This window comes from Xanthomonas sp. LMG 8993 (assembly GCF_009835065.2).
Classification (GTDB): domain Bacteria; phylum Pseudomonadota; class Gammaproteobacteria; order Xanthomonadales; family Xanthomonadaceae; genus Xanthomonas; species Xanthomonas arboricola.
In genome coordinates this window covers 55263-112933 of record NZ_QVIF02000009.1, presented here as the reverse complement: position 1 = coordinate 112933, position 57671 = coordinate 55263, and the positions used below count along the sequence as shown (strand labels likewise).

Annotated in this window: 42 protein-coding genes and 1 pseudogene (2 of these 43 cut by a window edge); 19 read left to right on the top strand and 24 right to left on the bottom strand. The window is 66.0% G+C overall.

Features of this window, described 5'->3' with window-relative positions; genetic code table 11:
- The 4 genes from exbB to DYQ94_RS16225 form a co-directional block, all read left to right on the top strand.
- Positions 1-596: the 3' portion of a TonB-system energizer ExbB gene (gene exbB, locus DYQ94_RS16240; protein ID WP_005912445.1), read on the top strand. The gene continues 166 nt to the left of window position 1, outside the view; only the last 596 of its 762 coding nucleotides appear in the window; the start codon falls outside the window, past its left edge; it ends in the stop codon at positions 594-596.
- A 45-nt stretch (positions 597-641) separates the two neighbouring features.
- Positions 642-1064: an ExbD/TolR family protein gene (locus DYQ94_RS16235; RefSeq protein ID WP_011035268.1), complete on the top strand. Its 423-nt coding sequence runs from the start codon at positions 642-644 to the stop codon at positions 1062-1064.
- Positions 1065-1067: 3 nt separating this feature from the next.
- Complete coding sequence (locus DYQ94_RS16230) at positions 1068-1478, top strand: ExbD/TolR family protein (protein WP_011035269.1); 411 nt, start codon at positions 1068-1070, stop codon at positions 1476-1478.
- A 353-nt stretch (positions 1479-1831) separates the two neighbouring features.
- Complete coding sequence (locus DYQ94_RS16225) at positions 1832-2239, top strand: ExbD/TolR family protein (RefSeq protein WP_126966812.1); 408 nt, start codon at positions 1832-1834, stop codon at positions 2237-2239.
- A gap of 127 nt (positions 2240-2366) precedes the next feature.
- On the opposite strand, the gene DYQ94_RS16220 is transcribed toward DYQ94_RS16225, so the two are convergent.
- From DYQ94_RS16220 to cls, 3 genes are all read right to left on the bottom strand, one after another.
- Positions 2367-3134, bottom strand: coding sequence for a pyridoxine 5'-phosphate synthase (locus DYQ94_RS16220; protein ID WP_126966813.1), 768 nt, complete (start codon positions 3132-3134; stop codon positions 2367-2369).
- 10 nt (positions 3135-3144) lie between these two features.
- Positions 3145-3414: a hypothetical protein gene (locus DYQ94_RS16215; RefSeq protein ID WP_024939143.1), complete on the bottom strand. Its 270-nt coding sequence runs from the start codon at positions 3412-3414 to the stop codon at positions 3145-3147.
- A gap of 74 nt (positions 3415-3488) precedes the next feature.
- Positions 3489-4949 (bottom strand): cardiolipin synthase, encoded by a 1461-nt coding sequence (gene cls, locus DYQ94_RS16210; protein WP_046345200.1) that lies wholly within the window; start codon positions 4947-4949, stop codon positions 3489-3491.
- Positions 4950-5084: 135 nt separating this feature from the next.
- Between cls and DYQ94_RS16205 the strand changes: the two genes are divergently transcribed.
- Positions 5085-6179, top strand: a complete 1095-nt coding sequence (locus tag DYQ94_RS16205) for a PA0069 family radical SAM protein (protein ID WP_126966814.1) — start codon at positions 5085-5087, stop codon at positions 6177-6179.
- 85 nt (positions 6180-6264) lie between these two features.
- On the opposite strand, the gene DYQ94_RS16200 is transcribed toward DYQ94_RS16205, so the two are convergent.
- Complete coding sequence (locus tag DYQ94_RS16200) at positions 6265-6969, bottom strand: 2OG-Fe(II) oxygenase (protein ID WP_104591067.1); 705 nt, start codon at positions 6967-6969, stop codon at positions 6265-6267.
- Between the two features lie 120 nt (positions 6970-7089).
- A complete protein-coding gene (locus DYQ94_RS16195; RefSeq protein ID WP_024939140.1) occupies positions 7090-8430 on the bottom strand; it encodes an outer membrane protein transport protein in 1341 nt (446 codons plus the stop codon).
- A 217-nt stretch (positions 8431-8647) separates the two neighbouring features.
- Here DYQ94_RS16195 and DYQ94_RS16190 point away from each other — a divergent pair, with 217 nt between their 5' ends.
- From DYQ94_RS16190 to DYQ94_RS16180, 3 genes are all read left to right on the top strand, one after another.
- Positions 8648-9340, top strand: coding sequence for a rhomboid family intramembrane serine protease (locus DYQ94_RS16190; RefSeq protein WP_024939139.1), 693 nt, complete (start codon positions 8648-8650; stop codon positions 9338-9340).
- Between the two features lie 99 nt (positions 9341-9439).
- Positions 9440-9760 (top strand): DUF1820 family protein, encoded by a 321-nt coding sequence (locus tag DYQ94_RS16185; protein WP_016901574.1) that lies wholly within the window; start codon positions 9440-9442, stop codon positions 9758-9760.
- Positions 9760-10746, top strand: coding sequence for a D-2-hydroxyacid dehydrogenase family protein (locus DYQ94_RS16180; RefSeq protein WP_046345202.1), 987 nt, complete (start codon positions 9760-9762; stop codon positions 10744-10746). Before DYQ94_RS16185 ends, DYQ94_RS16180 begins: the two co-directional genes overlap by 1 nt.
- A 201-nt stretch (positions 10747-10947) precedes the next feature.
- On the opposite strand, the gene DYQ94_RS16175 is transcribed toward DYQ94_RS16180, so the two are convergent.
- Together DYQ94_RS16175 and DYQ94_RS16170 are read right to left on the bottom strand one after the other, a co-directional pair.
- On the bottom strand, positions 10948-12462 hold the full coding sequence (locus DYQ94_RS16175) for a S41 family peptidase (RefSeq protein WP_126966815.1): 1515 nt from the start codon (positions 12460-12462) through the stop codon (positions 10948-10950).
- Positions 12463-12603: 141 nt separating this feature from the next.
- Positions 12604-13902: a murein hydrolase activator EnvC family protein gene (locus DYQ94_RS16170; RefSeq protein ID WP_184428928.1), complete on the bottom strand. Its 1299-nt coding sequence runs from the start codon at positions 13900-13902 to the stop codon at positions 12604-12606.
- 97 nt (positions 13903-13999) lie between these two features.
- On the opposite strand from DYQ94_RS16170, the gene DYQ94_RS16165 reads away from it, so the two are divergent.
- Together DYQ94_RS16165 and DYQ94_RS16160 are read left to right on the top strand one after the other, a co-directional pair.
- The gene (locus tag DYQ94_RS16165; protein ID WP_104544113.1) at positions 14000-14656 is read left to right on the top strand and encodes a DUF4097 family beta strand repeat-containing protein; all 657 of its coding nucleotides are present in this window, start codon (positions 14000-14002) and stop codon (positions 14654-14656) included.
- Between the two features lie 60 nt (positions 14657-14716).
- The gene (locus tag DYQ94_RS16160) at positions 14717-16513 is read left to right on the top strand and encodes a M28 family metallopeptidase (protein ID WP_160955048.1); all 1797 of its coding nucleotides are present in this window, start codon (positions 14717-14719) and stop codon (positions 16511-16513) included.
- Positions 16514-16874: 361 nt separating this feature from the next.
- Here DYQ94_RS16160 and DYQ94_RS16155 read toward each other — a convergent pair whose 3' ends face one another.
- The 4 genes from DYQ94_RS16155 to DYQ94_RS16140 form a co-directional block, all read right to left on the bottom strand.
- The gene (locus tag DYQ94_RS16155) at positions 16875-17324 is read right to left on the bottom strand and encodes a PepSY domain-containing protein (RefSeq protein ID WP_160955047.1); all 450 of its coding nucleotides are present in this window, start codon (positions 17322-17324) and stop codon (positions 16875-16877) included.
- Positions 17325-17661: 337 nt separating this feature from the next.
- Positions 17662-18723, bottom strand: coding sequence for a glycoside hydrolase family 5 protein (locus DYQ94_RS16150; protein ID WP_160955046.1), 1062 nt, complete (start codon positions 18721-18723; stop codon positions 17662-17664).
- A gap of 513 nt (positions 18724-19236) precedes the next feature.
- Entirely contained in the window at positions 19237-20226 is a 990-nt protein-coding gene (locus DYQ94_RS16145; protein ID WP_184428999.1) for a glycoside hydrolase family 5 protein, read from the bottom strand.
- A 799-nt stretch (positions 20227-21025) separates the two neighbouring features.
- Positions 21026-22099: a glycoside hydrolase family 5 protein gene (locus DYQ94_RS16140; protein ID WP_126966817.1), complete on the bottom strand. Its 1074-nt coding sequence runs from the start codon at positions 22097-22099 to the stop codon at positions 21026-21028.
- 308 nt (positions 22100-22407) lie between these two features.
- Here DYQ94_RS16140 and DYQ94_RS16135 point away from each other — a divergent pair, with 308 nt between their 5' ends.
- Positions 22408-23466 (top strand): NAD(P)-dependent alcohol dehydrogenase, encoded by a 1059-nt coding sequence (locus DYQ94_RS16135; protein WP_016901586.1) that lies wholly within the window; start codon positions 22408-22410, stop codon positions 23464-23466.
- 188 nt (positions 23467-23654) lie between these two features.
- On the opposite strand, the gene DYQ94_RS16130 is transcribed toward DYQ94_RS16135, so the two are convergent.
- The 4 genes from DYQ94_RS16130 to DYQ94_RS16115 all read right to left on the bottom strand — a co-directional run bounded on the left by DYQ94_RS16130 (position 23655) and on the right by DYQ94_RS16115 (position 32132).
- Positions 23655-24740 (bottom strand): acyltransferase family protein, encoded by a 1086-nt coding sequence (locus DYQ94_RS16130; RefSeq protein ID WP_126966818.1) that lies wholly within the window; start codon positions 24738-24740, stop codon positions 23655-23657.
- 678 nt (positions 24741-25418) lie between these two features.
- Positions 25419-26900 (bottom strand): glutamate synthase small subunit GltD family protein, encoded by a 1482-nt coding sequence (locus DYQ94_RS16125; protein WP_160955044.1) that lies wholly within the window; start codon positions 26898-26900, stop codon positions 25419-25421.
- Positions 26901-27076: 176 nt separating this feature from the next.
- Entirely contained in the window at positions 27077-31549 is a 4473-nt protein-coding gene (gene gltB, locus DYQ94_RS16120) for a glutamate synthase large subunit (protein WP_126966819.1), read from the bottom strand.
- 202 nt (positions 31550-31751) lie between these two features.
- A complete protein-coding gene (locus tag DYQ94_RS16115; protein ID WP_016901590.1) occupies positions 31752-32132 on the bottom strand; it encodes an I78 family peptidase inhibitor in 381 nt (126 codons plus the stop codon).
- 58 nt (positions 32133-32190) lie between these two features.
- Here DYQ94_RS16115 and DYQ94_RS16110 point away from each other — a divergent pair, with 58 nt between their 5' ends.
- Positions 32191-33468 (top strand): DNA topoisomerase IB, encoded by a 1278-nt coding sequence (locus DYQ94_RS16110; RefSeq protein WP_181097841.1) that lies wholly within the window; start codon positions 32191-32193, stop codon positions 33466-33468.
- Positions 33469-33669: 201 nt separating this feature from the next.
- Here DYQ94_RS16110 and DYQ94_RS16105 read toward each other — a convergent pair whose 3' ends face one another.
- From DYQ94_RS16105 to DYQ94_RS16095, 3 genes are all read right to left on the bottom strand, one after another.
- On the bottom strand, positions 33670-34014 hold the full coding sequence (locus tag DYQ94_RS16105; protein WP_024940425.1) for a hypothetical protein: 345 nt from the start codon (positions 34012-34014) through the stop codon (positions 33670-33672).
- A gap of 227 nt (positions 34015-34241) precedes the next feature.
- A complete protein-coding gene (locus DYQ94_RS16100; RefSeq protein ID WP_046345213.1) occupies positions 34242-34463 on the bottom strand; it encodes a hypothetical protein in 222 nt (73 codons plus the stop codon).
- The gene (locus DYQ94_RS16095; protein ID WP_160955043.1) at positions 34460-43120 is read right to left on the bottom strand and encodes a glycoside hydrolase family 94 protein; all 8661 of its coding nucleotides are present in this window, start codon (positions 43118-43120) and stop codon (positions 34460-34462) included. Before DYQ94_RS16095 ends, DYQ94_RS16100 begins: the two co-directional genes overlap by 4 nt.
- Positions 43121-43627: 507 nt before the next feature.
- Here DYQ94_RS16095 and DYQ94_RS16090 point away from each other — a divergent pair.
- Positions 43628-44461 (top strand): annotated as a pseudogene (locus DYQ94_RS16090) (penicillin acylase family protein); the annotation flags it as partial.
- Between the two features lie 238 nt (positions 44462-44699).
- Here the strand turns inward: DYQ94_RS16090 and DYQ94_RS16085 are convergent.
- Both DYQ94_RS16085 and DYQ94_RS16080 read right to left on the bottom strand, forming a co-directional pair.
- Positions 44700-45740 carry a S1 family peptidase gene (locus DYQ94_RS16085; protein WP_160955042.1) on the bottom strand — a complete coding sequence of 347 codons (1041 nt, stop codon included), beginning with the start codon at positions 45738-45740 and terminating at the stop codon, positions 44700-44702.
- 86 nt (positions 45741-45826) lie between these two features.
- Positions 45827-47260 carry a hypothetical protein gene (locus DYQ94_RS16080; protein WP_160955041.1) on the bottom strand — a complete coding sequence of 478 codons (1434 nt, stop codon included), beginning with the start codon at positions 47258-47260 and terminating at the stop codon, positions 45827-45829.
- A gap of 455 nt (positions 47261-47715) precedes the next feature.
- On the opposite strand from DYQ94_RS16080, the gene DYQ94_RS16075 reads away from it, so the two are divergent.
- From DYQ94_RS16075 to DYQ94_RS16065, 3 genes are all read left to right on the top strand, one after another.
- Positions 47716-48102, top strand: coding sequence for a BlaI/MecI/CopY family transcriptional regulator (locus DYQ94_RS16075; protein WP_046346133.1), 387 nt, complete (start codon positions 47716-47718; stop codon positions 48100-48102).
- Positions 48103-48104: 2 nt separating this feature from the next.
- A complete protein-coding gene (locus tag DYQ94_RS16070) occupies positions 48105-49949 on the top strand; it encodes a M56 family metallopeptidase (protein WP_160955040.1) in 1845 nt (614 codons plus the stop codon).
- Positions 49950-50160: 211 nt separating this feature from the next.
- The gene (locus DYQ94_RS16065) at positions 50161-51291 is read left to right on the top strand and encodes a saccharopine dehydrogenase NADP-binding domain-containing protein (protein WP_160955039.1); all 1131 of its coding nucleotides are present in this window, start codon (positions 50161-50163) and stop codon (positions 51289-51291) included.
- A gap of 34 nt (positions 51292-51325) precedes the next feature.
- Here the strand turns inward: DYQ94_RS16065 and DYQ94_RS16060 are convergent, their stop codons facing one another.
- Complete coding sequence (locus tag DYQ94_RS16060) at positions 51326-52831, bottom strand: ribonuclease H-like domain-containing protein (protein ID WP_160955038.1); 1506 nt, start codon at positions 52829-52831, stop codon at positions 51326-51328.
- Entirely contained in the window at positions 52828-55323 is a 2496-nt protein-coding gene (locus tag DYQ94_RS16055) for a DEAD/DEAH box helicase (RefSeq protein ID WP_160955037.1), read from the bottom strand. Before DYQ94_RS16055 ends, DYQ94_RS16060 begins: the two co-directional genes overlap by 4 nt.
- Before the next feature lie 173 nt (positions 55324-55496).
- Between DYQ94_RS16055 and trhA the strand changes: the two genes are divergently transcribed.
- The 3 genes from trhA to DYQ94_RS16040 are packed head-to-tail and all read left to right on the top strand — an operon-like array spanning position 55497 to position 56759.
- On the top strand, positions 55497-56159 hold the full coding sequence (gene trhA / locus DYQ94_RS16050; protein ID WP_024940062.1) for a PAQR family membrane homeostasis protein TrhA: 663 nt from the start codon (positions 55497-55499) through the stop codon (positions 56157-56159).
- 55 nt (positions 56160-56214) lie between these two features.
- The gene (locus DYQ94_RS16045; RefSeq protein WP_016902922.1) at positions 56215-56472 is read left to right on the top strand and encodes a type II toxin-antitoxin system Phd/YefM family antitoxin; all 258 of its coding nucleotides are present in this window, start codon (positions 56215-56217) and stop codon (positions 56470-56472) included.
- Positions 56460-56759 (top strand): type II toxin-antitoxin system RelE/ParE family toxin, encoded by a 300-nt coding sequence (locus tag DYQ94_RS16040; RefSeq protein WP_016902923.1) that lies wholly within the window; start codon positions 56460-56462, stop codon positions 56757-56759. Before DYQ94_RS16045 ends, DYQ94_RS16040 begins: the two co-directional genes overlap by 13 nt.
- A gap of 118 nt (positions 56760-56877) precedes the next feature.
- Here DYQ94_RS16040 and DYQ94_RS16035 read toward each other — a convergent pair whose 3' ends face one another.
- Positions 56878-57399, bottom strand: coding sequence for a hypothetical protein (locus DYQ94_RS16035; RefSeq protein WP_024940060.1), 522 nt, complete (start codon positions 57397-57399; stop codon positions 56878-56880).
- 169 nt (positions 57400-57568) lie between these two features.
- Positions 57569-57671: the 3' portion of a winged helix-turn-helix transcriptional regulator gene (locus DYQ94_RS16030; protein WP_104569376.1), read on the bottom strand. It continues 335 nt past the right edge of the window; only the last 103 of its 438 coding nucleotides appear in the window; its start codon lies beyond the right edge, outside the window; its stop codon occupies positions 57569-57571.

Genomic DNA, 57671 nt, shown 5'->3' with positions numbered 1-57671 from the left:
CCTGGTACTGGACTGTCATCAACATCTTCCGTGCCACCCGTCTGAAGAGCGCGGCTGACCGCGTCACCACTGCGTTCTGGGATGCCCCGAATGCACAGGATGCCATCCGCGCCATGGAAGAGCAGCCGGCTTCCGAGCCGTTCTCCAAGATCGCACTGGACGCAGCGCAGGCTGCTGCTCACCACCAGCGCGCCGAAGGCAGCACCGGTGGCCTGGGCGAGAGCCTGAGCCGTTCGGAATTCGTCGATCGCGCCCTGCGTCAGGCCGTGACCCGCGAAAGCACCAAGCTGCAGTCGGGCATGACCCTGCTGGCCACCGTCGGTGCGACCGCGCCGTTCGTCGGTCTGCTCGGTACGGTGTGGGGCATCTACGGCGCGCTGATCAAGATCGGTGCAACCGGTTCGGCCTCCATCGACGCCGTTGCCGGCCCGGTGGGTGAAGCGCTGATCATGACCGCGATCGGTCTGTTCGTCGCCATCCCGGCCGTGTTCGCGTTCAACTTCTTCTCCAAGGTCAACAGCTCGGTGATCGCCAAGTTCGACACCTTTGCCCACGACCTGCACGACTTCTTCGCCACTGGTTCGCGCGTTCGCTAATCCGTAGTAAAGAACGACTTCGCAACGATTTAGACGGAGCCCGTTATGGCCTTCAGTAGTGGAAACAGCGGTGGCCCGATGGCCGACATCAACGTGACGCCCCTCGTGGACGTGATGTTGGTGCTGCTGATCATCTTCATCATTACGGCACCGCTGATGTCCCATAAGGTCAAGGTGGAGCTGCCAGAGGCCAACCTGATCCAGAAGGAAGATGCGGAGAAACGCGCCGCGCCGATCACCCTGGCCGTCAAGGAAGACGGGTCGCTGTACTGGAACGACGAGCCGATTTCCAAGGAGGCCTTGGAATCGCGCCTGTCCACCGCCGCACAGCAGACACCGCAGCCGCCGCTCAATTTGCGTGGCGACCGCACGACTAAGATGCGTACGATCAACGAGATCACCAAGATCGCGCAGGGTCAGGGCATGTTGGACGTCGGCTTCGTCGCAACCAAAGAGAAGGGGCAGTAAGCCATGGCATTCAGTACCGGTGGAAACCGCGGCCCAATGGCCGACATCAATGTCACGCCCCTGGTGGACGTGATGTTGGTGCTGCTGATCATCTTCATCGTGACCGCGCCGATCATGACCTACCCGATCGCCGTGGATCTGCCGCAGCGGGTGCTCAACCCGCCACCGCAGACGACCGAACCGCCGCCGCCGATCGAGTTGCGGATCGACGCCAGCAACCAGGTGTTCTGGAACAACAGCCCGACCCCGGTCGCGCAGTTGCAGCAGAAGATGGAAGAAGTGGTGCAGGCCGATCCGACCAATCAGCCGGAACTGCGCATCGACGCCAATGAAGATGCGGAGTACGAAGTGATGGCCAAGGTCCTCGCTGCGGCGAAGAACTCGCAGATGAAGAAAATCGGCTTCATGCAGTAAGACATCGCAAGACCGCAACACAACAGTCATGACGCGACTGCAACGCCACCGGAAACGGTGGCGTTTTTTTATGCTCGATCAATGGGGTGGTTGCTGCTGCGATGTTCGACGCGCATGCATGCGGCCGGCTGTTTGCCAGGACGTGATATCCGTTTCCCGGGCACCGGGCGAGTGATGCATGCAGTGACCCTCAGGTCGTCCGCGCAAGCAAACCGCCGGAGGTGCAGCGACAAGTCGCAACGGCACGCTTCGGGGCTCGGCCTGCCAGAGGCGTCTGCCCTGCCCTTCCCTCACTGCCGACCAGGTGTATGCTCGATCGTGCAGCACCCACGCTCATAGCACAGGAGGCAGTCATGGCTTTCAGTACGGCAGGCAATCGGGGACCGCTGGCGGAGATCAATGTCACGCCGCTGGTGGATGTCATGTTGGTGTTGTTGATCATCTTCATCGTCACCGCTCCGATGCTGGCGCGGCCAATCACGGTGGACCTGCCACAGCGCAGCGAGCAGACCCAGTCACGCATGGACCCGCCTGCACCGATCGGGTTGCGTGTGGACGCCAGCGGGCAAGTGTTCTGGAATGCCAGCCCGATAACGCTGCAGCAATTGCAGCCCAGGTTGATCGAACAGATGCGCCAGGCAGCCGGCAATCAGCCAGAGCTGCGCATCGCCGCCAGTGCGGATGCCGAATACGCGGTGATGGCCAAGGTGCTGGCTGCAGCCGAGAATGCGCAGGTGGATCGCATCAGTTTTGTGCAATAAATGGGTGATTAACCAGCCTGGTAAATCAGCCGCAAGTCATCGATAACGATTGCATCGGGGCAGACGCCCTGCCCCGATGCAATACCTAGAAACTAGACAACGCATCCATATAATCGACTTGATTATCTCAAGCGCTGATCGATGCGCCGCGCAGTATGTCCAGATAGGCGCGCACGGTCGCATCCAGGCCTTGATACAAGGCTTCGCTGATCAATGCATGACCGATCGAGACTTCGAGTACGCCGGGGACAGCGCTCAGAAAGTCGCCGAGATTGGCCTGCGACAAATCGTGGCCGGCATTGATGCCCAGACCTGCGGCGGCGGCGCGCTGCGCTGCGTCGGAAAACAGCTTGAATGCAGCATCCGGCTGGCCGCTCAGATGCGCGTGCGCATATGGGCCGGTGTACAACTCGATCCGGTCTGCACCGAGTGCTGCCGCCTGTGCGATAGCGGGATTTTCGGCATCGACAAACAGACTGACGCGAGCACCGATGGCCTTGAACGAGGCAATCAGCGTGGCCAGTTGGGAGGTGTCCTGGGCAAAATCGAAACCGTGGTCGGACGTCAGTTGTCCATCGCCATCCGGTACCAGGGTGACCTGTTCGGGGCGGGTGGCACGACATAAGTCCAGCAGGCCCGGATAACCGTCGCGCGGCGGCGCGAACGGGTTGCCTTCGATATTGAATTCGACACCGTGCTCGCGTGTCAGCGCGCTCAGCGCCAGCACATCGTCGGCGCGGATATGCCGCTGGTCCGGGCGCGGGTGCACGGTGATGCCGTGCGCACCGGCGGCAATGCAGGTGCGTGCGGCCTGCACCACATCCGGATCGTGGCCGCCGCGCGAATTGCGCAACACCGCGATCTTGTTGACGTTGACGCTGAGCTTGGTGGTCACTGCGTCGGTCTCAGGCCTGTGGCTCGCCGTCGCGCGTGGCATTGAGGGCAGCCGCCTTGCGGGCTTCGGCGATCTCGCGCAGGCGGCGCAGCTCGGCCGGGTCGATCAGGCTGCTGGTATCGCGCTGGGTATCGCCCATGCGCGAGGCGAACCAGCCGCGCGTCCACAGCAACAGCAACAGCAGTGCCACCAGCAGCGAGGCCACCAGCAACCACACGTGCGGCGTGCTGAACGCCAGCACCAGCGCACCCAATGCCATAAGCAGAAACAGCCAGTGCATGACGAGCTCCCCGATCAGTGGCGGCAGTGTAGCGCCGCGCCCGGCATGGTTCCACGTGGGCGCGGCGATGCGGCTCAGAGCAGCGGTGACAGCAGCCGTGCACAGGCTTCGGGCAGCCGCGATCGCCACAATGGCCGGTGGCGGGCGAAGCGCACCTCCTGCGCCTGCTGCAGGTCGGCGTCGATCAAACCGGCCAGCTCGGCGGCCACCGCCTGATCGCGGAACAGCATCGACAGCTCGAAATTCAGGCGAAAGCTGCGGCTGTCGAAATTGGCGCTGCCGACGATGCAGACCTCGTCGTCGGCCAGCAACGCCTTGGTGTGCAGCATGCGCGGGCCGTATTCGTAGATGCGCACGCCGGCCTCGAGTAGCTCGTCGAAATACGAACGCGCCGCGTAGGTGACCAGACGCGAGTCGCTGACACGCGGCACCAGCAGGCGCACGTCCAGTCCGCCCAGTGCGGCCGAGGTCAGCGCCATGCGCGCGGCCTCGCCGGGCACGAAATACGGCGTGACCAGCCAGACCCGATGCCGGGCTTCGTGAATCGCAGCGACCATCAGCCGGTGGATGGACTCCCACGACGAATCCGGGCCGGAGACCAGCACCTGCGCGTCGACATCGCCCTGCGCACGGCTCGGCACGTCCTCGGGCCATAGCTGCTGGCCGTGGAAGGCAGCGCGGCCCTGCCCGGTGGCGTACAGCCAGTCTTCCAGGAACACCAGCTGCAGGCTGCGCACCACGTGGCCCTGCAGGCGCATGTGCAGGTCGCGGTAGGCATCGCTGCGGACCTGCTCGTTCTCTTCGTCGGTGACGTTGATGCCGCCGGTGAAGCCGATCCTGCCGTCGACCACGACCACTTTGCGGTGGGTGCGCAGGTTCAACCACGGCCGCTTGAACGGCTTGAGCAGCTGGGATGGATGGAACCAGGCGGTCTCCACCCCGGCCGCGCGCAGCGTGCGCAAGCTGCGCCGGGTCATCGCCGACGACCCCACCGCATCCATCAGCAGGCGCACCTTGACCCCGGCGCGTGCGCGCTCCATCAGCGCATCGCAGATCGCGGTGCCGCTGTGGTCGGGCTGGAAGATGTAGTACTGCAGATGGATATGATCGCGTGCACCGCGGATGGCCTCGATGATGGCCGCATAGGTGGCCGCACCATCCACCAGCCAGTGCACCTCGGTGGCGCTGCTGGGGGCCAGCCCGGTAGTGGACTGGGCGATCTTGGCCAGCTCGGTGCAGTCCGCATCCGGCGGGCAGACGCTGCTGTAGCTCTCCATGCCCGAGCGCGAACGGCCGCGCCGCAGTCGCTGGCGTTTGACCTTCTGCGGGCCGAGCCAGTAGTAGATCAGCAAGCCCAGGTACGGCAGCGCCGCCAGCGACAGCACCCAGCTGAGCGTGGCCACCGGCTCGCGCTTCTGCAGCACGATCCAGCTGGCGATCCACAGCAGGTACAGCACGTAGGCGGCGAGGAGAAGCGCTTCGAGGTGGGGAATGGTGGCCAGCCACTCCCACGCGCCCTGTACGGATGCGAGCATGCGCGGATTCTACGGGGCGCACGTACCACTGCGGTGAGCGTGGGGACGATGCGATCGCCGCGCCGGGTCTGAAAGCTTCATCGTGGCGCGCCCCTGGTCGCATCGATTGAGACCCGCCGGCCGTACGATGACGCGATGGCAACAGCGATCAAGGGCCGTGGGGCGACCGGCCATCTGCCCGGACGCTTCGAAACCACCACCCAACAACCGGTGGACGATGGCTGGTACGCCGACGACGGCGAGGAGTTCGCCGCGCCGGCATTGCGCACCCAGGTCACCGAGGAAACCGCGCGCAGCATCATCAGCCGCAATCAATCGCCGGACATCGGCTTTTCGCAATCGGTCAATCCGTATCGTGGGTGCGAGCATGGTTGCAGCTACTGCTTTGCGCGGCCTTCGCATGCCTACCTCAATCTGTCGCCCGGGCTGGATTTCGAGACCAAGCTGTTCGCCAAGACCAACGCGCCGGAGCTGTTGCGCCGAGAATTGTCGCGCCCGGGCTATGTGCCCAGCCCGATCGCACTGGGCATCAACACCGATGCCTACCAGCCGATCGAGCGCAAACGCGCACTGACGCGGCGCCTGATCGAGGTGCTGTGGGAAACCCGGCACCCGTTCACGCTGATCACCAAGAATGCGCTGGTTACGCGCGATCTGGACGTGCTTGCACCGTTGGCACGCGAGGGCCTGGTCAACGTGCATTTTTCGGTGACCACGCTGGACCCGCATCTGTCGGCCAGGCTGGAACCGCGCGCATCCGCACCGCATGCCCGCCTGCGCGCGATGCGGGCACTGCACGAGGCCGGCGTGCCGGTCGGGGTGATGGCCGCGCCGGTGATCCCGTGGATCAACGACCATGAGCTGGAAGCGATCCTGCAGGCCGCGTCCGCTGCCGGCGCGCACAGTGCCGGCTATGTGTTGTTGCGGCTGCCGCACGAAGTGGCGCCGCTGTTCCGCGACTGGTTGCAGACCCATCACCCGCAACGCGCCGGGCACGTGATGAGCACGATCCAGCAACTGCGCGGCGGCAAGGATTACGACAGCGCCTTCGGCACACGCCTGCGCGGCCAGGGCGTCTACGCGGAGTTGCTGGCACGCCGCTTCGCCCTGGCCCACCGCCGCAGCGGTTTCGACGCACGCGACATGCCGGCATTGGACACGACCAAGTTCCGCCGCCCCGCTCCGCCGGCCAAGCCGGTGCCGCAATCGCCGCAAGGCAGTCTGTTCTAGCGGCGGGGCTTGGGGATTTGGGATTGGGGATTCGTAACAGCCGACGCACTGCAGTGACCCGCCCTTACCAATCCCCAATCCCCAATCACGAATCTCCGCCGTACAAGGCACTCGCCGACTGGAACAGGATCCAGCTGGTGGCGATGAACTTGTCGCCGCCGACCGGGCGGTTGCCGCGGTGGGTGTGGGTGAAGGCGGTGGGGGCGATCAGCAGGCTGCCGGTGCGCGGGCGGGCCTTGCGCTGCTGGAACAGGAATTCGGTCTCGCCCTGTTCGAACTCGTCGTTGAGGTACAGCGTCCACAGCAGATGCCGGTGCAATGTGTCGGCGCTGGCATCGCGTGGATACAGCTCGCAATGCCAGTAGGGATAGCCGCCCTGGTCGGCGGTGTACCACTGCAGGTTGATCGCGCCCGGACGCAGGCAGGTACGGGCCAGGTCGCCCAGCGCCTGGTCGCTCATCTGCGCGATGTCCTCGGCCACCAGCCGGTGCGGGCTGCCGTCGGCAGTGGTGACCTGCAGCATCAGCGGTGAGATCAGGGCTTGTGGATAATGCCGCAGATAGGTCAGCACGCCTTCGAACACCGCTTGCTGCAGGCGGTTTTCCACCGCCGCCCACTCGGCTACGCCGCTGATGCGCAGGTCGCGGCTGTGTTTGAGTTCGGGAAACACGCCGCCACCGATACGGCCGGGATGCAGCTGCTGGCTGTCGCGCATGCGTTGCACGATGGCGGCGCAATCCTCGCGCGAGACGGCGTTGTCGGTGATCTGGATGAAGTCGGGTTGGCTCATGCGCACGACCATAGCAATCTGCGCTAGCGCCTGCACAGCGCGCCCGGCGGCGCACGCAAGGCAGCAAAGAAAAACCCCGCCGAAGCGGGGTTTTTCGTTACACGCGTGGTGCTACGACGATCAGAACTTGTAGTTGACCGAAGCGGCCAGCACGTCGCCCTTCACCTTGTAGCTGCCCGCCAGGCGGTCGCCGGTGGCACTGCGGGTGTCGCTGGTCGGGTCGCTGGTGAACAGGTGGGTGTAACCGAAGTTGTATTCGGCCTGCTGCGACGGACGCCAGCTCAGACCCAGCGAGACCCACTTGCGGCTCGCATCCGGCACGCGCACGTCGCGGTGCTCGGCGGTGGTCGGGGTCTGGTCGTACGCCAGGCCGCCACGCAGGGTCAGCGTCTCGCTCATGCGGTAGTCGGCACCGATCGAGGCGAAGGTGGTGTCGCGGTAGGAGAAGTCCAGCACGCTGTCGGGCTGGTTGGAGGCGAAGTCCACGGTCACCTGGTCGAACTTGCTCCAGGCGGTGCGGGTGACGTCGGCCATGATCGACCACTGCTCGTTCACGTTGTGGGTGAAGCTGGCGGTGGCGCTGGCCGGCAGCTTGACGGTAGCGCGACCCTTGGTGTCGACGAAGGTGCCCGGCGCGGCAACGCCCAGGACTGCCGCAGCCGGACCCGGCACGGTGAAGTCGGCATCGCCGTCGGTGATCTTGTGCTCCACTTCCGAGCGGTAGCTGAAGCCGATGTGGGTGTTCTCGTCGATGCTGAACAAGCCGCCGAGGGTGAAGCCCACTTCGGTGCTGTCGCCCTTGATGCGCGAGTAGCCATCGGCATTGCCCGGCGCGAAGCCCGGCACGCGGCGCGCGGCCAGCACGCTGCCGAAGTCGACCGCATTGGCCAGGTCGATATCCAGACGCTCGGCGAACACCGAGGCACCGAAGGACACGTACGGGTTCACGTCATAGGAGAACGCGACATTGAAGTCGATCGCCTGCAGCTCGGTCTTGGTGCCGTGGTAGCGGCCGACCCAGTCGCGGTCGTATTCGGTCTTGAAGCCGAACGGCACGGTCAGCGAGGTACCCAGGTGCATGTTGTCGTTCTCGCCGAACGGCACGTGGAAGTACATCGCCGGGACCGGCGCGATCATGCCGGCGTCGCCGCCATTGCCGCCGGAGACCGGGGCGCCGTTGGCGTAGGTGGCGGTGTCGGGCTGGAACTTGGCCGAGAAGCTGATGGCGCTGACGTCGGCCTGGAACAGGCGACCGTCCAGCTGGCGCATGCCGGCCGGGTTGTTGGCGATGATCGAGGCATCGTCCGGGGCGCTGCCCGAACCGGCGAAGGCACGGCCAAGACCCTTGGCGCTGTTTTCCTTCAGCTGGAAGGCGGCGCCGTGGGCCTGGCCAACGGCGAGTACGCCGGCAATACCGACGGCCAACAGGGTGGCGCGGCTGAGAGTGGAAGCGGTAGACATAAGGTGGTGCTCTCCGGATAAAGACTGCAGTGGTCGGTACAGCGCCCGCGCCCAGCGCCAAGTGGCTGCTGGAGCGCGCCGGAGACCCCCCCCCGACATACGACGCCGTACGCAGTATACCCACCACAATTAACCGAACAATAACGAAGCACGTTTTGATCGTCTGGACAGGTTAGGGATGGGTTCAGGAGCGTGAACCCGCTAGAGTGCCACTCCGATGTTCGTCTCTCTCCCTTCCCGCAAGAAACCCACCCCGCGCTGGGCAGTGCCGTTGCTGTTCGCAGCCGTCTGGCTGGCCTACCTGTGGTCGATCAGCCGGCCCGGCGAGGCACGCAATACGCTGTGGCTGGACTGGGGCGCGCTGTCCAGCGGCGTGTCCAACCTGGGCGACTGGTGGGCGACGCTGCGCGACGGCAGCGTGCTGCGGCTGTTCACCGCGTTGTTCCTGCATGCGGACTGGTCGCACCTGCTCGGCAACCTGGTGTTCCTGCTGATCTTCGGGCTGCCGGCCGAGCGCATCCTCGGGCCGTGGCGCCTGCTGTTGCTGTTCCTGGTCGGCGGCGCGGCCTCCAATCTGGCGGCAATCTTCGCGATCGGCACCCCGGACCGGGTGATCATCGGCGCCTCGGGCGCGGTGTCGGCGTTGATCGGCACCTATCTGGCACTGTTTCCCGGCGCCAAGCTGGGCGTGGTGCTGCCGCTGGGGCTGTTTCTGGAATTCATCCGGGTACCGGCGCCGTTGCTGATCGGCGCCTGGGCGCTGCTGCAGGTGGTGTTCGCCTATATCGGCCCGGCCTTCGGCATGGTGGCGTGGTCGGCGCATATCGCCGGGTTCGTGTTCGGCATCGTGTACGGGCTGTATGTGCGCGCGGCGATCGCGCGGCGGCTGCGCAAGCGCCACGGGTTCTAGCGCGGCGGCAATCGTGCAAGGCGCACCGGGGCGCCGTGTTGCGCCGGCTGCGCGCTGCGTCGCTGCGTCGCTGCGCGGTGGCGCGCCTATAATCGCCGCATGTCCAAGCCTCTGTACAAAGTCACCTTCCTCAATCACGGCAAGGTCTACGAGCTCTACGCCCGCCAGGTCACCGGCAGCCATCTGTGGGGCTTCAACCAGATCGGCGAGCTGGTGTTCGACGTGCACGACGGGCTGGTGGTCGACCCCACCGAAGAGCGCCTGCGCGAAGAGTTCGGCAACACCAAGACGCTGCATCTGCCGATGCAGAGCATCGTGCGCATCGAGGAAGTCGAGAAGAAGGGCCAGTCGGTGATCCGCGATGCCACCACCGGCGACAAGGTGGTCACGCCGTTCCCGTTGCCGACCAAGCCGCGCTGATGCGCATCCTGGTGCCCGACGATTACCAGGGCGCCGTGCGTCACCTGCCCTGCCTGCAGCGCCTGCACGGCCACGATGTGCAGGTGCTGGGCGCGCTGGCCACCGACCCCAACGAATGGGCCGAGCGGCTGGTCGAAGCCGATGCATTGGTACTCATCCGCGAACGCACCCGCGTGGACGCCACGCTGTTGCGGCGCCTGCCGCGACTCAAGTTGATCAGCCAGACCGGGCGGATCGGCGCGCATGTGGATGTGGCCGCGTGCACCGAGTTCGGAGTGGCGGTGGCCGAAGGCGTCGGCTCGCCGGTGGCACCGGCCGAACTGACCTGGGCCTTGATCCTGTCGGCCAGCCGGCGCCTGGGCGAGTACCAGCGCGCGCTGCACCAGGGCCGCTGGCAGGCGCTGGGCGATCCTGGTCTGGGGCGCGCGTTGCATGGGCGCACGTTGGGCATCTGGAGTTACGGGCGCATCGGCCAGCGCGTGGCCGGCTTCGGGCGTGCATTCGGCATGCAGGTGCTGGTGTGGGGCGGCGAGGCCTCGTGCGCACAGGCCGCGCGCGATGGCTTCGACATCGCCGCCAGCCGGCAGGACCTGTTCGAACGCAGCGATGTGCTGTCGCTGCATCGGCGCCTGACCGCGCAGACCCGCCACCAGATCAACGCGCAGGATCTGGCCTGGATGCGTCCGGATGCGTTGCTGGTCAACACCAGCCGCGCCGAGCTGATCGCGCCCGGCGCCTTGCTGGCCGCGCTGGATGCGGGCCGGCCGGCACAGGCGGCGGTGGATGTATTCGAACGCGAGCCGGTGCTGGATCCGCGCGACCCGCTGCTGCAGCATCCGCGCGTGCTGGCGACGCCGCATCTGGGCTACGTGGAAAGCGACAGCTATGCGCTGTACTTCGAAGCGGCGTTCGACAATGTGTTGGCATTTGCCGCCGGTGCGCCGCGCAACCTGGTCAATCCCGAGGCATTGGCGATTACGCGATAGCGCGTGGTTGACGCGGTGATCGTGCGCTTGGAGAGGCTTGTCGCGACCGGGGTCGCTCCTACAAGCGCTTTGGGGTCCAAACCCGCCGGCGCTGTGGCGGCCGGGTGATCCAGGGATGCGTGCAGGTGGCGTGGCAGTGCCGATGCGTAGCGATCGGGCCTGGCGCGCAGCGGGTGATTCACCCGCTGCGCTGTGGCCGGATTACTTGACTGGTTCGGCCGGCGCAGGCGCAGACGCGGCAGGTTCCACCGGCGGCGCGGGCTTGGCCTTGTCGGCCGGTTCGCTCGGCTTGTCGGCAGGCTTGGCCTTGTCGGCTGCTGCCGGGCGCGCGGCGGCCGGCCTGGGCTCGGCCGCGGTCTTGGCGGCCTTGGCCTTCTGCGCTGCCTGTGCCTTGGCCTTGAGCGCGGCTTGCGCCTTGGCCGCCGAGCCGGGCTGCTTGAGCTCGGCCAGCGCGGAGGCGATCGGGCCATCGCCCGGCAGCACGTCGCCGGCGCTGTAGCCCTCCTCGCCTTCGGCATCGCCACGCAGATGGCCCGGCAGCGTGGCTTCGCTGAAGTCGGCCAGGCTGGCCGGCACGTCGGCATCGCCCGGTTGCGGTTCCGGGGTGAGCAGCACTTCCGGCACGATGCCGCTGGCCTGGATCGACTTGCCACTGGGGGTGTAATAGCGCGCGGTGGTCAGCTTGACCGAGTCGCCGTTGTCCAGCGGCAGCACGGTCTGCACCGAGCCCTTGCCGAAGGTGCGGCTGCCGATGATGCGCGCGCGCTGGTTGTCGCGCAGCGCGCCGGCCAGCACTTCCGAGGCACTGGCCGAGCCGGCGTCCACCAGCACCACCACCGGCGCGCCGCCGAGCAGATCGCCCGGGGTGGCGTCGAACTTGGCATCGCTGATGGAGATGCGCCCGCGCGTGCTGACGATGTTGCCCTTGTCGAGCAGGTCGTCGGCCACCTGCACCGCCGAGGTCAGCAGACCGCCCGGGTTGCTGCGCAGGTCCAGCACCAGGCCGCGCAACTTGCCGCCGGCCTGCAGCTGCTTGAGGTTCTTCTGGAAGTCGGCACCGGTGTCGGCCTGGAAGGTGCTGATGCGGATATAGCCATAGCCCGGCTCCAGCAGCTTGCTGCGCACGCTGGCCACGCGGATGGTCTGCCGCTGCAGGGTCACGTCGAACGGCTTGGGCGCCTTGTCGCGCACGATGGTCAGCACGACCTTGCTGCCGGATTCGCCGCGCAGCGGCTCCATCGCCTTGCTGGCGTCGATCGGCTTGCCGTCGATGGCCACGATGACGTCGCCGGCGCGGATGCCGGCACGTGCGGCCGGGGTGTCGTCGATCGGCGCGATCACCTTGAGCGTGTTGTCCTGCTGCTGCAGCAATTCCACGCCGATGCCGTCGTAGGCGCCAGTGGCCTGCTCGTCGAAGGCTTCGGCATCTTCCTTGTCGAAATAGGTGCTGTGCGGGTCCAGATCCGAGAGCAGGCCGCGCACCGCGGCGTGCATCAGCTTCTTGTCCTCGACCGGGTCGACGTAGGCCTGCTTGACCGCGTTGTACACCGCCACGAAGCGGCGGATCTCGTCCAGCGGCACCTTGGAGACGGCGGCTTCGTTGGCTTCCGGATCGTCCGCAGTGGCCTGGGCGGCGGCGGGACTGGCTTTCTGCGCCCAACCGGGTGAGGCGAACAACGCCAGCGACAGGGCAACGGACAGGACGGCTACGCGCATGAAGCACTCCGACAAAGAGATAAGACGCCCCGCAACGGAGCAGCCTGGATTATGCGCGAAGCCGCGGTAAATCCGCGTTGACTTGGCGGGGCCAGGTATGGCGGCGGTCATGCACCGGCACGCGCGCGGCGTGCGCGCCACTCAGCGGCGCTGCAACCAGCTCGACGGATCCACCGGCTGCCCGTTGCGACGCAGTTCGAAGTACAGCGCCGGCACGCCCTGCCCGCCCGAGCTGCCGACCTTGGCCACCGCTTCGCCGCGCTTGATCGACGCGCCGGCATCGCGCAACAGCGTGTCGTTGTGCGCGTACAGGCTCATGTAGCCGTTGCCGTGGTCCACGATCAGGATCATGCCGTAGCCGGTCATCCAGTCGGAGAACACCACCGTGCCATCGGCCACCGCGGTGACGGTGCTGCCCTTGGGCGCGCCGATCAGCACGCCCTTGCTGGTGTGGCCATCGGGCAAGGTGGCGTTGAAGCGCGCCAGCAGGTTGCCCGCCACCGGCCAGCTCAGGCCGCCGACCTTGGGTGCCGGCGCACTCGCGATGACCTTGGGCGGGGTCTTGCCGGGACGCTCGGGGCGCTCGGTCTTGCTGCGTTTGGCCTGCGCGGCGGCTTCAGCGGCAGCGCGTCTGGCGGCGGCACGCCGTTCGGCCTCGGCCTTGGCGGCGGCCGCGCGCAGGTTGGCGAGCAGCTGCTCCAGCGATTTGGCGTCCTGGCCCAGGGCTTTTTCGCGTTCGGCGCGCTGTTTGTAGCGGTCGTCCAGCTGCGCGACCGTCGCCGCCTGCTGCGAGCGATCCTTCTGCAGCAATGCGGCCTGCGCCTTTTGCTGCGCACGCGCCGCATCCAGTGCCTGGCGACGGTTGGCGATGTCCTGCTCCACCTTGGTCAGCGCATCCAGCTGCGTGGTCAGTGCCTGGATGCGCTGTGCACGCGCGTTCTGCACGTAGCGATGATCGGCCAGCATGCGCGTGGCATCGCCCACGGTGTCCTGCGACAACAACACCTTCAACGGCGCGTTGCGGCCGACCTGGTCGGCGGCGCGCAATAGCGCAGCCAGCTGCACGCGCTGGTTCTGCAGGCCGCGCTGCAGCTGCGCACGCTCCTGCTGCAGCTTGCCCAGATGCTGTTCCTGCTCGCGCATCGCCGTTTCGGTCTCGCTCAACGCGCGCGAGGTCCTGGCCACCTTCTCATCGGCCTGGCGCAGTTGCTGGGCGGCAGTGCCGCGCTTGCCTTCCAGCTCGCGGCGGTCGGCGCTGATGGTCTTGAGTTCGTCGCGCAGCTGCTGCAGTTTGCGCTCGGTTTCGCGCTGGCTTTGCGCACCGGCCGCGGTGCTGCCCAGCAGCGTGCAGGCCAGCACGGTCGCCGCCAGCCACGCGCGGCAGCGGCCGGTGGCGGGGGCGGACGGCAGGCGCGAGCGCGGGGCGGGCGACAGGGGCAACGAAAGGTCCAGTGACTTCAGGCAGGTGCGCGATTGTAGCCAAGCATGGTGTGATCACCGCCACGCCCAAGACAGCCGCCGCCGCGCAAGGTTCAGCATGAAGCCCCAGCATCTTCTTCTGGCATTGTCCCTGGTCTGCGCAAGCGCCTGGGCCGACGAGGACATCAGCAAGGTCAACGGCCGCATCAGCGCCGAGCCCGGCAAGGTCTATGGCGGGCTGGACACCGTCAATGGCTCCATCGAGGTCGGCGCCGGCGCGCAGACCCGGAGCGTGGAAACGGTCAACGGCAGTATCCAGATCGGCGACAACGCCCGCACTGGCGATGTTTCCACGGTCAATGGCGCGATCACGCTGGGGCAGAAGGTGGTGGTGTCCGGCGGGCTGGAGACGGTCAACGGCAGCGTGCTGGTGGAGCGCGGCAGCCGCATCAGCGGCGGTGTGGAAACCGTCAACGGCAGTATCGGCCTGGTGGAAACCGAGCTCGGCAAGGGCATCGAGACCGTCAACGGCGACATTACCGTCGGGGTGCGCTCGCATGTGCATGGCGGGATCGAGGTCACCAAGCCGAACTTCAGCTTCTCGTTCAAGCCTGCGCGCAAGCCGCGCGTGGTGATCGGCCCGGATGCGGTGGTCGATGGCCCGCTGGAGTTCGAGCGCGAGGTCAGCCTGTACGTGCACCGCACTGCGAAGATCGGTGCCGTCACCGGCGCCACCGCGCGCAGCTTCGACAGCGACGTGGCACCCAAGGACTGACGCGCTCACCACGGGACCAGCGCCTAGAATCGGGGGACCTTCGCCGCACGAGGAGTCCCGATGCCCCGCAAGATCCTGTTGTGCCTGGCCGCGACGCTGGCCCTGGCCGGCTGCAAGCGCGAATCCGCCGACGCACCAAGCGCGCCCGCCGCACAGGCGCCGGTGGACACGGCGGCCAGCGCACCGGTCAGCCGCCACACCTTTTCGCCGGAGCTGACCGGCGACGACTTTGCCGAGCTGGTCAAGACGCTGGCCTCGGACGAATTCGAAGGACGCGGCCCCGGCACGCCGGGCGAAGAGAAGACCGTCACCTATATCCGCGATCAGATGCAGCGCATCGGCCTGCAGCCGGGCAACGGCGACAGCTGGTTCCAGGACGTGCCGATGGTGGAAACCACCGCCGATGCGGCCACTGCACCCAGCCTGCGCAGCGGCGAGCAGACCCGCACCCTGGCCTTCGGCACCGACATCGTGGTCGGCACCCGCACCGGCCAGGCCGAGGTCAAGCTGGACAACAGCGAGCTGGTATTCGTCGGCTACGGCGTGGATGCGCCCGAACAGCAGTGGAACGATTACGCCGGCCAGGACTGGAAGGGCAAGACGGTGGTGATGTTCGTCAACGATCCCGGCTTCCATACCGGCGATGCCAAGCTGTTCGACGGCAAGCGCATGACTTACTACGGCCGCTGGACCTACAAGTTCGAGGAAGCCGCCCGCAAGGGCGCGGCCGCCGCGCTGATCGTGCACGACACCCCGGGCGCCAGCTATGGCTGGGATGTGGTCAAGAATTCCTGGGCCGGCCCGCAATACGACCTGCCGGCCAAGGACGATCCCGATCCGCGCCTGCCGGTACAGGGCTGGATCAGCGCCGAGACCGCCAAGCAGCTGTTCGCCAATGCCGGGCTGGATCTGGCGCAGGCCTACAAGGACGCCAGCAAGCGTGGCTTCAAGCCGGTGCCGTTGAAGGCGAGCTGGTCGGTGGACCTGAAGAGCACGATCGCGGAGAAATCCTCGCGCAACGTGGTCGGCGTGCTGCCCGGGACCACGCATGCCGACGAAGCGGTGCTGTACATGGCGCACTGGGATCACCTGGGCAAACACCCGGGCGAGAGCGGCGACAACATCTATAACGGCGCGGTGGACAACGCCACCGGCGTGGCCGGCATTCTCGAGATTGCCGACGCGTTCGCGCATCAGGATCCCAAACCGGCGCGGTCGGTGGTGTTCGTTGCGGTGACGCTGGAAGAATCCGGCCTGCTCGGTTCCAAGTACTACGTGGCCAACCCGAGCTTTCCGCTAGACAAGATCGCGGCGGTGATCAACCTGGATGCGATGTCGGTGGCCGGGCGCGCACGCGATGTCACCGTGGTGGGCATGGGCAGTTCGGAGCTGGAAGACATCCTCAAGCCGATCGCCGCGATGCAGGGCCGCACCCTGCATGCCGAAGCCACGCCGCAAAGCGGCTCGTATTTCCGCTCGGATCATTTCAACTTCGCCAAGGCCGGTGTGCCGGCGCTGTATGCCGATGGCGGCGAAGACCTGCGCGAGGGCGGTACCGCGGCCGGGCGCGCGGCCGCCGAAGACTATGGGCGCAATCGCTATCACGCCCCGGGCGACGAATACGATGCGGCCAGCTGGAAGCTCGATGGCACCATCGAAGACCTGCAGGCGGTGTATGGCGTGGGCAAGGAGGTGGCCGCCGGCCAGCGCTGGCCCAACTGGTATGCCGGCAACCCGTTCAAGGCTGCGCGCGATCGCATGATGGCCGGCAAGCCCGCTGCGGGCGCCGCGGTAGCCGCGCCTGACGCCGAAAAAGACGCAGCTGCCGAGGGCAAGAAGGCGGCGCCGGCGCGTTGAACGACGCCAGCACCGCATGCGATGTCATGCAGCTACTGCATGGCGTCGTGATGCGGCCTGCAAGGTGCGCGGCAGCGGCGAGCCCGCGTATCGCGATCAACGTAAAGGGCCTCCGGTTGGAAGCCCTTTGTGTTGGTTCGTCCTGATCGTTGCGGTTGCGGACGAGGTCACGATCCGTGTCGATGCAGTGCATCGATGCGTCAGATCACGTGCCGCCTCCCACTGAAGTATGTCTGTTCGTCGGTGCCCTTCTGAGAGAGGATGCCACCGGCCTGGGAGATGCCTTCAATCGTGCTGACGGCAATGCCTTGCCATCAGCACGGCCGTCCTGTCGGCACGCCGGCGCCCCGAGATGCGATGGTCAATCGTTATCCACGCTAACCACGTGACCATCATCCGGGTCGACGTGCAGATCGACCTTCTGCCCACCGCGTTGCTCGGCATCGGCCTTCCACAAGCCGTCTTCGAACTTGAGATCGTGCACATTGGAATAGCCGCCGGTCGACAGCGCGGCGCGGATATCGGCCTCGCTCAGTTTGGAGGTGGTCTGGTCGCCGTACACGCGGCCGGTCACCGGATCGATACGGACATCCACATCCTTGCCGTCGCCGCTGCGTGCGTCGGCGGTCCACACGCCATGTTCGAACTTGACGTCGTGTACCTTGGTATAGCCCTTGTCGGTCAGCATGCTGGTGACCTCGCGGGCGGTCAGCGCCTTGGCCGGCTTGTCGGCGGCGGCCTGCGCAAACGCGCCCTGCGCTGCCAATGCGAGTGCGCCGATCAGCGCGGTCTTCATCAGTCGATGTGCCATGTGATGCTCCTGCAGTGAAGTGCGCCCATGCTGGACGCGGCTTTATCGCTGCCAGGTGAATGGCCGTTAGAAGCCGCAGCAAGAGTTCAGTGAGCTCAAGCTTCGGTGATGATGCGCCCGGGGTGCGTCCGATGGCGCACGCACGTTCGCACGTTCATCAGCCAGTGGTTTGCGGCATTGCGGCGCAATGGGCGCGTAGTGTGCTGGGAGCGACGTAAACGGTGTCACATCGAAACCGTCCTGCCCGGCCTGTCATCCAATAGACAGCCAGTACGAAGATGCAAAAGAAGCGAGCCGCCTTGCGGCGGCTCGCGTGACTCAACCCATCTGCCTCAGATTACGGAATGGCACGTGTGGCGCGCACGGCCTGCGGCGAGAGGATGGACATCTGCGGCTTGTCGGTGCCGTCCTTGTTGGGATGCACGCTGTACTGATAGCTGACGTTCCACCACGAACCGGCAGCCCACCAGGTCCAGCCCGACCAGACATCTGCATTGGCATCGATATAGCGGAGCATGCCGCGCAGTGCCTCATTGCAGACGGGGTTATTGGCGGTGCCGAATTCGCCCAGAAACCCGCGCCTGTGGTTGGTGCGCAGCCACTCGGTGAAACTACGCAGACGCTCGACACCGATGGTGGCACTGACGCAGACATTGGTGGTGCCGCTGGAATCGGCATCCAGGTATTGATGCACTTCGAACGCGTAGCGATCGAGCGGATCGTAGATCGAAACCAATGCGGTTGCGTTGGAATAGCCGTCGTTGGTGGGCGAATACCAGCTGTGCGCACCGGTCCATAATGCGCCCGGCACCAGAATCAGGTTGTTCGCACCGGTGGCACGAATCGCATTGATGCCTGCCTGTGCAGTGGCAGCCCAGGCGCTGGCCGAGACGCCATTGGGCTCATTCATCAGCCCGAAGATCACCGCGTTGTCACTGGGAAATGCCAGCGCAAGGCGGCGCCACAAATCGGCGAATGTGGCGATCGGCACTTCGTCGCCACCGATCTTGTAACCGTAGTATTTGCCGTAATTGTGGATGTCCAGCACCAGATACATGCCCGATGCCTTGGCGCGTGCCACGGCTTGCTGCACCAGGGCCAGTTGGGTCGGATCCAGTTCACCGCGTGCACTGGGCTGCAGACGTTCCCACAGCACCGGCAGGCGGATCGTGTTCATGCCGACGCCGGCGAAATAGGTGTAATCGCTGGCCGAGGCATACATATAATCCTTATTGAGGACGCCGGGTTTTTTGGACGATGCGAATTCGGCGCCGGATAAATTGACGCCGGCATACGTCAGTGCGCGTGTTTGTGCGTAGACGGGTGCGAATGTGCCGAACAGAATGCAGAGCAGGGTGCAGCGGAAAACGGTGCGCAGCGTTTGAGAGACAGCAGACATGAAACAACTCCTTCGACGACGGGGATGGTGTGTCGCAGCGGTTTGCGTGCGATCTGCGCGAGGTGCGCCACACCTGTCGTAACCAATGCATCTGCCGTGCCTAAACGCTCACCACATCGAATGTGAATTAAATGTGTAGGCTGGGTCGCAGTCACTTACCGCAAGGGTCACGTTCTGGAACAGCACGCTGTGACGCGCCGCGCTGAAAAGCGGTCGCGCACGCTTGTCGACACCGCCATCGCATGCATGGCGCTGTCGAAAAATCGGCGGATGGATACGCTCGCCGTCAACGGCGCGGCGCCGGATCACCGACGCTGCACTGCTGTAGCGCACGCACACGCAGCGAGCGCTAGAGCGCTTGCTGAGTGCTGGCGTTTTGCTGCGTGACGACTGTGCTCACCGCGACTGGGCACGGCTGTTGCCGGGCATCGGCATATACCGGGTGTACATGCGTGAGCTGGGTGCTTGCTGCGCAGCGTGCGACGGTTGCCCATCGCACGCTGCTTGCTCCGACTACTGGGTGATGCGTTTTGCGCGCGCGCTCAGGATCGACATCTGCGGCTTGTCGCGGCCCTGCGCATCGGGCTGCACGTTGAAGGGGTAGCTGCGGTTCCACCACGCGCCGGCGGCCCACCAGGTCCAGCCCACCCATACGTCGCGGTTGGTTTCCAGATAGCCCAGCATGCCGTTGAGTGCGCTATTGCAGGTGGCGTTGTTGCCGGTACCGAACTCGCCGAGAAAGCCCTGCTTGTGATTCAGACGCAGCCATTCGGTGAAACTGCGCAGGCGTTCGGCACCGGCGGTGCTGCTGACGCAGCCGGCACTGGTGCCGCTGGAGTCCGTATCCAGGTACTGATGCACTTCGATGGCGTAGCGATTGAGCGGGTCGCGAATGGAGGCCAGCGCCACCGCGTTGGACTGGCCGGCAACGGTGGAGTACCAGCTGTGCGCGCCACTCCATAGCGCGCCGGGCACCAGGATCAGATTGTTGGCACCGGTCTTGCGGATGGTGTCGATCGATGCCTGCGCGGCGTTGGCCCAGGACTGCGGGTTGATGTCGTAAGGCTCGTTCATCAGCCCGAAGATCACGCTGTTGTCGTTCTTGAAGGCGATCGCCAGGCGTCGCCACAGATCGTTGAAGGTGCTGATCGGCACGCGCGCGCTGCCGATCTTGTTGCCGTAATACCGGGCGTAGTTGTGGATATCCAGGATCAGGTACACCTTGGCCGCCTTCGCGTTGGCCACGGCCTGGCGGATCAGTGCCAGCTGCGCCGCATCCAGCTCGCCGCCGGCCTTGGGTTGCAGGCGCTCCCACAGGATGGGCAGCCGGACGATGTTCATGTGTTTGCCGGCGAAGTAGCGGTAATCGCTGGCGGCCGGATACAGATAGTCGACGTTGAGCACCCCGGGCTTTTGCGAGGATTTGATTTCGGCACCGGAAAGATTGACGCCTGCGTACTTCAGGCGGTTCTGTGCCTGTGCGAATGGCACACCTGCAAGCAGCGCCATGACAAGCAGCAGCAATGACAACGCACGGCTGGACAGCCGGCGCGTCGGCGTGGGGGAGGGCAGCATGGGTGACTCCTGAAGCATTCGCGGGGGAGATGCATTGCCCTGGCGTGGACCTGCCACGTGCATGACGACACTGCATCGCGTTTCACCCTAAGCGCATCGAGACATTCAAACTACGAATGCGAGCTATCACTTAATTGGAGCTGTGAGCGACTTCGCGTTTATTGCCAAACATGCGCACGCTTTGTTGTGGTAAGGCGACACCGCACGGTCACGCGCATTGCATGCCGATTGCAATCTGCGCCGAATCGCTGCGGAAATACGCCGCCTCCCGCATCGCTGGACGGCCATGGTGCGATCACAACGCGGCAGGTCGATGGCGCCGTGCGCCTGGCAGTGGTGCGCATCGCAATTGCGACGTACGCCGCATTGCGCGGGCATCATCGAAACGCAACGCGCGGCGCGGCGCAGCACCTGCAATCGCCACCGCGCTGCTGCGCGATCAATGCGCACGCACATGCAAAAGTCACCTGGTGCGGTCGCGCAACCTCGGCACTTGCCATGTGCACCGCGCACTAGGTGTGGGCGGCGTCATGCTTTCGGCAGCGGGCAGCCAGTGCACCTGCTGCAATAAGAAGATCGGATTGCGGCTGAGATGGATGCAGCGCGCGGTCTGCAATCGCTGGTGGATGTCATCGGTGACGCGTGGCAGGACAGGGCGGATGGCGCGCAAAAAAAACGGTGGCCGCAGCAACCGCTGCGACCACCGTGATCGAGCGGACCGCGCGGCTTACTTGGTCGCGCGGCGGGCATACTTGCTCAGAATCGACATCTGCGGCTTGTCGCTGCCGTCCTTGCCCGGCTGCACGGTGAAGAAATACTCCGGCTTCCACCAGGCACCAGCGGCCCACCAGGTCCAGCCCAGCCACACGTCGCTGTTCTTTTCCATGTAGGTCAGCATGCCTTCCAGCGCCTGGTCGCAGACCGGATTGTTGGCGGTGCCGAATTCGCCCAGAAAGCCCTTCTGCTTGTTCTCGCGCAGCCATGCGGTGAAGCCGCGCAGCTTTTCCTCGCCGACCGTGGCGCTGGTGCACACCGGCTTGGTGCCGCTGTAGTCGTTGTCCAGATATTGGTGCGCTTCGAAGGCCAGGTTATTGCCCGGGTCCTTGAGGATTTCCAGCGCCTTGGCATTGGAGACGCCATAGTTGGAGCTGCGCCAGCTGTGCGCGCCGCTGTAGGCGGTACCCGGCACCAGGATCAGGTTCCTGGCGCCGGTCTTGCGGATCGCGTTGATCGCGCCTTGCGCCGCACTCGCCCAATCGGTGGCGGAAATGCCGTTGGGCTCATTCATCAGCCCGAAGATCACCGACTTGTCGTCCTTGAATTCGAGCGCCAGCCGGCGCCACAGATCCGCCACCGCGCCGGTGGGCACCTCGCTGCTGCCGATGCGCTTGCCGTTGTACTTGGCGTAGTTGTGCACATCCAGGATCAGGTACTGCTTGTTGGCCTTGGCCGCATCCACCGATTTCTTCAGCAGCGCCAGTTGCGCCGGATCCAGATCGCCATTGAGCTGTGGCTGCAGGCGTTCCCACAGGAACGGCAGGCGAATCGTGTTCATGCCCTTACCGGCGAAATAACTGAAATCCGACGCGGCCGGGTAGGTGTAGTCCTTGAACAGCGTGCCGGGCTTCTTGCGTGAGTTGAACTCGGCGCCGGACAGATTGACGCCGACATACTTCAGGCCGCTGGATTCCTTTCCGGGGCGCGCAGGCTCCTTGGCGTGCGCCAGCGGCAGTGCGGCCAACAAGGTCAGTGCGAGTGCGGCACTGCGCAAGGATGGGAGGTTGGGGGGAGAGCGGAACATGGAAGCCTCCTTCGGCATCGACGTAGGCGGCCGCAGGGGGAGGGCACGGCCAGCAGGGATGGTGCAGCGCAGGATGGTGGTTGGTCAGCGTAGAAGCTCCGGCGTTAGCGCGCCATTCACGCCGGCGAACGCCGATTTGATCGCGCGCAAACACCTGCAGGGCGCACCATGCCGCTGCGGTCGCGTCCGCAACCCGCCAGGCAAGACGCACTGTCGCAGGAGTGCGACAGGCGCCTGTCTTAAGCTAGCGCCACCCTTTTTTAGTCTCCCGCACTGTCGCGGGGGACGTCACATCTGGAGTCTCCCCCATGAGCCAAGCCCACGCGTACGCCGCCCAAACTGCCGATCAGCCGCTTGCACCGTTCGTGTTCGAACGGCGTGCGCCCGGCCCCAACGATGTGCAGATCGATATCGCCTATTGCGGCGTGTGTCACTCGGACCTGCACACCGCACGCAACGAATGGCACAACACGCGCTACCCGTCGGTGCCCGGCCACGAGATCGTTGGCCGCGTCACTGCGGTCGGCGATGCGGTCACCGGCTTCAAGGTTGGCGATCTGGCCGGCGTCGGCTGCATGGTTGACAGCTGCCGCAGCTGCGCGTCCTGTCAGGAAGGCGAAGAACAGTATTGCGAGCAGGGCTTCACCGGCACCTATAACGGCCCGATGTTTGGTGGCGGCGAGAACACCTACGGTGGTTACTCGGACCACATCGTGGTCGACCAGAAATACGTGCTGCGCATCTCGCACAGCGACAACCTGGCCGCAGTGGCGCCATTGCTGTGCGCCGGCATCACCACGTATTCGCCGCTGGCGCACTGGAAGGTCGGTCCCGGTCAGAAGGTGGGCGTGGTCGGTCTGGGCGGCCTGGGCCACATGGCGGTGAAGATCGCCAAGGCGATGGGCGCCACCGTGGTGCTGTTCACCACCTCCGAGAGCAAGCGCGCCGATGCGCTGCGCCTGGGCGCCAGCGAAGTAGTGGTGTCCAAGGACGAGGCGCAGATGGCCGCGCAGGCCAACACGCTGGATTTCATCCTCAACACCGTGGCCGCGCCGCACAACCTGGACCCGTTCCTCAATGCGCTCAAGCGCGACGGTGCGATGGTGCTGGTGGGCGTGCCCGAGGAATCGCATCCTTCGCCGAGCGTGTTCAATCTGGTGATGAAGCGCCGCACCCTGGCCGGTTCGTTGATCGGCGGCATCCGCCAGACCCAGGAAATGCTGGATTTCTGCGCCAAGCACAACATCGTCTCGGACATCGAAACCATCCGCGCCGACCAGATCAACGAGGCCTACGAGCGCATGCTCAAGAGCGACGTGAAGTACCGCTTCGTGATCGACATGGCCACGCTGGACAAGGCGGCCTGATCGCCTGGCTTGCAGCCCTGCCACAGGGCTGCAGGTCGGTTGCCGGCGCTACGGTCGGCCCAGGTGATGCGGCATGGAATGCATCACCCGGGTTAGGACGGCGGTGTGTGGTCGTATGACCGCACGACATCAGCCGTATCAGCCGGATCGGCAGCGCCGCTGGGCGGCACTGCCGGCAAGGACTGCGGCTATGCGGACACCGGCGAGGCGTGCAGCTTGCCGGCGACAGGCAAGCTGCGTGGGCGACGCACCGGCAGCGGTGCGGAGAACAGCAGGTTCAGCGCGGGCAGGCGGCCCGGTGCGCGCAGCAGGCACAGCACCGCCGGCCCCAGCACGCCGACACTCAATAAGGCGAAAAACAGCACCGTCCCCTCGTCGATCCAGCGCGGCAGCAGGTAGGCCAGCACAATGAACGGCGGAAAGTGGCTCAGGTAGAACACCACCGAGTTGCGGCCCACATAACGGATTGCCTGCGCGGCCGGTTGCCGGTTCGCCCACATCGCCGCGGTGATCAGCAGCGGCAGCGCGACCAGCACCAGCGGCAGGTAGCCGATCCAGATGCTGTGCAGCGCGGTGAGATTGGCGATCAGCACGATGGCGCACAGGCTCAGGCACGACAGCGGCCAGATCCAGCGCGGTGCCTGCCGCAGCAGTGCCGGCACCCGGCCGGCCAGCAGCGTGCCGATGTAGAAGAACGCAAAGTAATAGAACGGATCGGCACCCTGACGCAGCAGCGGACCCAGGCAAACCGAGCCCAGCACGGTCGCGGCCAGGACCAACGGCGCCGGCAGCCGGCGCAGCAAGGGCATCAGCACCAGAAACACGAACAGGTAGAACAGGAACCAGGTCAGTGCCACGTTGCCCACTGCGATCTTGCCCAGGTCCACCCAGGCGATGGGTTCGGCCTTGGCCAGCACCGAGCCGGCCTCGCGCAGGGCGAAGATCAGCACCGACCAGAGCAGGTAGGGATACAGCACGTGCCGCAGCTTGCCGCCGAGGTAGGGCGCGATGCCCTTGTCCAGCCCACGCGCCACGAACAGGCCCGAGAGCAGGAACATCAGCTGCATACGCAGCGGCGCCAACGAGCGGTTGAGGCGCTCGATCGACAGCATCAGTGCGCTGCTTTCTTCAGCAGCGCCGCCGCGCAGTTCCGGGTAGGCATCGAAGGCAAAGCCGTAGGCGTGCAGCACGATCACCATCAACACGCTGGCACCGCGGAGCCAGTCCACCCAGTCGTCGCGTCCGTATTGGCCGGTAGTGAGTTGCTGTGTCATGAGGTTGCTTCCTTGGTGGGGCCCACGGCTTCGCCGCCGCGGGGCGCGGCGACAGATGAATGAGGTCTGGAGTCCGCGGCGGCGGTATCGCGCACCGGGATGGGACCGACTGCCGTCATTGCCGAGCACATCCGGTTCGGAGCAGGGCGTCCTGCGCGTCGCTGGTGAGTCGGCAGCATCGCGTTAGGGGGCGACAGCAGATATGTGACTTAAATCACACTTCTATAGTGGGTGCAATCGTCGAGGCTGCAGATCGATGCGGGCCCGGGCGCATGCCGATGGCAGGCTCAAGCGTGTGTGCGAAAGGCTGCATGGCGGCTGGGCGCTTGCGTTTGCTGGCACTCCCGTCCGGTGCGCCGTGTGTCAGCTAGATGCCGATCGCGGAGGAGGCGTGCGTGTGGCCTCGCGCGCTGCGGGTCGGACAAGCCACGACCTTGCGGATGCGATATCGGCGTTGCGCCACGAGGCGTGTGGCCTGCGTGGCAAGCAGGTGGAACCCTGGGGCATGAGTCAGGCGAGAGTCTGGTCGCCTACAGGAGCGTCTTCCGCACGGTGGGTCGCGGTGGATGCGCTGCATCGAGCAGCGTCATGCGGCCTGGCCGCCAACGCAGCGTGCGGGCTGCCCGCACGCGAGCCGGTAACCAGCGGTGGGCGCCGAGCCCACGCACTGGTCGGCACTCAGGCGGCGGCCGGTTCCTTGACCTGCGCCTTGACGCCCAGCAGCTGCACGATGCTGCTGGCCGCATCGCGGCCTTCGGCCACCGCGGTGACCACCAGGTCGGCGCCGCGCACGCAGTCGCCGCCGGCGAACAGGCGCGGGTTGCTGGTCTGGTAGGGCAGGCGGCCGTTGTCGTCGGCCGGTGCGACGATGCGGCCGTTGCTGCCGGCTTCCACGCCCTGCGCTGCCAGCCAGTCGGGCAGGGTCGGCGAGAAGCCGAAGGCGATGATCACCACGTCCGCTTCCAGCAGCGATTCGCTGCCTTCCACCGGCACCGCGTTGCGCCGCCCGCTGGCATCTGGCTCGCCGAGCCGGGTTTCCACCACGGTCACGCCGATCGCTTCGTCGTCGGCGCCGGATTCGATCGACAGCGGCTGACGGTTGAACAAAAAGCGCACGCCTTCCTCACGCGCGTTGGCGACCTCGCGTGCAGAGCCCGGCATGCTGGCCTCGTCGCGGCGGTAGGCGCAGGTGACCTTGGCCGCACCCAGGCGGATGGCGCTGCGCACGCAGTCCATGCCGGTGTCGCCGCCGCCGAGCACCACCACGCGCTTGCCGTTGAGATCGGGCAGCGCCATCTGGTCTTCCCAGCCGGCGATCGGCCGGCCGTGCGGGTCATTGCCGCTGACGATGCGGCTGTTCTGCACCAGGAACGGCAATGCCGGCAGCACGTTCTTCAGGTCCTGCCCGGGCAGCCCGCCATCGGTGTAGCGGTAGGCACCGGTGCCCAGGAACACCGCATCGAACTCGCCCAGCAACTGCTCGATGCTGACGTCGCGGCCCACTTCCACGCCCAGGCGGAACTGCACGCCCATGCCTTCGAGGATCTCGCGGCGCTTGCCGATCACCGACTTGTCCAGCTTGAAGCTGGGAATGCCGAACTGCAGCAGCCCGCCGATCTGCTCGTAGCGGTCGTAGACCACCGCCTCGATGCCGGCACGCACCAGACGGTCCGCGCAGGACAGGCCGGCCGGGCCTGCGCCGATCACCGCCACCCGCCAGCCGCTCGGCTGCACGTTGCCCAGGTCCGGGCGCCAGCCCATCTTGAAGGCGGTATCGACAATGTATTTTTCCACCGCGCCGATGGTGACCGCGCCGAATTCCTCCAGCGTGCAGCTGCCTTCGCACAGGCGGTCCTGCGGACACACCCGCCCGCACACTTCCGGCAGCGGATTGGTGGAGTGGCACAGTGCGGCGGCTTCTTCGATGCGGTTTTCCTGCACCAGCTGCAGCCACTGCGGGATTGCGTTGTGCACCGGGCATTTCCAGCTGCAGTACGGGTTGCCGCAGTCCAGGCAACGGCCGGACTGGTACTGCGCGTCGGCCTTGTCGAACTTGCCGTACAGCTCGCCCCAGTCACCGGACGTACGCAGCTCCACCGGAATGCGCGTGGGCATGGTCCGGGGCAGGTCGAGGAATTGGAAGGCTTGCTTGCGGCTCATAGGGCTGGGATTCGGGAGTTGGGATTGGGGATTCGCAACAGCGGGCGACGGGGGGCGGACGCGGTGCGAATCTCGAACAAACAATCACGACGCTGGAAGGCCGGGAGTGGAGATTCGGGAATCGGGATTCGCATAGCTTGAGCGAATCCCCAATCCCGATTCACCAATCCCGTCACTCAGGCGGCACGCCTGAGCGACTCTGTCAGCGACTCGATGCTGGCGGCCTTGGGTTTGACCAGCCAGAACTTGCCGATGTAGTCGCGGAACTCGTCCAGGATCTGCTGCGCCCAGATGCTGCCGGTCAGCTCGCGGTGGCGGCTGATCAGGGTGTGTAGGTGCTGGCGATGGTTCTCGAAGCCCTCGGCGGAGACGCGGTGGATGTCGATCAGCTCGTGGTTGTAGCGGTCCACGAAGTCGCGTTCGATATCCAGCACGTAGGCCAGCCCGCCGGTGAAACCGGCGCCGAAGTTCAGGCCGACCTTGCCCAGCACCAGCACCACGCCGTCGGTCATGTACTCGCAGCAGTGGTCGCCGGCACCTTCCACCACCGCCAGCGCGCCGGAGTTGCGCACCGCAAAGCGCTCGCCGGCGCGGCCAGCGGCGAACAGCTCGCCGCCGGTGGCGCCGTACAGGCAGGTGTTGCCCACGATCGGCGTGCTGCGCGCCTCGAAGCGCGCCCCGCGCGGCGGGCGCACCACCAGCCGGCCGCCGGCCATGCCCTTGCCGACGTAGTCGTTGGCTTCGCCTTCCAGCTCCAGCTGCAGGCCACCGGCGTTGAACGCGCCGAAGCTCTGCCCGGCGGTGCCGCGGAAGCGCAGATTCAACGGCGCATCGCTCATGCCGTGGTTGCCGTGCACGCGCGCGATGGCGCCGGACAGGCGCGCGCCGATCGAGCGGTCGGTGTTGTGGATCAGGAAACGGTGGTCGCCGCCGCGCTTGTTGGCGATCGCATCGGCGAGCAGGCCGTCCATCTGCGTGGCCAGGCTGTCGGGCGATTCGTACAGGCGCTGGGCCGCGCAATGGCTGCCGTCGTACTGCGCATGCGTGAGCAGGCGCGAGAGATCGACCTTGACCCCGGCACGCGGCGAGACCTCCAGCTGTTCGAGCAGGTCGGTGCGGCCGACGATGTCGTCCAGCGAACGCACGCCCAGGTAGGACAGCCACTGGCGCACCTCTTCGGCCAGCAGGCGGAAGAAATGCTCCACGCGCTCCGGCAGGCCGGTGAAGTAGTTCGCGCGCAGGCGCTCGTCCTGGGTGGCCACGCCGGTGGCGCAGTTGTTGAGGTGGCAGATGCGCAGGTACTTGCAGCCCAGCACGATCATCGGCGCGGTGCCGAAGCCGAAGCTGTCGGCGCCCAGCAACGCGGCCTTGACCACGTCCAGGCCGGTCTTCAGGCCGCCGTCGGTCTGCAGGATGGTGCGCTCGCGCAGGTCGTTGGCCACCAGCGCCTGGTGCGACTCGGCCACGCCCAGTTCCCACGGCACGCCGGCATAGCGGATCGAGCTGACCGGGCTGGCGCCGGTGCCGCCGTCGTGGCCGGACACGGTGATCAGGTCGGCGCCCGCCTTGACCACGCCGGCGGCAATGGTGCCGACGCCGGCATGGGCCACCAGCTTCACCGACACCAGCGCGGTCGGGTTGACCTGCTTGAGGTCGTAGATCAGCTGGGCCAGATCCTCGATCGAATAGATGTCGTGGTGCGGCGGCGGGCTGATCAGACCGATGCCGGGCTTGGCGTAGCGCAGCCGCGCGATCAGCTCGTTGACCTTGTGGCCGGGCAGCTGGCCGCCTTCGCCGGGCTTGGCGCCCTGGGCGACCTTGATCTGCAGCACTTCGGCGTTGACCAGGTATTCCGGGGTCACGCCGAAGCGGCCGGAGGCCACCTGCTTGATCTTGGAGCGCTTCTCGGTGCCATAGCGCGCCGGGTCTTCGCCGCCTTCGCCCGAGTTACTGCGCCCGCCCAGGCGGTTCATCGCGATGGCCAGCGCCTCGTGCGCTTCGGGCGACAACGCGCCCAGGCTGATCGCGGCGGTGTCGAAGCGACGCAACACATCTTCGGCCGGGGCCACCTCGTCCAGCGGGGTCGGGGTGTCGGCGCGCTTGAGCTGGACCAGATCGCGCAGCGTGGAGGCCGGGCGCGCATGCACCGCATCGACGTACTTCTGCCAGTCGCCGGCATCGCCGGTGCGGGTGGCGCGCTGCAGCGTCATGACCACGTCGGGGTTGTACATGTGGTACTCGCCGCCGTGCACGTACTTGAGCAGGCCGCCCACTTCCGGCTTGAGCTGGTCGTTCCAGGCGCGTGCGGTGAGCTCGCGCGCCTCGGTATCCAGCCGTGACAGGCCCACGCCGCCGATGCGTGCGGGCGTCTCGGCAAAGCAAAGCTCCACCACGTCCGGGTCCAGCCCGACGATCTCGAACAACTGCGCGCCGCGGTAGCTGGCGATGGTGCAGATGCCCATCTTGGAGATGATCTTGGACAGGCCCTTGTAGATGCCCTTGCGGTAGCGGCGGCCGATCTGCGACTGCTCGCCGCCCTTGCTCAGCTGCAGGATGCCGCGCCGGCCCAGGTCGAACAGCGTCTGGTAGGCCAGGTACGGATACACCGCGGTGGCGCCGAAGCCGAGCAGGCAGGCCATGTGGTGCGCATCGCGCGCGGTGCCGGTTTCGATGATCAGGTTGACGTCGCAGCGCAGGCCCACCTTGCACAGGTGGTGGTGCACCGCGCCGGTGGCCAGCAGCGCATGCGCCATCGGCCGGTCCGGGACCGGGTAGCGGTCGGACAGCAGCAGCATCACCGCGCCCTCGCGCGCGGCCGCCTCCACGTCCTGGCAGATGCGTTCCAGGCCGGCCTTGAGGCCTTCCTCCACGCTGTAGGACAGGTCGATCAGGCGGTTGCGCTCGACGTACTGCTCCATCTTCAGCAACTGGCGCAGCTTGCGCTGGCTGAGCACCGGCGAGTTGAGGATGACGTGGTTCACCGTCTCCGCACCGGCGTGGAAGATGTTGGTCTCCTTGCCGAGCTGGGTGGTGAGCGACATCGCGATGCCTTCGCGCAGCGGGTCGATCGGCGGGTTGGTGACCTGCGCGAAGGCCTGGCGGAAGTAGTCGTACAACGGCCGGGTCTGGCGGCTGAGCACCGCCATCGGGGTGTCGTCGCCCATCGAGCCGGTGGCTTCCTGCTCGGTCTCGGCCAGCGGGCGCAGGATCTGCTCCACTTCCTCGGTGCTGAGCTGGAACAGCTTGTGGTAGCTGCGCAGGGTCTGCTCGCTGAAGGGTTCTTCCACCAGCGAAGGGTCGATCAGTTCGGTCTGCAGATAGGTCACGCCCTGCTGCAGCCATTGCTTGTACGGCGCGCGCGCGCGGTTGATGCGGTCGATGGCGTCCGAGTCCAGCAGATCGCCGCGCTTGAGGTCGATCGCCATCATCTCGCCCGGGCCCAGCTTGCCCTTGCGGGTGATGCGTTCGGCGGGCAGCTCCCACACGCCGGCCTCGGAGGCCACCAGGAAATGGCGGTCGGAGGTCAGCATCCAGCGCGCCGGGCGCAGGCCGTTGCGGTCGAGCATGCAGGCGGCATAGCGGCCGTCGCAGGCGACGATGCCGGCCGGGCCGTCCCACGGCTCAGTATTGAGGCCGTAGAACTCGTAGAACGCAGCCAGGTCGGCGTCCTTGAACTCCAGCGACTGGGTCGCCGGCGGCACCAGGATGCGCAGCGCCTGCAGCAGGTCCATGCCACCGGCGATCAGCAGCTCGAGCATGTTGTCCAGGCTCTGCGAGTCCGAGCCGTGCATGGAGATCACCGGGTCGAACTCGGCGATGTCGAAACGCGGGGTCTGCCACACCTTGCTGCGCGCCTGCGCCCAGCGGCGGTTGCCTTCGATGGTGTTGATCTCGCCGTTGTGGGCGAGCAGGCGGAACGGATGCGCCAGCGGCCAGCGCGGCAGCGTGTTGGTGGAAAAGCGCTGGTGAAAGACGATCGCGCTGGAGGACAGGTCGCTGCGCTGTAGGTCCGGGTAGAACGTGCTCAGCTTGTCCGGCAGCACCATGCCCTTGTAGCTGATGCCGTTGGGCGAGAGCGTGGTGACGTAGAAGTTTTCCACCTCGCGCAGCGCCTGCTCGGCGCGGCGGCGCGCCAGGAACAGCGCCAGGGTGAAGCCATCTTCGCTCTGCTCGGCGCCGGCATCGACGAATACCTGTTCGATGCGCGGCAAGGTGTCGCGTGCCAGCTGGCCGCAGACGCTGTCGTCGGTGGGCACCACGCGCCAGCCGCGGAACTGCACGCCGGCGCTGTGCAACTGGGTTTCCAGTTCGGTGCGACAGCGTGCGGCATCGGCTTCGTCCAGCGGCAGGAACACCACACCGGCCGCGTAACGCGTGCCCAGGGCGATGCCGGCATCGCGCGCCAGCCCGCGGAGGAACGCATCGGGCTTGCGGATCAGCAGGCCGCAGCCATCGCCGGTGAGGCCGTCGGCCGCCACGCCGCCGCGGTGGGTCATGCGCGAGAGCGCCGCAATTGCGGTGTCCACCAGCGAGCGGGAAGGTTGGTCGTCCAACTGGGCGACCATGCCAAAACCACAGGCGTCGCGCTCATCGCGCGCGCTGTTGTAGAGACCGTGGTCGTTGAGCCCTTGGCGAGTGCGGGGGGCCATGTCTGCCTCTTTGCGATCTGGGAGAGCGGCGACGACGTTGCAGCGCTCGATCCGTGGAGCGTTTCGAAGAGGTCACCGGATGATCGACTAGACCACAGTTGATGCGGTGCCGCAATACACCGTTACAGCTGCAACGAGGGCGGCCGCAAGGCCTTGTGCCAGCTGGCTTGGCGCCTGTTCGCCAACAGGCGCCAACCGATACTTAGCCGCAACGCACCGAAGCGATCACGTTCTTGGCATCCACTTCCAGATTGAGCCGTTCGCCGTTGAACTCCATCGTGGTCATCTGGCCGGGCTTGAGCACGCGCACCGACTTGGCGCCTGCGTCTGTGCGGGCCTGGTCGCTCACCGCATCGGTCAGCGCCTGGCCCACCAGCGATTGCACCTGGGTGGCATCGCAGCTGCCGATCGGCGGCGCTTCGGGCGCGGCCGCCGGTGCCGGTGCGGCGGCCTGTTCGGCGGCTTGCTGCGCCTTGGCGGAGACGGCTTCCTGCTCGTCCGGTTGCGGCGAACCGCAGGCAGTCAATGCCGCCAGCACGACCAGGGTACAGGCCAGACGGGCGGTAGGCAGGACAGCACGCATCGATGACTCCAGCACAGTAGGGGAGGTCCAAGCATAAGCAGAAAACCCGCTCGCGGGCATCGCTTGCCCACATGGCGTTGTCGTAGCGTTGACGCGGCCTAGTCCTGACCGGCTCAACAATCGGCGCCTGTCCTTCGATCCGTGCGCAATGAAAGCCAAACGTGTTCTTCGCAATGCCGCCGCCACCGCCAGCGCGGCCGGCAAGTTGGCCACCGTTGCCGCCGGCGCGGTGGCCGCCACCGCCGCGGTGGCGAGCGTGGCCGCGGTTGCACAGGCCAAGGCCACCGCGCGCGCGGCCGGGCTCACCTACGTCAACGATCAGCAGCCCGGCATCAGCCGCCGCAAGGCCGGCAAGAGCTTCAGTTACCGCAGCGCGGATGGACAACGCGTAGCCGATGCCGACACCTTGCAGCGCATCCGCGCGCTGGCGATTCCGCCGGCGTATACCGAGGTGTGGATCTGCGCCAAGCCCAACGGCCATCTGCAGGCCACCGGCCGCGATGCGCGCCGGCGCAAGCAGTACCGCTACCACGCCGATTGGGCGCAGGTGCGCGGCGAAGGCAAGTTCGAACGGGTGATCGCCTTCGGCCAGGCGCTGCCCAAGTTGCGCCGCAGGCTGCGCCGCGATCTGGTCCTGCCGGGATTTCCGCGCGAGAAGGTGCTGGCGATCGTGGTGGCGTTGCTGGCCGACACACTGGTGCGTGTAGGCAACGCCGAATATGCGCGCAGCAATCGGTCCTACGGGCTGACCACGTTGCGCAACCGGCACATGGAATTCCTGCGCGGCGGACGTGCGCGGCTGAAGTTCCGCGGCAAGAGCGGCCAGGATCACGATATCGAGGTGGACGACAAGCAACTGGTCAAACTGATCCGCGAATGCCAGCAATTGCCGGGGCAATCGCTGTTCCAGTACCGCGATGACGACGGCCAGCTGCAGCCGGTGGACTCGGGCGAGGTCAACGACTACCTGCGCGAGGCGATGGGCGAGGATTTCACCGCCAAGGATTTCCGTACCTGGGGCGGCACGCTGGCGGCATTGCAACGTCTGGCACGGTTGCCGCTACCCGAGCGCATGAGCGAGCGCGCGCTGACCCAGGTGCAGAACGATGTCATCCGCGAAGTGGCCGATGCGCTGGGCAACACGCCCTCGGTGTGTCGCAAGGCGTATATCGACCCGTGCGTGTTCGAAGGCTGGCGCGCCGGTCACTTGCAGGCCATGGCCACCGGCGTGCGCGGCGAGCGCCAATGGGAGGCGGCCACGCTGAAGTTCTTGAGCGCTTCGCGTAACAAGCCCAAGGCACGGGCAAGGCCTGCATCAAAGCGGAAGTCCGCTTGAAAACGGCGACAAAAACGACTGCGCTGACCCCCAGGCGGGCGCGGCAGGTGCCACAAGTACAGTGCGGTTGCTGCTCGCCGTCCACGCTTACGTGAAGCCGACGCGCTAGATTTTGTCAGCCACTCCAAGTGGAGGACCGGGAGCCGGATAGCAGCAGTGCCTTACCGAATCCCGAATCTCCAATCCCGAATCCCAAACGACTCAGCCGCAGTAGATCGCGGTGATGTTGTTGTTCGGGCCGGTCTCGACGGTGAGGTGATCGCCACCGCTTTCGCTGGCGCCCTGGGCCGGGTCGGCCAGGCCGCTGGCAGTGGTGCCGCCGGTGGCGCGCTCGCCGCGGCGCACGCTGACCTGCAGGCTGTCGCTGTCCACGCGCGCGCGTTCGATGGTCTGTGCCGCCGCGGCCAGGCCGACTGCGCCGCGCACCTTGTCGATATGGCACTGCCCGGAAATGGCCCCGTCGATGGGCTGCACCTGCACGACCTGGTTGGAGGCACAGGCCGAGAGCAACAACACGGCAGCGAGCGGAGCAAGGGTGCGGATCATCGGAGATCTCCAGCGGAAGAATGGCGCAAGCGTGAAGAAAGCGTTGTTGGCGTGGCATGAAGACTGCCCGCAGCCCGTGCAAACGCCGGCTGACGCTGTTGGGCGTGGCGCCCCAGTCGGCGCGCGGCCCCGGCAAAACCGGCGCTGCGTACCATCTGCACGTACAGCGCAATGTCACCGAGATCGACCACCAGCGGCCTTGGCGCGTGCGGAGGCTGCCTGCGTGCTTACTGCGTCCGCGTCAGTCCGTGACGGCGCAGCAGCTGCCGCAGGCGACATTGCACCCGCTGCAGATCGGCTGCAGCCGCCTCATCCAGAATGCCTTTGGCCAAGGCATCGAATTGCGGCCAGAACTGGCTGGGGTCGCGCACCCGCTGCGGCCAGACCGACAACATCTTGCCCAGATCGGAAAGCTGGTGATTGGTGTGGGTGCGTATGCGTGTGCTCATGTCGCGTCTCCCGGCCAGTCCAGGGCGACAGCGTGGACCGCACCGTCGTCGACCAGAGTGAAAGCAAGCTCGGCTTGCGCTATGCCGTCGATTTCCAGCCGTGGCTCGACACCGGGGCGCTGGGTGACGTCAATGACGTAGGTGCTGGTGCCGAAGCGATAGCGCAGCTGGTACTGGGGCCAGCTGGCCGGGATGCACGGCACGAGGTGCAGGCGCTCGCCATGGCGTTGCAGGCCGAGCAGCGATTCGGTCAGCAAGCGGTACATCCAGCCGGCGGCGCCGGTGTACCAGCTCCAGCCGCCGCGGCCGGCGTGCGGCGCCACCGCGTAGACATCGGCCGCCAGCACATAGGGTTCGGCCTTGTAGCGCTGCACGCCCGCCGCGTCGCGGGCGTGGTGGATTGGGTTGATCAGGCCGGCCAGTTGCCAGGCCCGCGCGCTGTCGCCCAGATGCGCGAAGGCCATCGTCGCCCACACCGCCGCATGCGTGTACTGGCCGCCGTTTTCGCGCACGCCGGGGACGTAACCGCGGATATAGCCGGGGTCGTGCCCGGTGCGATCGAACGGCGGCACCAGCAACTTGACGATGCCGGCGTCGGGATCCACCAGCTGCTGGTGCATCGCGTCCATCGCCTGTGCGCTGCGTGCCGGGTCCATCGCACCGGACAGCACCGCCCAACTCTGCGACAGCGAATCGATGCGGCATTCGTCCGAATCGCTCGAACCCAGCGGCGTGCCGTCGTCGAACCAGGCACGCCGGTACCAGCGCCCATCCCAGGCATGCTGCTCCAGCGCGGTGCGCAAGGCCTGCGCATGCGTGCGGCAGGTCGCCGCGAATGCCGCATCGTCGCGCTGCACGGCCACCTCTGCGAACCTTAGCAGCGTGTCGTAGAGGAAGAACCCCAGCCACACGCTCTCGCCTTTGCCGTCCTTGCCGACCCGGTTCATGCCGTCGTTCCAGTCGCCGCTGCCGATCAACGGCAGGCCGCGTTCGCCCAGCCGTGCCATGCCGCGTTGCAGGGCGAGCACGCCGTGCGCGTACAGCGACTGCATGTTGGCGGTGATCTGCGGCAGGTCGTAATACGATTCCTCGTCGGGCTTGAGGGCGCGCCCGTCGATAAAGCTCACCCGCTCGTCCAGCACACTGGCGTCGTTGGTGACGTCCAGATAGCGGCATAGCGCCTGCGGCAACCACAGAAAATCGTCCGAGCACTGCGTGCGCACGCCGCGGTCCTGTGGCGGGTGCCACCAATGCTGCACATCGCCCTGCACGAACTGATGCGCGGCGCAGCGCAGCAGATGCGCGCGTGCCAGCGCTGGCTGCCCGTGCACCATCGCCATGCTGTCCTGCAACTGGTCCCGGAAGCCGTACGCGCCACCGGACTGGTAGTAGCCGCTGCGTGCCAGGAACCGGCAGGCGATGGTCTGGTAGAGCAGCCAGCCGTTGGCCAGCAGATCCACCGCCGGATCGGGCGTGGTGACCTGCACGGTGCCCAGAACCTGCTGCCAATGCGCGCGCACCGCCAGCAAGGCGGTGTGCGCGGCGGCCACGCCACGGCTCTGGCGGGCCAGTGTCAGTGCGGTGTCGCGATCCACCGCCGCGCCCAGGCGGAATACCGTTTCGAAGCTCTGTTCGGCCGCCAGCGTGACCGGGATCTGGATCACCGCGCACGGGTCCATGCCGGCACCCACGCGCCCGGACAGACGTTGCCGGCTGAGTGCGGCGGGCGCGGCCAGGCTGCCATTGCGCCCGATGAATTCGCTGCGGTCTGCGGTGATGCTGCGGCTGGGTGCATCGGCATCGAAGAACGCCACGCGCCCGTCGAACTCGGTGTTGTACGGGTTGCGCGCGGTCAGCACGCTGCTGCCCAGGTCCACCTCGCTGACCACGTGCAACTGCGAGCGGGTGCGGATGTCGCCCAGCACCCACTCCACGTACCCGGTGACGCTGAGCCGGCGCGGGCGGCCGGAAAGATTCTTCAACCGCAGATGGCTGAACTTGATCGGGCGCTCCACATCCACGAACACCCACAGCTCGCTGCCGATGCCGTGTTCGATATGGCTGTAGACGCTGTAACCGAAGCCGTGGCGCACCGTGTAGCGACCGCTGCCGCGGCATGGCAGCGCCATCGGCGACCACACCTGGCCGGTGTCTTCGTCGCGCAGGTAGAACGCTTCGCTGGAGGCATCGCCGACCGGGTCGTTGTGCCACGGCGTGAGGCGGAATTCGTGCGCGTTTTCGGCCCAGCTGTAGCCGGGGCTGCTGTCGCTGACCACGCTGCCGAACTGCGCGTTGGCCATCACGTTGCACCACGGCGCCGGCGTGGCCGCGCCTTCGTCCAGGGTGATGCGGTATTCGCGGCCCTCGGCGGCGAACGCGCCCAGGCCGTTGTCGAACAGCACAGGTTCTTCGGCGGCGGCCTGCAGGGTTCGGTCCAGGTAGGCGGCGTGGGTGCTGCTGAGGTAATCGGCGCTGTCCAGTTGCTTGATGGGCTCCAGCAACGGCGGATGCGCACGCGCGCTGGGGTGGCGCTGCAATTGCGCGTCCAGGCTGCCGTTGGCATCGCTGAGGATCGCGCGCGCCACGGTCTGCAGCAGCACGCGGTCTTCCTGCGAGATGTGTTCGATGGCGCGCACGAAGATGCCGCCGGGGCGGTCGAGCACATTGGCCTCGGGGTCTGCGGCGATCAGGCCCAGGATGGCGTCCTGCAGCGATTGCCGATAGCCGGCCTGGCTTTCGTTCCAGATCACCAGATCCGCGCGCAAGCCTTTCAGGCGCCAGTACGCGTGTGCCTGCACCAGCTGGCGCACCAGCTCCAGATTGTCCGGGTCGGCGATGCGCAACAGCACGATCGGCAGATCGCCGGAGATGGCGTGACTCCACAGCGCCGACTGGCCGCGATGGTTGTGCAGCAGCACCTCGCTGTCGGCGCGCAATTGCGGGTCGACGAACAGCACGCGTGCGGCCAGCCGTTCGTAGAGCATCGCGTCTTCCAGCGAGGCGTTGATCTGCCGGCGGATGACCTGGCTCTGGGTCAGCGCCAGGTCGAACACGCGGTCGGCCAGACGGCGGTCGCGGTACTTGTCGATCAACGCGGTGCAGGCCGCGCGTTGGGTGCCGACGCCGTAGACCATGTCCACCTGCGCCTGTTGATCCGGCGCCAGCGAAATGCGGCAGCGGATCGCCACGATCGGGTCCAGCACCGAGCCGGCCGCGCCGGACAGGCTGGCCTGATCGCGCAGGGCCAGCGGATTGCGGGTGCTGCGCCCGCGCCCGACAAATGCAGCGCGATCGGTCTCGTAGGAGATCGACGCCACGTCGGCATCGTGCACTGCGACCAAATGCAGCATCCACGGCTGCGCCTCGTCGTGCCCGCGCGGGCGACGCGTGCACAGCAACGCCTGTTTGTCGGCCAGGATCTCGGTCTGCACGAACAGGTTGCTGAAGGCCGGATGCGCCTCGTCGGCCTGTGCCGGTGCCAGCACCACTTCGGCGTAGGTGGTGATTTCGATCACCCGCGTCTGCCGCGAGCGGTTGCGGATACGCAAGCGGCGCAGTTCCACATCGTCTTCGGCGGAAATGGCGATTTCCAGATGGCTGTCGTAACGCTGGTGGCTGCCCTTGAACTCGGCCTTCGCATCGGAAAAGATCGCCTCGTACCGTTCCACCGGCACGCAGGTGGGCTGATGCGCGGCCGACCACACCGCGCCGCTGTCCACATCGCGCAGATAGCAGAACGTGCCCCAGTGATCGCGGGTGCCGTCTTCGCGCCAACGCGTCACCGCCATGTCGCGCGCGCGGCTGTAGCCGCCACCGGCCGACGTCAGCATGCCGTGGTAACGCCCATTGGAGAGCAATTGCAGCGCCGGCTGCGGCAGATTGGGGTCGCGATGGATGCGCAAGGCCATGCCGGCTTCGGTGGCCACAGGGCGCTCGGCGGCGTCGGCCAGGCCTTTGACATACACGCCAGCGCGCGGTGCACGCTCCTGCAAGAGCAACAGCGTGGCCTGGAATTGCGGGTCGGCGACAAAGCGCTTCTGCATCGGCCCGTCGCGCAACACGTGGTCCAGCGCCAGCAGCGCCATGCCCTGGTGATGCGACATGAACGAGCGCACCAGCGCATGCTGTTCGCCACGCGGCACGCGCGAGGGGGTGTAGTCGATCGCCTCGTACAAGCCGAAACGCCCGCCAAATCCCAGCGCCTGCAGTTGCTGCAGATTGCGGCAGGCCGCATCCGGCTCGACTATCAGCGCCATCGCGCTGGCGTAGGGGGCGATCACCAGATCCTGGCCAAGGCCGCGCTTGAGCCCCAGGCCGGGCACACCGAATGCGCGGTACTGATAATTGCGCCGCGTATCGACGGTGTTGTAGCCCGATTCGGACACACCCCACGGCACATCGCGTGCGGTGCCATAGCGGATCTGCGCCTGCACCGCGCCGCGCATCGAACGGCTCAGCAGCGTCTGCGGGTAGCTGGGCATGACCAGATCGGGCATCAGGTACTCGAACATCGAGCCGCTCCACGACAGCAGCGTGGGCTCGGCGCCGGTGTCGGTCAGCGTGCGGCCGAGTGCGAACCAGCTCTCCTGCGGCAACTTGCCCTGGGCGATCGCCACGAAGATGCCCAGGCGCGCCTCGGAGGCGAGCAGATCGTAATGGCCGCTATCCAGGCGCTGGTCGTCGACGTTGTAGCCGATCGAGAGCAACTGCTGGGCGGGGCTGTAGAGGAAATCGTAGTCCAGCTGCGCCAGCTGCCCGGCGATATGCGCCAGCCGTTGCAGCTCCTGCACGCGTCCGGCGGCCCAGGTCTGCACGCCGGGTGCGTGGTCGCTGGCGGCGAGTTGCCGCAGCGTGGCGACCGCATCGCCGGGTTGTTCGGTCGCCTGCGCAGCGCTGCCGGCAGGCGCCGCCGTGCAGTGGCCCACTTCGGCCAGGGCCGCCTCGCAGCTGTCGATCAAGCGTTGCGGCCACGGCTCGTCATTGTCGCTGCCCGGCATCAGCGCCAGGATCGTGTGGCTCTGCGCCAGCAGCAGGCGCAGCGCTTGGTCGGCCTGGTGCAGGCTCGGCGCGGGCTGGCTGCGGATGCTCTGCAAGCTCTGCGACATGGCGTCCAGCGCATTGGCGGCGGCGTCGCTGCGTGTCTGCGCTCGCGATGCCAGCACGCCCAGGGTGTCGGCCAGCCTATCGAACACCGCCATCGACACCGCCGGCGCATCCACCAGTGCCAGCAGGCCTTGCCGCAGCGTCAGCAGATGCCCGACCAGGTTGCCGCTGTCCACGGTGGAGACGTAGCGCGGCAACAGCGGCACCAGCGTTTCGGTGTCGTACCAGTTGTAGAAGTGGCCGCGATAACGCGGCAGCGTTTCCAGCGTGGTCAAGGTATCGGCCACGCGGGTCATCACGCCGGCCACCGTCAGGTAGCCCAGATCGTAGGCGGCCAGATTGGCCAGCAGGCCCAGCCCGATATTGGTCGGCGAGGTGCGGTTGGCCACCACCGTGACCGGGTATTCCTGCACGTTGTCCGGTGGCAGCCAGTGGTGCTGCGCGGTGCAATGGCTTTCGAAGAACGCCCAGGTGCGCCGCGACAATCCACCGAGGAAAGCGCGTTGTTCCTGCGACAACTGCGCCACCGGTGCGGCGGGTTGTTCGCCCAGCCAGGCCATCAGCCAGGGCGCGGCCATCCACGCCAGCCCCAGCGGCAATGCCGCCCACAACGCCAACGGCGACCACCACGCCACCGCGGCGATCGCCAATGCCGCGCTGCACGCGGCGCCGGCCATCAGCTGTTGCTCGGCATTGCCGCTGCGCGCGCTGCGTTCCACTTCGCTGGATGGCGCCCACTGCAGCAGATGGCGCCGGGTGATCGACATCCGCACCAGCGTGCGGGCGATGGCGGCCAGCTGCATCCCTGCTTCGAACGGCAGGCAGGCCAGCACCACGCCGGTGCGTAGCAGATGCTGACGCAGCCCCACACCGACCTGGCGCGCGTGATGACGCAGCCCCAGGCCCTCGGGCGGATGCGCCAGCGCATACACCGCCGAACACAGCCCCGGCAGCAGCCATAGCACCAGCAGCCACAGCGTCCAGCGCAATGGCGTGGGTGAGCAGAACCAGCCGATCAGCAACAGACTCAGCGCGGCCGGGGCCACCAGGCTGCGGCGCAGGTTGTCCAGCAGCTTGCCGCGCGACAGCCACGACAAGGGATTGCGCGCGCGCCGGCCACCCCGGTCGGGCACCCACGGCAGCAACCACGGCAGCAACTGCCAGTCGCCACGCACCCAGCGCGCGCGGCGCTTGGCATCGGTGGCATAGCGTTGCGGGTGGCGCTCGTACAGCCGCACGTCGCTGAGCAGCCCGGCGCGCACGTAACAGCCCTCCAGCAGGTCATGGCTGAGCACACGGTTGTCGGGAAAGCGGCCGGCCAGCACCTGCTCGAAGGTGGCCACGGCATAGATGCCCTTGCCGATGAAGGAGCCTTCGCCGAACAGATCCTGATACACGTCCGACACCACACGCGTGTACGGGTCGATGCCCGGCTCGATGCCGAACATGCGCGCAAACCGCGACTCGCCGCCCTCGCTCATGCCGGTGCCCAGGCCCGGCTGCAGAATGCCGTAACCGGCCTCGACGATCTGCCCGGCCGCATCCATGCGCGGCACATTCAACGGATGCGACATCGCCCCGACCAGCGCGCGTGCCGCATCGCGCGGCAGGTGGGTGTCGCTATCGAGCGTGATCACATAGCGCACCTGCACCAGCGCGGCGACATCGCCTTGCACCTGCAGGAATTCGCTGGCCGCCTGCAGCCGCGCGTCGTCGGCGCAGAGCAGGCGGTTGAGCGCCTCGAGCTTGCCGCGCTTGCGTTCTGCGCCCATCCAGCAGCCTTCGCCCGCGCTCCACTGGCGTGCGCGATGCAGCAGGAAGAAGCGATCGCCGTGCGCATCGGCATAGGCCGCGTTAAGCCGGTCGATATGCTGCGCCGTATGTGCCACCAATGCCATGTCGCCAGGCAACAGCGCTTGCGTGGCATCGAGAAAATCGGTGAGCAGCGCGAAGTACAACTGTGCGTCGCGGTTGGCCAGGTAATGCACCTCCAAGGCGCCGACCAGCTCGTCGATGGCCTCGTGACTGGCGAGCATGCTCGGCATCACCACCAGCGTGCGGCAGTCGGGCGTGATGCCGGCACGCAGGTCCATGCGCGGCAACGGATGCGGGCGCACCCACAGCGTTGCCACCCAGTTGACCAGCGCAATGCCCAGCTCGCTGGCGGCCAGCAGCGCGATGCCAGCGGTGATCCACCACAGCGCCGGCGGCAGTGCGCTCACGCCCTGCAGCAGCACGCCGGTCCACAGCAACGCGATCGCTGCGATCGGCAACAGGTAGAGCGGCAGCGCAACGCGATGCGCGCGCGGGCGAGGGGGGGGCGGCGTATCTGCCGCAGCTGGGTCGCGAAGCGCGGCACGCAGCCGCGGCAATCCCGCATCCACCAGGTAATAGCCCACGTGGCCGGCCACCGGCATCGCGGCATCTGCGTGCGCCGCCAGCTGCAGCACGGCCTCGGCCACGTCCGGCTCGTCGCGGTCCAGGCGCTGCGCCAGCTGTTCCACCACATGCCGGTAGCTATCGCGGGTATGGAAATCCATGCGTGCGTAGACGTCGGCCGGATCCTTGCGCAAAGTCTGCTCGACCACGCTCATGGCCTCGACGAAATCGCGCCAATCCATGTCGTCCAGGAACCGCAGGCTGCCGATGCTGTTGCTGATCGCCACCTGCTCGGCTGCCTGGCGCTGGCTTTCGGCGTGCACCAGCGCTTCCACACTGTGGCCCTCGCTTGCCAGCCATTGCTCCACCCAGGCGCTGGCCATCGACAACACCGGCCCACGGCCGTGGATGCCGCGCGTCAGCTCGGCCACGAATGCACCGGTCACCGGTGGCTGTGAGCGCGCCAGATCGGCCACCACCACCACCACGTCCTTGGGTTGCGCCGCCGCCGTGGCGTTGAGCAACGCGGCCCAATGCGCGGCCAGGCGGGTGTCGCGCCCGTCGTGCATGATGTCGTCGGCAACGCGGCGCAGGTTGTCGATCAGCGCCAGCCGCAACATGATCGGAATCGCCCACAACTCGCCGAGCTTGAGCGGTGCCACCTGTTGGTAGGCGGCGATGAAACGGCTCAGCGTGATGACATCCACGCGTCCGTCGCCATGCGCCACCACCTGCAAGCCCAGCTCGTAGACGCGCGGCAGGCCCACCGACGTTGGCGTGCGCAGACGCGGTAATTGCCGGCTATACCCGGGCGGAAGATGCTGACGCGCCAGGCGCATCTGCTCTTCCACCAGATAATAGTTGTCCAATAACCACTCGCCGGCCGGATGCAGGCGCAAGCCATCGGCAGACATTTCGGCCAATCGCGCTGCGGCCGTGCCGAGCGAGCGCTCGTTGAATTTGAGTTGCGACAGCAGCAGCTCGCGGGTAGGCCCGGTATAGAGCACATGCGCCTGCGCCAGGCTGTGCCCCAGCGCCTCCATCTGCTCGTCGCCAAGCAAGGCCGCGCCTTCAGGCACGGCATCGCGCACCGACGGATGCTGCAGGGTTGCTGCTGGCTGGGTAATCGACTGCCACCAGAGAGAAAATGCAGAAGCCTTCCGCTGTGGCGGCATCGAGACATGACCTGTGCAGCATAAGAGCCGCTAGAACCACGATCATGCGCGCTTGGTCTGGCAGGCATGTGAAGGCACTACGTCGAGGCGTTGCAATCGTTGGCCTGGCGACAAACGCTCATGCGCCACGCGCGCCGATCCGGCAAACCGACGACTGCACGCGTGCCTCCATCGACGCAGCTGCAGCGGGCCGTACGCGGATGGTGCCGATCGCCGCCAGACGATGCGCGGCCAGGAGTGCAGACACGATTCGTTTCTCGCGCCGCTGGTTCTCTGGCGACCCGATGCACCACGCACCCCATGCCGCACCCTGCGCGACTGTTTATGGGATAACTGACATGCCGCTGAGTACCACTCTTTTTACCCGCAAGGTGCGCCACGCATGATCTGGATGAGCATGATTGCGACACGCAAGATCGCGAAAAGCACGATCTCGATCGGCAAGACAGCGCTCTGGTGTCTTGCGGTGTGCCAGCTGATGCTCAACAGCGCAGCGGCGGCCACGCCGACGCGCGGCATGCGCGCATCACCCAGGTGCTGTCGCAGCTGCCAACGGTGAGCCTGCAGGATTCGGAAAAGCTGCAGAACGATCAGCTGTCGTTGCTGGCGCAGCGCCTGGTCGCGCTGGTCGCGCCGCTGCATGCACAAGATGCCGCAACCACTGCGGCGCTCGGTTTGCTCAAACCCTGGGATGGCACGGTGAGCGCCACCTCTGCTGCTGCCGCGTTGGAAGAAGTGTGGTTCAGTCGCTATCTCGGCGATGCCTACAAGGCGCTGGTGCTGCGCCCCTCCGAGGCGGCCACCTTCGGCATGCCCGATGCAGCGGTGTTGATGGATGCGCTTGAACATCCAGGCGCCGCCTTCGGCCCCGCACCGGCCGCACGCCGCGATCAGCTGCTGTTGGACTCGCTACGCAGCGCGTACCAAGCACTGGTCGAGCTGCAAGGCCCGGATCCGCAGCAATGGCAATGGGGCAAGCTGCATACCAACAAGGTCGCGCACGCGATGAGCGCGGCTGTCGGCACCGATCATGCGCTGCTGGACGTTGGCCCGTTCGCCAAGGGCGGCAGCCCGTATACGCCCAATCAGTCCAGCTACAACCCCAGCGATTTCCGCCAGACCATCGGTCCCTCCGCACGCCTGATCATCGACCTGGGCAACTGGGACAACTCGCGCGCCATGAACTACCCAGGCCAATCCGGCGACCCGGCCAGCCCGCATTACCGCGACCTCGCGCCGCTGTGGCTGCAGGGCCGCTATTTCCCGTTGGTGTATACGCGGGCGGCGGTTGATGCGGCGACGGAGCAGATCGTGGATCTGGTGCCGGCGCAAGTGCCATAGCGCAGTGCTTGAAGCGCGTATGGCATCGAAGGCGATGCAGATGTGCTGTCGCTCTGTCTTCGGTATGCATTCAATGTAATGTGTGGATTCAATACAGCACAGCACACATGCGCTTGATGAAACAAGCACGCACACACTGTGCGAGATAGCAGTACGTTTGATACAGCAGCCACATACGCATCAATTGTGTTCGTTCATTCGATCCGACATGCATGCGTTCAAGAGGCACGAGCTCCTACTACAGTTCCACGAAATCCGTCGTACCAATCCGGTTGGCGATCAATAGGATCTTGGTGGCCGCGGTAATCACTGCTGCTGCTTCCTGTGCTTCAACCTGTGTGGCATGGAAGCTGACCGGCGTGGAATCCTTTGACGTGAAAAGGCCCCAGCACCTGCGCCATCCTGGATTGAACGTGTCCAGGTTTGGAACTAGCGGTTCGATTTCGCGGGCCAGACCAAAATGCACGGCATAACCTATCCCGTGTTGATCAGATTCGGCACGTAGTGAGCGGCTCACCATGCCGATGACCTCGCCTTCACGGTTGAACACCGGCCCACCGCTCATGCCGCTTGGCCAATCGCTTTCTATTTCGAACACCGGCGTTGGGTTTGGCTGGCTAACTCCTTGTGCGTGGATCGCGACGACTCGCCCATACGCGCCGTACATCCCCTCGGTGATCAGCGCCACTTGCCTTTCGACGTCTACCTCGGATAGATCCAGCTCAGGAAAACCAATGGCAAGTACGATATCGCCGACCTTGGGCATCGAGCCTCTTGTTCGGACCGGCAAGGTCTGCGGAAGGCGGGCACCTGGACCTACCGGGGCAGGTTTCATAAGCGCTGCGTCGATTGCTGGTTGCTGAGAAGAAGCGCCGCGCAGGGTGGCCATCGGGTCGTCCTTCTCCTTCATTGGCACAACAACTTCTTCCACTGGCACGAAACAATCGTCTGGAACGTGAACTGTGCCAAACACCAGTGCATGCATGCCGAGAAAAAGGATAGGGCGGCCAGCGAGATGCTGGTGTACGAAGTCGACGACATGGTGAGCGCTCAGGAAACTTCCAAAGCCATCGACGTGGAAAGCGGTCCCCACACCGTACATTCGACCGTCGACGTGCTGGCAAAAAACGGGCACGATCGCGTTGCGAAGCCCAAAAGGATCTTGGATCTCGAAAGGTGAGAATGGTCCAGTCTTTCCGGGTGGATAATCAGTCGCGGTATGCGAAGACTTGGTGCGTGCCTCGCAGGTACTTATTGCGAAGGGCTTAAAGTCGGACATTAAAGATCCTTGCAGATTGAAAGCACAAATGGAGTCGGCGTCGTAAGGATAAAATTCGTGAAATAATGTAGGTGAAAAAAACATTGTTAGTCATGGGCTGCTGCTTCTGGATCTGCGGGCTGAATGATCCGGTGAACCTTATCGTCTCGCCAAGCCCATCTGCGATCTTCAGGCCAAGACAGCGCGGCAAGGAGAAGCCTCTCGGAGAATGCCCTTATCCTCGTCAGATCTACGCTCATAAGATCGAGGTCTGAAGTGTGTGCGGCATGGAAGAGGTCATGTCTGAACTCTGATGCTCGCTTGAGTCCGGCCGCGAAACCTTCAGCAGTCCATAGATCCGATGTCTTGACCGAATACACCTCGACGACCCTGTCGATTCTTGATGCGAGCGATGCTCGGCGCAGTTCCGGGAGCTTTTCTTGCATGTGTTTGGCGGTATCTAGAGAGATGGACTTACCTTCTGCGCAGTCGGACAGGGACTTTCGCAGTGCTTTTTGGACTTTTCTCCAGGCTGAGGATCCGATTTGCAAGCCATCTGGATCCCCAGAAACGGCATTGACGATGGTCTCCATAGCAGAAAAAGCCATAAAGTAAGCAGTTTCCAGGAAGCTGACATAGGAGTGCGATAAAAATCCGATTCCTCGATCAAGTGACTTGGACTCAGGATGGTCTTTCAGTGTTTGGACGAGAATCGAGAGGCCGCCATCTCGAAGGTTTGAGGAGTCGATAAGTTCGTTATCATTAGTCATTTCCCTGCTCTTGTGCCACTTTCGCCTATAAAAAGCGCGTTTGATTGGATTCTCTGATGTTGCTTTCCAGAGATACTCAATCTCGTATGCGTCGACCGGTTGCCTGTAACAAAGGGAAAGTGCGCTACAGATCGGGAAAATTTCTTCCAGCAATCGGTCATGCAGTGATCTCAAAGTATCGCCCACTTCAAGCTTGAACTTACCGATCAGGCGGACGCGTTGAATACGATGTACGACGTTGTCACCGAATGCCTTTCCATCCAGATAGTCGTAAGCCTCCGTCGCCTCGATTTGGCCGAGGCTTGTCTGCACGAGAATCTGCCCCTCATCTCTATGTAGTGTATTGATGTCGCCGTTACAGTGAAGCTCGATCGATCCAAAGCCGGAGAGGATCCCGCTCGGTTGTAGTTCAACCGTGAAACTCACCTCTAGAGGCTGATCGTCATCATCACGATCAATGCCAATCTCAATAGCGCCAACCTCAAGCGTCATGCCAGTGATGCTTGATCGCCATCGAGTCAGTCCAAGCAGGTTGATCGAGTCTTCACTCTCGTTTATGGCGTGTAGCTTTACTAGGTTGATGTCGATGGCCCTGGTTGCACGATATGCCTCGGCACGTTCTTCTTCGCCTCCTAGAAACAGGATCTCAACGTCAAGGGAGGTTGGATCATGCTTTTGGTAGCGGATCGAAGCAGCGAAACGCAGCGGGATGAGTTGATCCGGCTGGAGCGAAAATTGCCGTTGGATATGCACCTTTCCATCTTTACTCATCGTATTTGTCCGGTAAGTGCTGAATAGAATATTTTCATACCGCAGCTGCATGTTTCACAGCGCGTGAGGCGGTAAGTTGAATCATCTGAGTGCACTTCCATTGGGTAACCCTTACAGTGGCAATGTACGGGAAGATTCGTTGGAAGGTAGTACTCGCAAACGAATAAAAGCTATCTCACAGAAGATGCGCGGCAGCGCGGGCCCTGCACCCATTATGCCTCCGCCCGACTCTGCGGTTCTGTTTAGTAACAAGCTCGCGCGAAAGTCGCCTCGGGCATATTTTTCTATCGCAGCCTATGCCTCGCTTTTTATTGGCTGTGCCATTGCAGCTTCCGGCTGATTCCAGCCACACGCCTGAGCTATCGCAGCGCCCACTCGCCCCCCTGCCATCCGACCTATTGACTACACCTGTCGCCAGGCTTACGGTGGCGACAACTGTAGTCAGGGAGAGCGGCATGCGTGGCAAGACCATCGGGGACCAGGAGCTGGCCCTGCTGCAACACATCGAAGAACAACGGCAGGCCAGTGTCGGCGAAGTGGCGGCCGCATTCGGTGAGCCGCGTGGGCTGGCGCGCTCGACCGTGCTGACCATGATGGAGCGCTTGCGCGCCAAGGGCTTTCTGCGCCGCGAGCAGGTGGACGGCATGTACCGCTACAGCGCCACCAGCGGGCAGGACGCGGTGGTGCGCTCGGCGGTGGGGCAGTTCGTGGAAAAGACCTTGCAGGGCTCGGTGTCGCCGTTCGTGGCGTGGATGTCGCAGCGCGCCGAGGTCAGCGACAGCGAGCTGGCCGAGCTCGAAGCCCTGGTCGCCAAGCTGCAGTCGCAGCGCAAGGAGGATTGAGCATGTCGCCGATGATCGAAGCATTGCTTTGGAAACTGGGCGCCACCAGCGTGCAGACCGCCGTGCTGGCGTTGGCGGTGTGGGCGCTGTGCCGCAGCGTGCGGCGGCTGCCGGCCACCACGCAGACCTGGTTGTGGTGGCTGGTGGGAGTGCAGGCCGTGGTCGGCCTGCTGTGGAACGCGCCGCTGCAGTTGCCGGTGTTGCCTGCAGCCACGCCCACGCCTGCCTTGATTGCCGGCGACAGCCTGGCGCCGATGGTGATGGCCAATGCCACTGCATCCGGCGCCAGCGCGGTGGCCAGTGCGGGCGCGGCAGACGTGCTGCAGGGTGCAGGCGGTCCGTCCTGGGCGCTGTGGCTGGCCGCGTTATGGGTTGCCGGCGTTGCAGTGATGGCGCTCGGCACAGTGCGCGCATACCGACGCAGCCGCGCCCTGGTACGCGCTGCCGCACCGTGCACCGATCGCGCCCTGGTCGCCGCACTGCGCATGGCCGCAGAAGCGCATGGCCTGTCGCAGCCGCCGGAAATACGTCTGTCGCAGCAGATCGCCTCGCCGCAGTTGATCGGGCCCTGGCGCCCGGTCTTGCTGCTGCCCGCCGCACGCCTGCCGCACATGGCCGACGACGATCTGGATATGGCGCTGACCCATGAACTGATCCATCTGCGCCGGCGCGATCTGTGGTGGGGCTTGCTGCCGTCGCTGGCCCAGCACCTGTTCTTCTTCCACCCGCTGGTGCATCTGGCCGCGCGCGAATACGCCACTGCCCGCGAGGCCGCCTGCGATGCCGCGGTGGTCGCAGGCCACCGTCATTGCCGCCACGACTATGGCCGGCTCTTGCTGCAACTGGGCGTGGCACCGCGCCCGCACGGCGGCGTGGCCAGCGCCTCGCCGTCCTTCCTCAGCCTCAAACGGAGATTGCTCATGTTGCAGAACCCGACCTCGTTCCCGCGGTTTGGCGCGGCCTTGATCCTGGGCGCGGTGGCCATCACCGGCGTGCTGCCACTGCGCCTGGTGGCGATGCCCGCCGCGCCGGCTGTTGCTGCCGCATCAGCAGCCGCAACGGCCAAGCCAGCTGCCGGCGCGTCCAGCACAGCGGCACCGGCCACTGCCGCCGCTGCAGCCGCACCGGCAACTGCGGCAGCGAACGCCGCACCGGCAAACGCCGCCGCACCGGCTGCAGCGGCGTCATCCACCAGCCAGACCTTCACCACCACCTCCACGCACGGCCAGATCAACCTGTCGCATGACCCCGACCGTGATGCCTACGTGCTGCTGCAGGGCAACGACAGCGTCATGAATGGCTCGGTGGACGATCTCAAGCATGTGCGTCGCCTGGCCGGCAAGGATGGTCAGCTGATGTGGTTCCGCAAGGATGGCAAGCAGTACGTCGTGCGCGATCCCGACACCTTCAAGCGATTGAATGCGGTGTATGCGCCAGTCACCAAACTGGGCCAGGCGCAGGGCGCGCTGGGCGAGCGCCAGGGCAAGCTCGGCGAACAGCAGGGCGAGTTGGGTGCGCAGATGGCCGAGCTGGGTGCACGTGCTGCCGACGCGGCCGCAAAGCACGTCAATGCATCCTTGCTCGACACCGATGCACTGACACAGCAGGCCGCCGAGCGTGCGGCGCGGGAAGCAGAACGCGCAGTACGCCAGGCCGAACAGGCCATGCAGCGCAGCGGCGCCGACCAGCGGATGCAGGCGCTGGCCAGGCAGCAGGCGGCGCTCGCCACCGAGCAGGCAGATCTGGCCAGCCAGCAGGCCGCCGCCAGCGTCCGCGCCGACAAGGAAGCCCAGCGCATCATGCGCGAGGCGATCGCACAGGGGCTGGCCACACAGATCGAGGGCTGATCGCCGCAGGCCGCTGCTCGCCGGGACTGTGCAGCACGCGTAGACGACGAGCAGCTGGCGCCCTCTCGGCCGGAGGCAGTGACTGGCGTCAAACCGGTTCGGCGCCGCACGCGCCGTGCAGGCACGCGCGGCGGGCGACACACAGCGCTGGTGACTCGGTGACGCCGCGACTCGCCGATACTGCACAACAGGCGCAGACGGCGAGCAGGCAATGACGTACCGGGTGGTGGTGTTGGGGGGCTTCGGGCATTTCGGCGCGCGCATCGTGCGGGCGCTGGCGGCGACGGCGCAACTGCAGGTGATCGCGGCCGGGCGGCATCCCGGCGATGTGGCGGCCAGGTGGCCGGATGTGGCACCCGGTCGCATCGCGTGCTGTCGCCTGGATATCGACGCAAGCGATTTTGCCGCGCAACTGGCGGCCACTGCCGCCGATGCGGTGGTGCATACCGCAGGCCCGTTCCAGGGCCAGGATTACGCCGTGGCGCACACCTGCCTGCAGGCCGGCATGCACTACATCGACCTGGCCGACGGCCGCGCGTTCGTCCGCGATTTCCCCGCGGCAGTGGATGCAGCGGCAAGGCAAGCGCAGCGTGTGGCCATCAGCGGCGCCAGCACCTTGCCCGCGCTGTCGAGCGCGGTCATCGATGCCTTGCTGCCGCGTTTTTCGGCGTTGCATGGCATCCGCATGGTGATCGCGCCCGCGCAAGGCACACCGCTTGGTCTGGCCACCGTGCGTGCGGTGTTGTCGTACTGCGGCACGCCGTTCACATGGCTGCATGAGGGCCGCTGGCAAACGGTGGTGGGCTGGGCCAGACCCATGCGCGTGCAGTTCGCCCAGCTCGCGCCGCGGCTTGCGTCGCCCTGCGATGTGCCCGATCACGATCTGCTGCCCCAGCGCTATCCAGGCGTACAGAGCGTGCAGTTTCGCGCCGCGTTGGAGGTGCCGTTTCTGCAGCGCTGCCTGGCCGGTGTCGCCTGGCTGCGTCAGCACGGCGTGCCATTGCCGATGGCGCGCCTGGCCGAGGTGTTTGCACGTGCGGCACGCTGGTTTGACCGCTTCGGCACCGACCTCGGTGGCATGCGCGTGGAGCTGCGTGGCATGAGCCATCCCCAGGCTGGCGATCCCCGGCCGCTGCGACTGCAGTGGGACCTCACCGCTGCAATGCTGCACGGCCCGGAGATTCCCTGCTTTGCCGCCATCCTGCTGGTGCGCAAGCTTGCCGCAGGGCAGGCATTACCGATCGGCGCGCATGCCTGCATGGGCTTGTTGACCCTGGCCGAATTCGAGCAGGAGTTTGCGGCGTGGCAGATGGTGACCGAGCTGTTGGAAGTGCCTGTGTGAGTGCGCTGGCGCCACGGCCGATGACGGCCTGTTGTCAGGGCGTCTCCAGCATCGGAATCACGTCACGGTCCTGCGCTTCCACTGCCACCAGGCGCTGCATCAGCAGCGACAAGGTCACCACGTCCTGGTGATTGTGCTCGGCCACGCGACGCAGGTTGCGCGCGCTGCCGCCGCGCAGGTAGCTCAACCAGGCGGCCGGCGCTTCGGAGCCGGGCAGGTCGTCTTCGCGCACCACGCGCAGCAGCTGCCGTTCGATGGTGGACAGCTTGCAGTTCTCCCAGGTGCCGCGATAACGGCGCCGGGTGGGGAACAGCAGGTCCACATGGTCCAGCGCAGAGATCGGGTCGCCGCGGCGCGCCAGGCGGTAGCGCGTCTTCAACAACGGCGCGTCGTAGCAGCGGCCGTTGTAGCTGGACAGCACCGTCTGCGGCGACAGCCAGCTGCGGAACAGATCCAGCATCGCGCTTTCGGCCGCCATCGTGGACATCATCAACTGGCGCACGCGCAGCCCGCTGCCCTGCGTAGCGTCGGTGTACCAATCGGCCACGCCGATCATGAAGGCGCGCGTGCCGGTGCCGCCGGCCAGGCCGGTGGTTTCGGTATCGAAGAACAGCAGGTCCATTGGGTCCACCGCGTCCTCGCGCTTGGCGAACGCCAGCGACAGCGCCTGGCGCGGGATCGCCTGCGGCAGGAAGGCTTCGATCAGGTGCAGGCCGGGCGCGATCTCGTTGCCGGGCAGATGCCGGTCGGTGGACGCCGCGCGCACCGGCGTATGTGCCGAGACCGCGCGCTCGCGCAGGCCGATCATCTTGCGCAGGCCGGCGATATCGGTGCGTCGCTGCGGTGGCGGGTTGGATATGGATGCAGCCGGTGTCGCGCGCATCGCCGGCACGCGCACTGCCGCATCGACCGTCGCACCTGCCGGCTTGTGGCGCACATCGTGGTCCACCCAGGCAAACGCCGAGCTATCGCGCGCAGGCGCTGCAGCAACCGGTGCCTGCAGGGCGCGGCGCGTCATGGCCGGTGCTGCGGTGGGCGGGGTGCGCGGTGCACCGGCAGCCTCTGCGCTGCCGGGCTGCGTGCCTCGCACAGTCGCCTCGCGCGACAAAGCGCGTGACCCAGACGCAGCAGCACCCGGCGCAGGCTGGCGTTGCGCACGCGTGGGCATCACCGCATCGTCCTTGCGCGCCGTGGGCGTCAGCCCGCCGACCTGGCGGCGCAGCAGGCGCAAGCGTTCTGCGCTCACCCCAGGATCGCTGCCAGGCACCGGCGCTGCCAGCGCACGCATTGGCTGCGCCGCCGCAGGCATGTCACCTGCGGCACGCGTGTGCGCATCGCCTGCCACTGCATCCGCACCGACTGCATCACCCGAGGTACGCGCCGCCACTGCCGCGCGCAGCGGGTATGCATCGGCCTGCACGTCGACCGCAGCGGAAACATCCGCACCACCCACTGCATCGCCATCTGCAACTGGCGCTGGCACATCGGCATGCCCGGCCTGACGCCGCAACAAGCGCAACCGGTCCGCACTCACGCTCATGCAAGCACGTCCAGCGCCAGGTCGTCGTCCACCTGGGTGGCATGCCGCAACGGCGCATCCGCATCGAACAACAGCGCCAGCACCGTCAAGGCCAACGACTTGGGCGACTCGCCCTTGCCTTCCTCATGCGCGGCCAGCACCGGGCCCACGCAGGCCGGGCAGCCGGCGCTGCAGTCGCAACGCCGCACCAGCTCGTCGGCGCGCTGCAGCAGCTCGGCCTGGCGCAGCCACAGCGGCTCGCTCAGGCCCACCCCGCCGGGGAAGTTGTCGTACAGATACACCGTGGGCACGAAGGCCTGCTGCAATTCCACCGCGCCTTCTTCGCCCTCGTCCACGCCGCGCAGCTGTCCGCGCCCGGTCTGGTCGGCCACCGCAAACCACGCGCCGTCGCCATTGCCCACCGCTTTTTGCAGGTCGCGCGCATCGGCCATCACCGCCACCGTGGCCACCACGTGCAGCGCATAGGCCGCACCCAAGAAACCATCCAGCGCATCCTGCTTGGACGCGAACGCCTTGCCCAACGTGGCCTGCGGCAACTGCCACCACACCGCAGTGGTGTGCAGTTCCTGGTCGGGCAGATTGACCGGCCCGTAGCCGATGTTCTCGTGCGTGTAATAGCGGATCTTCTTGTAGCCGGACACGCGCCGCACCACATGCACCTCGCCGTGATGCGAGTCGCCGCGCCCGGCCACGCCGCCGTCGAAGCGGTCCAGCACCTTCAGCTTGGTGTAGTCGATGCTGTCGGTGTAGTAGTCCACATGGGTGCGCGTGACATAGGCCTTGCGGCCTTCCCAGTCCAGCCGCTCCACCTGGTACGGCGTGCTCTGCACCATGTGGATGGCGCCTTCGTACAAGGTCAGTGCCGCGGCCGAATAATCCACCTCGGCGATGATCTGCTGTTTGCCGTCGCTCTTGTCCACCACCACGAAGTTGCCGTCGGCCACCGAGCGCAGGCTCACCGCATTGGCCGGGTAGCTGTCGGCGATCCACTCCCAGCGGTCGCCTTCCTGATGGATCACGTCGCTCTCGGCCAGCGCTTCCAGGAACACCAGCGGGTCGATCGGCCCGAACGGCTCGCTGGCAATGAACGGCAATTCGAACGCCGCGCAGCGGATGTGATCGAACAGGATCAGCGGCTGGTCCGGCGCAATGCGCGCATGTTCGGGCGAGGCATCGGCAAAGAAATCCGGGTGCCGCACCACGTACTGGTCCAGCGGCTGCGAACTGGCCACCAGCACGCCCAGCGCCGGTTGCTGGCGGCGCCCGGCGCGGCCGAAGCGCTGCCAGGTCGCCGCCACGCTGCCGGGGTAGCCGTTGAGGATCACCACATCCAGCGCGCCGATATCCACGCCCAGCTCCAATGCCGAGGTGGAGACGATGCCGTCGATATTGCCGGCGCGCATCGCGCGCTCCACCTCGCGCCGCTCGGTGGGCAGGTAGCCGCCGCGGTACGCACGGATGCGTGGCGGCTTGCGCGGGTCGTGGTCGAAGATGTCCTTCAGGTACTTGGTCAGCACCTCCACCATCAGGCGCGTCTGCGCGAACACCAGCGTCTTCAGTCCGCTCTTGATCGCGATGCGCGCAATGCGGTTGCTCTGCGAGCGTGCCGATGCGCGCAGCCCCAGGTCGGCGTTGACCACCGGCGGGTTCCACAGCAGCACGTGCTTGTCGCCGGTGGGCGCGCCGGATTCGGTGATCGCATGCACCTGCTCTTCGATCAGGGCCTGCGCGTGCGCGTGCGGGTTGCCGATGGTGGCCGAGCACAGGATGAACTGCGGGTTGGCACCATAGAACGCGCAGATGCGCTTGAGCCGGCGCAGCACATTGGTGACGTGGCTGCCGAACACGCCGCGGTAGGTGTGGATCTCGTCGATCACCACATAGCGCAGGTTCTCGAAGAACTGCGCCCACTTGGTGTGATGCGGCAGGATCGCCTGGTGCAGCATGTCCGGGTTGCTCACCACGATGTCGCCATGCAGGCGGATCGCCTGGCGCGCATCGCCGGGCGTATCGCCGTCGAAGGTGAAGGCCTTCACCCCCAGCTCGCCGGCGCGGTTCAACTCCAGCAGCTCGGCCACCTGGTCCTGCGCCAGCGCCTTGGTCGGGAACAGGTACAGCGCCTTGGCCCCGGAGCGCATCGCCGCGCTCACCACCGGCAGCGTGTAGCACAGCGACTTGCCCGACGCGGTGGGCGTCACAATCGCCACATGTTCGCCGCGTTGCGTGGCCGCCCAGGCGTCGGCCTGGTGGCTGTAGAGCTGGCTGATGCCACGCGCGCGCAAGGCGTCGGCCAGCGCGGCCGGCACGTCGGCGGGAATCGGCGCATAACGGCCGTCGCGCCCGGGCAGGGTGAAGCTGCCGGTGATGCGGTCGTGGTAACGCCGTTCCAGGCGTTCGGTGAGCAGTGCGCCATCGCGGCTGGGCCGGCCATCGGTGGTGGCCAGCGCGCGTTCGGCGGTTTCGGTGCGGGGAGCGAGGGCAAACGGAGGCATACGGCGGCTCCCAAAGAGGGGCATGAGACAGGGGAGGTGTCTCAGGGTATGAGACCAGCGCCGAACCGGCGAGCCTGTGTCACTGAGCGGATTCAGCAAGCCGGGTATTCTGTTGCCCCCACCGCGTCACCGTTGCCTTGCACGCTGTGGCTCCCCCATCTCGAAGAACCGCCGTGCCCGTTTCCCCCAGCCTTACCGCGCCGCACTACAAGACCCGTTCCGCCCGCCGTGCCGATGTGATCGTGCATGCCGCCGGCCTGTTCCTGGCCATCGTCGGCGGCGCCTGGATGGTCTGGCGCGCGCATGCCAACCAGACCATGCTGCTGGCCACCTGCGTCTACGCGCTGGGGTTGCTGGTGATGTTCGGCTGCTCGGCGGCGTACAACTTCGCCCCGCCGCAACGCCAGCCGATGCTGCGCAAGTTCGACCACGCCGGCATTTTCGTGATGATTGCCGGCTCCTACACCCCGTTCCTGCTGGTCGCCCTCGACGGCACCTGGCGCTGGGCGATGATCCTGGGCGTGTGGGGCGTGGCCTTGTTCGGCGTGTTCGCCAAGCTGTTCCTGCCCGGCATCGCCAAGGGCTTCTGGGTGGTGATCTACCTGTTGCTGGGCTGGGCCGGCATCGTGGTGATCAAGCCGCTGCTCGCCGGCCTGGACAGCACCGTGCTGTGGCTGATCGCCGCCGGCGGCGCGTTCTACACCGTGGGTGTCACCTTCTACGTGCGCAAGTCGCTGGTCTACAACCGCGCCATCTGGCACGCCCACGTGCTGGGCGGCGCGCTCTCGCACTGGTGCGCGATCTGGTTGTGCCTGCAGCCCCTGGGTGGGATGTAGCCTCGCCCGGCACAGCCGACTTGCCCCACCCGCAGTGATACTTTAGTGTCACTGCATGCGCACAGAACTTGTCACCACGCTCAAGCGGCAGGCCACCGAGCTCCTCGCAGATGTCGAGCGCGACAAGGAGCCGATCCTGATCACCCAGCATGGCCTGCCCAGCGCATACCTGGTGGACGTCGCCAGCTATGAACGCATGCAACAGCGGATGGCGATCCTCGAAGGAATTGCCCGTGGTGAAATGGCGGTAGCCGAAGGCCGCAGCCTGAGCCACGAACAAGCCAAACAACGCCTGGCGCGATGGCTGAAATAGTCTGGTCTGAGCCGGCAGTGGCCGACCTGGACGCGATTGCCGACTACATTGCGCTTGAGGACGCTGCCGCCGCAGCGGCACTGGTGAGACGGGTGTTTGCGCATGTCGAGCAATTGGCCGAACACCCGGAGAGTGGAAGCCGGCCGCAGGAGCTCAAGCGCTCCCGCTACCGTCAAATCGTCGAGCCACCTTGCCGCGTGTTCTACCGTGTGGACGGGCAACGCGTTGTCGTGGTTCACGTGATGCGCTCGGAGCGGTTACTTCGGAAGAATCGTCTTTCGCGCTGACAGGCGCGTCTATCTTCCAACTGCATCGCATTGCACACGCGTTGCGGCGCATGCGCCCACACCGCGCGCAGGCACGGCTTACAGCGCCACCCGCTCAATTAAAAAGCGGCTCACACCCTCACAGCTTGGTCTTCATCACCGCCTCGAAGGCCGCATCCGGCGCGATGCTGTCGGAGAGCACGACCACCGAATGCAGCGTGCCCTTTGCCTGCACGTTGTATTCAAAGCCCACCGGCTTGCCGCCGCGGCTGAACACCTCGATCTCGCTGTACTCGCCGAGCCGGCCTTCATAACTCTCGCGCTCCAGCCCGTGCTCCCTGGCAAAGGTGCCGGCGGCGCTGCGTGCACCCTCCCACACCGCGTCCTCGTAGCTCATCGGCTGCAGCAGGCTGATCATGTGGGTCGCGCAGGCGTTGGTGCTGGTGACGCCATAGCCATCGACCTCGCCCAGCAACGGGATCTTGCGGACATCGCGTTTGGGCGTGGCGGTGACGGTGCAGCCAAGCTGCTGCAGCTCGGCAAGGGTGAAGTGCTCGGACTCCGGGCGCGGCGCGCTGGGGGTGGCCGTGCCACCGTTGCAGGCAGACAGCAGGCCCAGACAGGCGAGCGGCAGGAAGCGGCGTAGGGAAACGTGCGACAACGGTGACGTCCTTGTAGTGGGTGGAAGAGCGGCGCGGCTGTCCTAGACATCGGTGCGCAACATGACGCCAACGCGTCACGCAGTCGCCCAGGTCGAGGCAGCCAGGGCGCGGGAGGGTAGCGCGCCAGGCGTCAACGCATGCTGAGAGCCATCAACCACGCCGCCGCGCTCATTCCGGCATCACCATGCGGATCTCGCGTGTGCCGATCTCTGCACCGGTGACTGCATCGATGGCAACCGGCTGCAGCTCGGTGCCGGTTTCCGCATCCAGA

Bases quoted from the DNA above. Each gene is read 5' to 3' on its own strand.
- DYQ94_RS16235 (WP_011035268.1), top strand. From the start codon at position 642: ATGGCCTTCAGTAGTGGAAACAGCGGTGGCCCGATGGCCGACATCAAC.
- DYQ94_RS16230 (WP_011035269.1), top strand. From the start codon at position 1,068: ATGGCATTCAGTACCGGTGGAAACCGCGGCCCAATGGCCGACATCAAT.
- DYQ94_RS16225 (WP_126966812.1), top strand. From the start codon at position 1,832: ATGGCTTTCAGTACGGCAGGCAATCGGGGACCGCTGGCGGAGATCAAT.
- DYQ94_RS16215 (WP_024939143.1), bottom strand. From the start codon at position 3,414: ATGCACTGGCTGTTTCTGCTTATGGCATTGGGTGCGCTGGTGCTGGCG.
- cls (WP_046345200.1), bottom strand. From the start codon at position 4,949: ATGCTCGCATCCGTACAGGGCGCGTGGGAGTGGCTGGCCACCATTCCC.
- DYQ94_RS16205 (WP_126966814.1), top strand. From the start codon at position 5,085: ATGGCAACAGCGATCAAGGGCCGTGGGGCGACCGGCCATCTGCCCGGA.
- DYQ94_RS16200 (WP_104591067.1), bottom strand. From the start codon at position 6,969: ATGAGCCAACCCGACTTCATCCAGATCACCGACAACGCCGTCTCGCGC.
- DYQ94_RS16195 (WP_024939140.1), bottom strand. From the start codon at position 8,430: ATGTCTACCGCTTCCACTCTCAGCCGCGCCACCCTGTTGGCCGTCGGT.
- DYQ94_RS16190 (WP_024939139.1), top strand. From the start codon at position 8,648: ATGTTCGTCTCTCTCCCTTCCCGCAAGAAACCCACCCCGCGCTGGGCA.
- DYQ94_RS16185 (WP_016901574.1), top strand. From the start codon at position 9,440: ATGTCCAAGCCTCTGTACAAAGTCACCTTCCTCAATCACGGCAAGGTC.
- DYQ94_RS16180 (WP_046345202.1), top strand. From the start codon at position 9,760: ATGCGCATCCTGGTGCCCGACGATTACCAGGGCGCCGTGCGTCACCTG.
- DYQ94_RS16175 (WP_126966815.1), bottom strand. From the start codon at position 12,462: ATGCGCGTAGCCGTCCTGTCCGTTGCCCTGTCGCTGGCGTTGTTCGCC.
- DYQ94_RS16165 (WP_104544113.1), top strand. From the start codon at position 14,000: ATGAAGCCCCAGCATCTTCTTCTGGCATTGTCCCTGGTCTGCGCAAGC.
- DYQ94_RS16160 (WP_160955048.1), top strand. From the start codon at position 14,717: ATGCCCCGCAAGATCCTGTTGTGCCTGGCCGCGACGCTGGCCCTGGCC.
- DYQ94_RS16155 (WP_160955047.1), bottom strand. From the start codon at position 17,324: ATGGCACATCGACTGATGAAGACCGCGCTGATCGGCGCACTCGCATTG.
- DYQ94_RS16150 (WP_160955046.1), bottom strand. From the start codon at position 18,723: ATGTCTGCTGTCTCTCAAACGCTGCGCACCGTTTTCCGCTGCACCCTG.
- DYQ94_RS16140 (WP_126966817.1), bottom strand. From the start codon at position 22,099: ATGTTCCGCTCTCCCCCCAACCTCCCATCCTTGCGCAGTGCCGCACTC.
- DYQ94_RS16135 (WP_016901586.1), top strand. From the start codon at position 22,408: ATGAGCCAAGCCCACGCGTACGCCGCCCAAACTGCCGATCAGCCGCTT.
- DYQ94_RS16130 (WP_126966818.1), bottom strand. From the start codon at position 24,740: ATGACACAGCAACTCACTACCGGCCAATACGGACGCGACGACTGGGTG.
- DYQ94_RS16125 (WP_160955044.1), bottom strand. From the start codon at position 26,900: ATGAGCCGCAAGCAAGCCTTCCAATTCCTCGACCTGCCCCGGACCATG.
- gltB (WP_126966819.1), bottom strand. From the start codon at position 31,549: ATGGCCCCCCGCACTCGCCAAGGGCTCAACGACCACGGTCTCTACAAC.
- DYQ94_RS16115 (WP_016901590.1), bottom strand. From the start codon at position 32,132: ATGCGTGCTGTCCTGCCTACCGCCCGTCTGGCCTGTACCCTGGTCGTG.
- DYQ94_RS16105 (WP_024940425.1), bottom strand. From the start codon at position 34,014: ATGATCCGCACCCTTGCTCCGCTCGCTGCCGTGTTGTTGCTCTCGGCC.
- DYQ94_RS16100 (WP_046345213.1), bottom strand. From the start codon at position 34,463: ATGAGCACACGCATACGCACCCACACCAATCACCAGCTTTCCGATCTG.
- DYQ94_RS16095 (WP_160955043.1), bottom strand. From the start codon at position 43,120: ATGCCGCCACAGCGGAAGGCTTCTGCATTTTCTCTCTGGTGGCAGTCG.
- DYQ94_RS16085 (WP_160955042.1), bottom strand. From the start codon at position 45,740: ATGTCCGACTTTAAGCCCTTCGCAATAAGTACCTGCGAGGCACGCACC.
- DYQ94_RS16080 (WP_160955041.1), bottom strand. From the start codon at position 47,260: ATGAGTAAAGATGGAAAGGTGCATATCCAACGGCAATTTTCGCTCCAG.
- DYQ94_RS16075 (WP_046346133.1), top strand. From the start codon at position 47,716: ATGCGTGGCAAGACCATCGGGGACCAGGAGCTGGCCCTGCTGCAACAC.
- DYQ94_RS16070 (WP_160955040.1), top strand. From the start codon at position 48,105: ATGTCGCCGATGATCGAAGCATTGCTTTGGAAACTGGGCGCCACCAGC.
- DYQ94_RS16065 (WP_160955039.1), top strand. From the start codon at position 50,161: ATGACGTACCGGGTGGTGGTGTTGGGGGGCTTCGGGCATTTCGGCGCG.
- DYQ94_RS16060 (WP_160955038.1), bottom strand. From the start codon at position 52,831: ATGAGCGTGAGTGCGGACCGGTTGCGCTTGTTGCGGCGTCAGGCCGGG.
- DYQ94_RS16055 (WP_160955037.1), bottom strand. From the start codon at position 55,323: ATGCCTCCGTTTGCCCTCGCTCCCCGCACCGAAACCGCCGAACGCGCG.
- DYQ94_RS16045 (WP_016902922.1), top strand. From the start codon at position 56,215: ATGCGCACAGAACTTGTCACCACGCTCAAGCGGCAGGCCACCGAGCTC.
- DYQ94_RS16040 (WP_016902923.1), top strand. From the start codon at position 56,460: ATGGCTGAAATAGTCTGGTCTGAGCCGGCAGTGGCCGACCTGGACGCG.